Source organism: Calothrix sp. UHCC 0171 (assembly GCF_034931845.1).
Classification (GTDB): Bacteria; Cyanobacteriota; Cyanobacteriia; order Cyanobacteriales; family Nostocaceae; genus Brunnivagina.
Window position 1 is genome coordinate 206,151 of sequence record NZ_JAYGHN010000001.1, and the last position, 53,706, is coordinate 259,856.

The 53,706-nt window shown below is 39.1% G+C and carries 42 protein-coding genes (1 of these 42 cut by a window edge); 20 read left to right on the forward strand and 22 right to left on the reverse strand.

The window, feature by feature from the left end; genetic code table 11:
• Together VB733_RS00780 and VB733_RS00785 are read right to left on the reverse strand one after the other, a co-directional pair.
• Window positions 1-154 carry the 5' portion of an NAD-dependent succinate-semialdehyde dehydrogenase gene (locus tag VB733_RS00780; protein ID WP_323338211.1) on the reverse strand. It extends 1,238 nt beyond the left edge of the window, so the window shows 154 of its 1,392 coding nt (coding positions 1-154); its start codon is at window positions 152-154; its stop codon lies beyond the left edge, outside the window.
• Window positions 155-629: 475 nt separating this feature from the next.
• Window positions 630-2,246: an adenylate/guanylate cyclase domain-containing protein gene (locus tag VB733_RS00785; protein ID WP_323338212.1), complete on the reverse strand. Its 1,617-nt coding sequence runs from the start codon at window positions 2,244-2,246 to the stop codon at window positions 630-632.
• A gap of 487 nt (window positions 2,247-2,733) precedes the next feature.
• Here VB733_RS00785 and VB733_RS00790 point away from each other — a divergent pair, with 487 nt between their 5' ends.
• Window positions 2,734-4,257 (forward strand): VanZ family protein, encoded by a 1,524-nt coding sequence (locus tag VB733_RS00790; RefSeq protein WP_323338213.1) that lies wholly within the window; start codon window positions 2,734-2,736, stop codon window positions 4,255-4,257.
• Window positions 4,258-4,409: 152 nt separating this feature from the next.
• Here the strand turns inward: VB733_RS00790 and VB733_RS00795 are convergent, their stop codons facing one another.
• On the reverse strand, window positions 4,410-4,580 hold the full coding sequence (locus tag VB733_RS00795; RefSeq protein ID WP_323338214.1) for a hypothetical protein: 171 nt from the start codon (window positions 4,578-4,580) through the stop codon (window positions 4,410-4,412).
• A 387-nt stretch (window positions 4,581-4,967) separates the two neighbouring features.
• Between VB733_RS00795 and VB733_RS00800 the strand changes: the two genes are divergently transcribed.
• Window positions 4,968-5,411, forward strand: coding sequence for an LptA/OstA family protein (locus VB733_RS00800; RefSeq protein ID WP_323338215.1), 444 nt, complete (start codon window positions 4,968-4,970; stop codon window positions 5,409-5,411).
• 223 nt (window positions 5,412-5,634) lie between these two features.
• Here the strand turns inward: VB733_RS00800 and VB733_RS00805 are convergent, their stop codons facing one another.
• The 3 genes from VB733_RS00805 to VB733_RS00815 form a co-directional block, all read right to left on the reverse strand.
• Window positions 5,635-6,126 (reverse strand): YajQ family cyclic di-GMP-binding protein, encoded by a 492-nt coding sequence (locus tag VB733_RS00805; RefSeq protein ID WP_323338216.1) that lies wholly within the window; start codon window positions 6,124-6,126, stop codon window positions 5,635-5,637.
• A 161-nt stretch (window positions 6,127-6,287) separates the two neighbouring features.
• Window positions 6,288-6,701, reverse strand: a complete 414-nt coding sequence (locus VB733_RS00810) for an MAPEG family protein (RefSeq protein ID WP_323338217.1) — start codon at window positions 6,699-6,701, stop codon at window positions 6,288-6,290.
• 2 nt (window positions 6,702-6,703) lie between these two features.
• Window positions 6,704-7,210: a DNA recombination-mediator protein A gene (locus VB733_RS00815; protein ID WP_096610401.1), complete on the reverse strand. Its 507-nt coding sequence runs from the start codon at window positions 7,208-7,210 to the stop codon at window positions 6,704-6,706.
• A gap of 297 nt (window positions 7,211-7,507) precedes the next feature.
• Between VB733_RS00815 and VB733_RS00820 the strand changes: the two genes are divergently transcribed.
• Entirely contained in the window at window positions 7,508-7,978 is a 471-nt protein-coding gene (locus tag VB733_RS00820; RefSeq protein WP_323338218.1) for a hypothetical protein, read from the forward strand.
• 9 nt (window positions 7,979-7,987) lie between these two features.
• On the opposite strand, the gene VB733_RS00825 is transcribed toward VB733_RS00820, so the two are convergent.
• Both VB733_RS00825 and ebsA read right to left on the reverse strand, forming a co-directional pair.
• Entirely contained in the window at window positions 7,988-9,103 is a 1,116-nt protein-coding gene (locus VB733_RS00825; RefSeq protein ID WP_323338219.1) for a phosphotransacetylase family protein, read from the reverse strand.
• Window positions 9,104-9,541: 438 nt separating this feature from the next.
• A complete protein-coding gene (gene ebsA / locus VB733_RS00830; RefSeq protein WP_323338220.1) occupies window positions 9,542-9,922 on the reverse strand; it encodes a type IV pilus biogenesis protein EbsA in 381 nt (126 codons plus the stop codon).
• A 241-nt stretch (window positions 9,923-10,163) separates the two neighbouring features.
• Between ebsA and VB733_RS00835 the strand changes: the two genes are divergently transcribed.
• Window positions 10,164-11,576, forward strand: a complete 1,413-nt coding sequence (locus VB733_RS00835) for a glycosyltransferase family 2 protein (protein WP_323338221.1) — start codon at window positions 10,164-10,166, stop codon at window positions 11,574-11,576.
• Window positions 11,577-11,636: 60 nt separating this feature from the next.
• On the opposite strand, the gene VB733_RS00840 is transcribed toward VB733_RS00835, so the two are convergent.
• Window positions 11,637-13,826, reverse strand: coding sequence for a DNA polymerase III subunit gamma/tau (locus VB733_RS00840; protein ID WP_323338222.1), 2,190 nt, complete (start codon window positions 13,824-13,826; stop codon window positions 11,637-11,639).
• 258 nt (window positions 13,827-14,084) lie between these two features.
• Here VB733_RS00840 and VB733_RS00845 point away from each other — a divergent pair, with 258 nt between their 5' ends.
• From VB733_RS00845 to VB733_RS00855, 3 genes are all read left to right on the forward strand, one after another.
• Window positions 14,085-14,846, forward strand: coding sequence for a hypothetical protein (locus VB733_RS00845; protein WP_323338223.1), 762 nt, complete (start codon window positions 14,085-14,087; stop codon window positions 14,844-14,846).
• Between the two features lie 481 nt (window positions 14,847-15,327).
• Window positions 15,328-19,746: a CHAT domain-containing protein gene (locus VB733_RS00850; protein ID WP_323338224.1), complete on the forward strand. Its 4,419-nt coding sequence runs from the start codon at window positions 15,328-15,330 to the stop codon at window positions 19,744-19,746.
• Window positions 19,747-20,181: 435 nt separating this feature from the next.
• Entirely contained in the window at window positions 20,182-21,078 is an 897-nt protein-coding gene (locus VB733_RS00855) for a DNA adenine methylase (RefSeq protein ID WP_323338225.1), read from the forward strand.
• On the opposite strand, the gene VB733_RS00860 is transcribed toward VB733_RS00855, so the two are convergent.
• The 4 genes from VB733_RS00860 to psaA all read right to left on the reverse strand — a co-directional run bounded on the left by VB733_RS00860 (window position 21,075) and on the right by psaA (window position 26,887).
• Window positions 21,075-21,890 (reverse strand): XRE family transcriptional regulator, encoded by an 816-nt coding sequence (locus VB733_RS00860; protein ID WP_323338226.1) that lies wholly within the window; start codon window positions 21,888-21,890, stop codon window positions 21,075-21,077. The two genes, VB733_RS00855 and VB733_RS00860, sit on opposite strands and share 4 nt — an antisense overlap.
• Entirely contained in the window at window positions 21,887-22,102 is a 216-nt protein-coding gene (locus tag VB733_RS00865; protein WP_323338227.1) for a helix-turn-helix transcriptional regulator, read from the reverse strand. The genes VB733_RS00860 and VB733_RS00865 overlap by 4 nt, the downstream gene beginning before the upstream one ends.
• Window positions 22,103-22,263: 161 nt before the next feature.
• Window positions 22,264-24,489: a photosystem I core protein PsaB gene (gene psaB / locus VB733_RS00870; RefSeq protein ID WP_323338228.1), complete on the reverse strand. Its 2,226-nt coding sequence runs from the start codon at window positions 24,487-24,489 to the stop codon at window positions 22,264-22,266.
• A gap of 139 nt (window positions 24,490-24,628) precedes the next feature.
• Window positions 24,629-26,887: a photosystem I core protein PsaA gene (psaA, locus tag VB733_RS00875; protein WP_323338229.1), complete on the reverse strand. Its 2,259-nt coding sequence runs from the start codon at window positions 26,885-26,887 to the stop codon at window positions 24,629-24,631.
• A gap of 751 nt (window positions 26,888-27,638) precedes the next feature.
• On the opposite strand from psaA, the gene VB733_RS00880 reads away from it, so the two are divergent.
• The 8 genes from VB733_RS00880 to VB733_RS00915 all read left to right on the forward strand — a co-directional run bounded on the left by VB733_RS00880 (window position 27,639) and on the right by VB733_RS00915 (window position 36,289).
• Window positions 27,639-29,489, forward strand: a complete 1,851-nt coding sequence (locus VB733_RS00880) for a hypothetical protein (RefSeq protein ID WP_323338230.1) — start codon at window positions 27,639-27,641, stop codon at window positions 29,487-29,489.
• Between the two features lie 243 nt (window positions 29,490-29,732).
• Window positions 29,733-31,280, forward strand: coding sequence for a thioredoxin-like domain-containing protein (locus VB733_RS00885; protein WP_323338231.1), 1,548 nt, complete (start codon window positions 29,733-29,735; stop codon window positions 31,278-31,280).
• Between the two features lie 221 nt (window positions 31,281-31,501).
• The gene (locus tag VB733_RS00890; protein ID WP_323338232.1) at window positions 31,502-31,957 is read left to right on the forward strand and encodes a KGK domain-containing protein; all 456 of its coding nucleotides are present in this window, start codon (window positions 31,502-31,504) and stop codon (window positions 31,955-31,957) included.
• Between the two features lie 93 nt (window positions 31,958-32,050).
• Window positions 32,051-32,503, forward strand: coding sequence for a clan AA aspartic protease (locus tag VB733_RS00895; protein ID WP_323338233.1), 453 nt, complete (start codon window positions 32,051-32,053; stop codon window positions 32,501-32,503).
• A gap of 22 nt (window positions 32,504-32,525) precedes the next feature.
• Window positions 32,526-32,861, forward strand: a complete 336-nt coding sequence (locus VB733_RS00900; protein WP_323338234.1) for a DUF952 domain-containing protein — start codon at window positions 32,526-32,528, stop codon at window positions 32,859-32,861.
• Between the two features lie 140 nt (window positions 32,862-33,001).
• Window positions 33,002-34,558 carry an AbgT family transporter gene (locus VB733_RS00905; protein WP_323338235.1) on the forward strand — a complete coding sequence of 519 codons (1,557 nt, stop codon included), beginning with the start codon at window positions 33,002-33,004 and terminating at the stop codon, window positions 34,556-34,558.
• Between the two features lie 57 nt (window positions 34,559-34,615).
• The gene (locus VB733_RS00910; RefSeq protein WP_323338236.1) at window positions 34,616-34,804 is read left to right on the forward strand and encodes a DUF4089 domain-containing protein; all 189 of its coding nucleotides are present in this window, start codon (window positions 34,616-34,618) and stop codon (window positions 34,802-34,804) included.
• Between the two features lie 96 nt (window positions 34,805-34,900).
• A complete protein-coding gene (locus VB733_RS00915; protein WP_323338237.1) occupies window positions 34,901-36,289 on the forward strand; it encodes an AtzE family amidohydrolase in 1,389 nt (462 codons plus the stop codon).
• Window positions 36,290-36,339: 50 nt separating this feature from the next.
• Here VB733_RS00915 and VB733_RS00920 read toward each other — a convergent pair whose 3' ends face one another.
• From VB733_RS00920 to VB733_RS00935, 4 genes are all read right to left on the reverse strand, one after another.
• Window positions 36,340-37,077 carry a nucleotidyl transferase AbiEii/AbiGii toxin family protein gene (locus VB733_RS00920; RefSeq protein WP_323338238.1) on the reverse strand — a complete coding sequence of 246 codons (738 nt, stop codon included), beginning with the start codon at window positions 37,075-37,077 and terminating at the stop codon, window positions 36,340-36,342.
• Window positions 37,062-37,277, reverse strand: a complete 216-nt coding sequence (locus VB733_RS00925) for a hypothetical protein (protein WP_323338239.1) — start codon at window positions 37,275-37,277, stop codon at window positions 37,062-37,064. Before VB733_RS00925 ends, VB733_RS00920 begins: the two co-directional genes overlap by 16 nt.
• 152 nt (window positions 37,278-37,429) lie before the next feature.
• Window positions 37,430-37,936, reverse strand: a complete 507-nt coding sequence (locus VB733_RS00930) for an N-acetyltransferase (RefSeq protein ID WP_323338240.1) — start codon at window positions 37,934-37,936, stop codon at window positions 37,430-37,432.
• A 273-nt stretch (window positions 37,937-38,209) separates the two neighbouring features.
• Window positions 38,210-39,250 carry a ribose-phosphate pyrophosphokinase gene (locus tag VB733_RS00935; RefSeq protein ID WP_323338241.1) on the reverse strand — a complete coding sequence of 347 codons (1,041 nt, stop codon included), beginning with the start codon at window positions 39,248-39,250 and terminating at the stop codon, window positions 38,210-38,212.
• Window positions 39,251-39,907: 657 nt separating this feature from the next.
• Between VB733_RS00935 and VB733_RS00940 the strand changes: the two genes are divergently transcribed.
• Both VB733_RS00940 and VB733_RS00945 read left to right on the forward strand, forming a co-directional pair.
• On the forward strand, window positions 39,908-41,701 hold the full coding sequence (locus tag VB733_RS00940; RefSeq protein ID WP_323338242.1) for a serine/threonine-protein kinase: 1,794 nt from the start codon (window positions 39,908-39,910) through the stop codon (window positions 41,699-41,701).
• A 457-nt stretch (window positions 41,702-42,158) separates the two neighbouring features.
• Window positions 42,159-44,339, forward strand: a complete 2,181-nt coding sequence (locus VB733_RS00945; RefSeq protein ID WP_323338243.1) for a serine/threonine-protein kinase — start codon at window positions 42,159-42,161, stop codon at window positions 44,337-44,339.
• Window positions 44,340-44,574: 235 nt separating this feature from the next.
• Here the strand turns inward: VB733_RS00945 and VB733_RS00950 are convergent, their stop codons facing one another.
• The 3 genes from VB733_RS00950 to gyrA form a co-directional block, all read right to left on the reverse strand.
• Window positions 44,575-44,913 carry a DUF4870 domain-containing protein gene (locus VB733_RS00950; protein WP_323338244.1) on the reverse strand — a complete coding sequence of 113 codons (339 nt, stop codon included), beginning with the start codon at window positions 44,911-44,913 and terminating at the stop codon, window positions 44,575-44,577.
• Window positions 44,914-45,142: 229 nt separating this feature from the next.
• Window positions 45,143-46,825 carry an apolipoprotein N-acyltransferase gene (lnt, locus tag VB733_RS00955; protein WP_323338245.1) on the reverse strand — a complete coding sequence of 561 codons (1,683 nt, stop codon included), beginning with the start codon at window positions 46,823-46,825 and terminating at the stop codon, window positions 45,143-45,145.
• Window positions 46,826-47,011: 186 nt separating this feature from the next.
• Window positions 47,012-49,648, reverse strand: a complete 2,637-nt coding sequence (gene gyrA / locus VB733_RS00960; RefSeq protein ID WP_323338246.1) for a DNA topoisomerase (ATP-hydrolyzing) subunit A — start codon at window positions 49,646-49,648, stop codon at window positions 47,012-47,014.
• Between the two features lie 822 nt (window positions 49,649-50,470).
• Here gyrA and VB733_RS00965 point away from each other — a divergent pair.
• Window positions 50,471-51,388, forward strand: coding sequence for a histone deacetylase (locus VB733_RS00965; RefSeq protein WP_323338247.1), 918 nt, complete (start codon window positions 50,471-50,473; stop codon window positions 51,386-51,388).
• On the opposite strand, the gene VB733_RS00970 is transcribed toward VB733_RS00965, so the two are convergent.
• Complete coding sequence (locus VB733_RS00970) at window positions 51,389-51,919, reverse strand: GNAT family N-acetyltransferase (RefSeq protein WP_323338248.1); 531 nt, start codon at window positions 51,917-51,919, stop codon at window positions 51,389-51,391.
• A 294-nt stretch (window positions 51,920-52,213) separates the two neighbouring features.
• On the opposite strand from VB733_RS00970, the gene VB733_RS00975 reads away from it, so the two are divergent.
• Window positions 52,214-52,351 (forward strand): hypothetical protein, encoded by a 138-nt coding sequence (locus tag VB733_RS00975; RefSeq protein WP_323338249.1) that lies wholly within the window; start codon window positions 52,214-52,216, stop codon window positions 52,349-52,351.
• A 201-nt stretch (window positions 52,352-52,552) separates the two neighbouring features.
• On the opposite strand, the gene VB733_RS00980 is transcribed toward VB733_RS00975, so the two are convergent.
• Complete coding sequence (locus VB733_RS00980) at window positions 52,553-52,702, reverse strand: hypothetical protein (protein ID WP_323338250.1); 150 nt, start codon at window positions 52,700-52,702, stop codon at window positions 52,553-52,555.
• Between the two features lie 292 nt (window positions 52,703-52,994).
• On the opposite strand from VB733_RS00980, the gene VB733_RS00985 reads away from it, so the two are divergent.
• Complete coding sequence (locus VB733_RS00985) at window positions 52,995-53,438, forward strand: tellurite resistance TerB family protein (RefSeq protein ID WP_323338251.1); 444 nt, start codon at window positions 52,995-52,997, stop codon at window positions 53,436-53,438.
• Window positions 53,439-53,706: the final 268 nt, after the last annotated feature.

Consider the following 53,706-nt stretch of genomic DNA (forward strand, 5'->3'; position numbering starts at 1 on the left):
TGAGAATATGCGATCGCTCTGCAAAACTCGTCTTTTGATATTCCTCAAAAGCCTGTTGTGCCAAATCTAATCTGCTAGAAATTTCTGTATCATTGAGTGGCTCAAAGGATTTGAGCAACTCCCCTGTAGCGGGATTGATGGTAGCGAGTGACATTACCTGACCTCCCGTCAAATATATCTAAAGTATAGTATTGACTTTTTGACTTATACCCTAATGGTTATAGCAAAAATTTCCTGAATAGCTACTTAATTAAATTGTAGTATTTTCATTATTAAGAAGTACGCATAAATTAAAATATCGCAACAGGAAATCAAAAATCAGGATGAGCGATTTCTGGTTTTGTGGCTTTGCTGGAATCAAAATTTAGACTTTATAAGTATAATCAGAGTCTTGTCAGGTGAGTATTGTCTACTATATGACGATTCAATCAATTTGCAATATTTGCCAAGCAAAAACAAACTTCACAGGATTATTTTTGTGAGAGTAATTCAAATCCTGATACACAATATTTCTAAAATTCACCTGGAAAACCTTCACTCACAATTAGCTTAAGCATTAAATATTTATTCTTCACGAATCACTAACAGGTGCATGAAAATAATTAGCGCCTTTATAGAAATTTTAATAATTAATCATGCATTTTTGTTTGATAAACATTGACCAATCTATCAATTCCTTTAAATCTATATTCTCCCATTTGATAAAATGCTGAATTTGAACTTAATAATTGATAAGTTGCTTCGCTGACTACACATTCACCAGGAGGACAAACACTTTCTAAACGGGAAGCCAGATTTATTGTTGCCCCTAAAGCTGTATATTCAACCCTTTGAGAACTCCCAACATCACCCACAACAGCTTTACCACTATTAATGGCGATACGTAATTGTAAAGGTTGCTGCCAAAAATTGTTAGCATTCAAATTTTCTAAACGAATTAACATTGCTTGTGCAGCTGCAACTGCCCTATCGGCATGATCATGTTGTGCTTCTGGAGCGCCAAAAAAAGCCATAATACAGTCACCAATATACTTATCTAAAGTACCTCCATAGGTAAAAACTTCTTGGAGCATTTCTTCAAATAATTTATTCAACATTTCCGCAATTTGCGTAGGTGTTAAACGTTCTGAAATTGCTGTAAATCCAACAATATCGGCAAACAAAATACTGATTTCACTTTCCTTCGGTGGTAAGCGCCCATCTGGTAAAGCACCAACATCAATTAATTGTTGGACAACAGCCGGTGAATGATATCTCTCTAAACGCTGACGAATGATTTCCTCGCTTTTCAATTTTTCAGCTAATAACCAACGTTGAACACTCGATGCCACGATATTAGCAAGAGCAGAAAAAAAGCTTAATTCCTGTTCTCCTTCCTCCTCCCAATGGTAAGAAGAAAGATGTGCATCAGCATATAAAACTCCCACCACTTTATTTTCATCCCATAATGGTACAGCCATTGCACTGCGAATATCATTGATAACAATACTATGTTCGCTAGCAAATCTTGCGTCTTTTTGAGCATCAGCAATTTGAATGGCTACCTTTTCTGCAAATACCTTTTGACAAATACTACTGCTAATCCAACTACCATCAGCTGCCAGGTCTTGTTGCTCATAAATACTTCTAGCACCTGCACTCATTAATTCTAATTTTCCACCACTTTTAACATCAATTAATAACGCTAAACGGTCAATACTATTTAAATAGCGAAAAACAACTTTTTGAACTTGCAAAAATATTTCTTCAATCGATGCAGCAGCCGAAAGATTTTTGGCAATATCGACTAAATCTTTAAGCCGAGCAATAGTTTTATCTTTATTTTTACTATTACCTTCTTCTCCTTCAGCTTCTATCCAGCGTTCCTGTAATTGCTGAACGTTTCGTAAGATAGTACGTTGTTCGCCAGTTCCAGGTTGCTGCTGCTGAAATATTGGCAATTCACACTTATCTTTGAGAATGACTTGCAAACTAATATTACCTAACCAAATCACATCACCATGATCGAGTGGCTGTGCTGCTACCACTAATTTATCATTGACGTGCGTCCCATTTTTGCTGCCTAAATCCTCAATAATCCATTGTCCGTCTGGTATCTTCAGCAGACGGGCATGATATCGAGAAATCCCTCCAAATGGCAAATACAAATCACATTCAGGTAGACGACCAATTGTACATGCTTCTTGTTGCACCTTCACGATTTTGTCATTATTTCCTTCTTTTAGACGCAGTTTCAGTTCAGTCATGGGTTTGCGTTAGCGTAGCTTAACGAAGTTATCGCGACTCCAACAAGGGTGCTAGCCTTTTAAATCGATAGACTCTTCATCTTTTCTTTATGACATTCCTTGCTACTTTCTGACAACTCAGTAGTATTAGGCACATAATATTGTCGCAATCAAATTCCGCGATCGCAAGGCTGAAACTAAGGAAAAACTGTCACAATGAACAGATAATTAACCATAATTGTGATTAATTCTCAGTATTTTTATGTAAATCCTCATCTAATTGAGGACAAGACAAAAATTAATTCGGATAAAAATTTTTGCTGAATATCTCTATAAATACTCTAATAATTTCAGAACTATAGTAGCGAATTTCTGATGTGGGAGTATTTGTAAATTCTTTATCATAAGTTCATTTAGTCTTCATTTCCTTTTCGTCAAAATTATATATAACTGAAGCATATTAGAATTGGATAGAGAAAATTTATTGTAGTTTTTAAGGTCAATTTTTATGCGTAAAAATGACTCTTCTGTCACCAGGTATTTCGGATTTCCCATCGATGTATTAATAGTAATTATTAGTGTTGTATGTATTATTATTGCAACACTATATCCTTTTAATTTTTCTATCCCGCCAGATTTTTCATGGAGTACAATATTTGATAGTTTTGACAATACCAGTTTTTTTGATGACCAAGTAAATAATATTTTGTTATTTATGCCTTTGGGTTTTAGTGTAGGCAGTATTTTGCATCGAAACCAAGTTCAGCTATTCTTCCAAATAATTCTTGTGGTCATTATTGGTGCGAGTTTATCTTTTTCAGTTGAATTGTCACAATCATTTCTGGCTTCTCGTAGCCCAACACCTGAAGATATTCTCAATAATACAATTGGCAACTTTGTCGGATTAGCATGTTTTTATATTTGTGATTCCCACAGGTTTAATGGAATTTTGACAAAAATTGAAAATAGCAGTTTTGGAAATTCTAAAAAACAAATTATATTCTTATTTAGTGCATATATAATTTTAACATTTTTAGTGGGGATATCCTGGCAAAATCAGCTAAGTCTTAGTTCATGGAGTCAGAAATTCCCTTTAATTTTAGGCAACGAAGGTACTGGAGATAGACCTTGGCAAGGTTATATTTCTCAAATAGGTTTCACAGATAAAGCTATGTCTAAAAATCAAATAGAGGAAATACTTACTCATCCTAACTATCTGGCTAAGAATCAGGAATTATTAATTGGTAATTACCAATTTGATGGTAAAAATAATTATCGAGACACTAGGGGAAATTTACCGGATTTATTATGGCAAGAACAATTGTCAACAAGCGAAGATGATATCCAAAACAGGGTTACAGAAAAGGGTGTGACTTTAACTCCTATTAGCTGGTTAAAAAGTGCAGAGCCTGCTCAGATAATCAATAAAAAAATTAGAACAACTTCTGAATTTACAGTAATTACAAACCTCGCTACTACAAATTATAATCAAGCTGGACCAGCAAGAATTATTTCACTTTCACGTGATACATTAAATAGTAATCTCACAATTGGACAAGAAAGAAAAGACTTCGCCTTACGTTTGAGAACACCGTTAACTGGGGGAAATGGAGCAAATATCAAAATAGATATCCCAAATGTTTTTGCCGATACTAACAATCATCAGTTTGTGATTACTTACTCGCAAGGAATAGTCAGCATCTATATTGACAAATTTGAAAATTATTACAGATTTAACTTGCTAGAATTATTACCAAACAACCAAAAAGTTCTTTCCTATGCAATTACTTTTCTTCCATTAGGGCTATGTTTGGCATTAATTAGTATTATTGGCAAACGTAAATTTTGTAATTTGACTAGATTAATTTTTATTACTGGAATCATATTACCTTCATTAATAGTTGAAAGTATTTTAATTAATATAACTGGCAAAAATTTTAATTTGATAAATATTGCCATGGGAGTATTTTTCACCGCTTGTATAGCTTTGATTTTGCCAAGCATTAAAGCTATGAAAAAACAAGTCAATTAATTTAATAATTTTGTGGGATAAAGGGATGATTGAGAATGACGTGGAGATGCAAAAATAAATTAATCCTTTTTGATGTAAATGCCAAAATCATCCCACAATTACTGAATTTCCTGAAACTTATAACTCCTACATGCCCAATTATGATAACTTGATTATTCAGTCGCGATCGCAAAATTTTGAGAATAATAAATTGGATATTTACTTGATTCTTCCACTAGCGGACAAAAATCCCGATTAGCGAGCATCTGAAACGATTTCGGAATCAAGACACACAAAGCTGTTGTAAATAAAATTACTAAGCCAATTTTGAAATCAACATTCATCACACCACATACCTCAATTTAATGCTGTTGCCACACATATTTAGAAAGTTGATTTAGCTATCTATTTTCAGCTAAATAACACTTTTCTTCTTTAGAGTAGCGAGAGGATTCTATCTAATTCTATAGACTTTTGTCATAAACTAACATGACTTTTGTCATTTTTCTGTTTAATTTAGTTCTCTCTAGTAATAATACTGAGAAATAAAATTTAGTTGTTTTAGATTTAACTTTTATACTTCTTGATTTGTATGGAGAGTAAATATTTCCTCTGACTATCCGCATTACTATAGAAAAATTTCGGTGGTGAACTGCTAGTTAACGTGGATATATTACAAAAGTTGTGCCAGTATGTTGCAGGTGCATCTCAATATCTGATTGGGGAGTAAAATGTTTAATCTACATAGCTTTGTGGTGAATTTTTCATTAATGCGTCGGCTGCACTTGTCTTTATTGCTGCCAGCAGTTCTAACTTACTTTGTTCTTCTTTATGCAAGTATTAACAGTGTTTATGCTGAGACAATAGAAAACCAAGTAACTATTAATTTACTAGTACCGCAGAATCCAACACTCACAGATGATGTCATCTCTCGTGAGAAAAATCAAAACGTCTACACCTGGGAAGGAAATGTAGAATTTAGATACGAACCAAAGCAAATCCTCGCTACAGCAGAAAAGGCAGAATATTTTCAATCTGAGCAAAAAGTAGTTTTGACAGGGAAAGTCAAAGTGACTCAACAAGGTATATCCAGTGAAGCCGAAACCGTAACTTTTTTCGTCACAGAACAATTTAAAATAACTGCTGATCGAGTAATGATACCAGGCAGTAAATGAATGGGGGAAACTGGGTGCGAACTATTTTCCTTAATCTCCCCTCTGAGCTTGAATCAATATCAATATAAACTTTTCGCCAATAAAAATTAGAAGAAAGCTATGTTGCGAATAACTATCATTCTCGCTGCGTTGCGATCGCCTGGGGAAAGTCTTGTTTAATCTAGTTTATTAGGGCTTGATGATGAACCATAAATCAATAACTAATCACTAACAACAAATAAGCTTACCGATAATTTGTGAATTGCAATGCCACAGGATAATCTTCTTGCTTGAGTCTAGTAATTACAGTTTGCAATTCGTCTTTGCTTTTAGCACTGACACGTACGGCATCACCTTGAATCGAAGCTTGAATTTTTTTAAACTCATCACGAATCAACTTAGAAATTTGCTTGGCAATTTCTTGGCTAATACCTTTTTGAAGTTTGACTTCTTGACGTACTCGATTACCACTTGCCGATTCTATTTTCCCAAAATCAAATATTTTCTGGGATAAATTGCGTTTCGCAGCTTTTTCGCGGAGGATACCTTGTACAGTTTCTAATGTAAATTCGCTATCAGTATTAATAGTAATATTTTGCTCGCCTAGTTCCAGGGTTGTATTTGTATCTTTCAGATCGTAACGACTTTTTACATCTCTTACTACTTGATCGACAGCATTGACTAGTTCTTGTCGATCGAAGTCACTTACTACGTCAAAGGAATATGTCGAAGCCATAGAAGATTTAGGTTTTTAGATTTGGGTTTGTCGATGAAAGAGAGTAGGGATTAGAGAGTGGGGAGTTGATAGTTACAAGTGAAGAGTGAAAAATTAAAAATATAGCTTATTTTTGCTCTTTGCCCTTTACCATTACCCCTTTCCCCCTATCTATTCCCATCTTAACTAGAGGCTTGAATGAGGCTCAAAATATACAGCGTGGCTGAACCAAGCCCACCGATCGCGAACATTAAAGAACGCAAAATGGGTATATTCAAAATATAGAAAATTGAGTAAAACAACCGAGCCACTACAAACGCCATCGCAGCTACAACAGCCCAAGGGGAATTCACACCAGTTACATAAGCCATCATTGCGGCGGCAGCGAACACCATAAATGCCTCAAACGAGTTTTGGTGCGCCCATGTTGCACGTTGGGCATAAGGTGGTAACTTATCAAACATAGTGCGAGGAGCAGAAATATCATAGCCCAGGCTAAAACGGGCATAACCAACTACCAAAAATGGTGCGTAGATTAGTGCAGCAGCAGCAACGATAGAGTATAAAAAAATTACAGACACGGGCAAATGAAACATTACTAATCAAAGTAAAACGATGTCACCACCTTTCTTTGTTCTTCAGCATCTCGGCAAGTTTGCAGCAGGGTGCGGCTATCGTGAAAAGCAAAGCAAATAAGTTGCTGGCATCGGGAAACAATTTCCTTGTTGCACAGGTAGCTAGCTTCCGCTAACGACAAATTATCATTACTCGGATTTTCCACAAGATGCATTACCTGTTCTAGTTGTTGGCGCGATTCTAGCGGCTGACGCTCCAAACTTTGCGGTAAAATAACCGTCAAAAAATTGGGATCCGCTCGCATGGCTCCCCTAATTGCAGCAGAATTAGTGCCCGTTGCACCGGAGGTAATGATACGATTCCCTGATAAAACCAAGGCATAGGTCATCATCTCAATGAGATTCTGATGCGTAATTGGGACGTGACGAGAACCCAACAGGGCGATTCGCTTGGAACCTGTTTGCTGGATAGTCGCCAGTTCTTGCGCTAATGTATCGATATTGTTGATAAGGTCTGTTGACTGACTCAAAGACGGACATTTGCAGATTAAACAACCAAGATATTTTAGCAGACTGAGGGCTATAGCCAGCTTTACTTTTCATTGAATATACAAAACCTTTATCACAAACACTGTCCACAACCCATTCAAAAGTGAAAATTAATTAAAACTCTCTCTCCATTACCTGTTTTTCTTAATCTTTCTTTACTTTTTATTCAACAAATTGGATATACAATTATTTTAGTAAACACAAAAGTGACTAATGTTTTGTACTTGCTCTACAACTAAAGGTCAAGTGCTGGAAATTAGAATTAAAAGGTTCTTTGTATGACACTAGTATCTGTAACCCGTTTGCGTCTGAAATCCTGGTATTATTTACCGGCTTTTGCTTGGTACAATCTCCTCAGCTGCTGGCAAATCGTCAATATTGACGGTTTTGGGGGTGGAAAACTGATAGGAGACAACGGTATGGTGTTTTGGACGGTATCGGCATGGAAGAATCAACAGGCGATGCAGGATTACCGTAATTCTGGGGCACATCGTCAAGTAATGCCGATGCTGCAAAAATGGTGCAATGAAGCTGCAACAGTTCATTGGGAGCAAGCAGACGACAGTTTGCCTGATATGGAAAACATTTACCAGTGCATGGTGGAAAGGGGAAAATTTACCCGCTTGTTAAATCCATCACCAGCCCATTTAGCAGGTACTATCTCCCAACCTGTGTCATCGAAGGCAAAAGCACTGCCGTTGCGTCCCAGAAAAAATCGAACTTTAGAAATACCAGAAAGCCAAGCTTAGAAATACCATCTAGCTGGAAGGTAAAGTCACGGTAGCATTTAAACCTAGTAAAGATAACAAACGATTCACATCAAAATGTTCGCTCATTAACTGACGAATACACTCAACCTTGATTGGCTCATGAACGCGCACTTGTCCAAAAGCTTTATCCACAATTTCCACAGTAGTTAATGTATCTAAATCTACTGAGATTATGGGGATTTCCAGTTCCTCTGCTCTAGTGAGAATAAAATGTGGAGGTGGTAGTTGTCCGGTGAGGATAAGACATTGGGTAGAAGTTTCTAAAGCCGCTTGCTGGATTTCAACACGATCGCCTCCTGTCACCACCGCCATATTCCGGCGCTTACGGAAGTATTTCACTGCTGAGTTAACATTCATCGCCCCAATTGCCAGACTTTCCACCATTAAATCTAAGCGATCGCTACGGCAGAGAACATCGGCATTGAGTTGATTTACCAGTTCCCTAACGCTGACACTACGTAATAAACTACTTTCTGGTAACATTCCCAATACAGGGATATTCATATCCTCTAAAAATGTCCGCATTGTTGTGTTCACGGCTTGTAGTTGTGCTGCGGGAATATCATTAATCACAACACCAATGAGGCGATCGCTCAATCTTTGCTTGGCGGATAATAGGGATTCGACTGAACACAGCGATTTATAACGACATACCAAAATAATCGGCGCATCGACAGCCTCAGCCACTTCTGATAAAGATAGTCCAAATAAACTACCCTCATCTAAATTACCCGCACCTTCGAGCAACATTAAATCCCCCGTCTGTAATTGTGAATATTGTTCGACGAGGGATTGACGATAATTAGTCTTATCTTCACCACATAGGCGTTTTTGCACCGCTAATTCATCCAAAGCCAGTAAAGTTGGAGTAATACGGTTTACAGGTAAATTGAGATTGGTGGCAATAAACTCCACATCCTCTTCTACTAAGTGGCTTTCAGATTCACTTAAACAGGTACCTAAAGGCTTGCCATAGGTAATATCAAATCCTTTTTTCTGTAGCTGATAAGACAAGCCCAAAACAGTTGCGGATTTGCCACTGTAAGCTTCAGTAGAACCAATTAACAAATACTTAGGGGGTAAATATTCAGGGGATTTTGGCACACGCGCACTCCTAATTTGTATTCATTGAGTAGCTTTTAGCGGCTAATTAAGAGGACATCAAGCATGGAAAAGCAACTTCCACAAAATGTAAAGCGTGCATTTCGTCATCTGCTTGTTAGACTTCGGAGAATTTGTAAACACAATCTCGTAAAGAATCTAGCAGTCATTAGCCCTCAAATTTTAGAGCGAAATTTGCATAAATTACCCTCTCTTAATCACCCACGCCTCTATAACGCTTATAACCTAAATCAGCAAAAAGCTAGCAGATTAAGACTTCCAACCCATTCTAATAGTTTTTAGCTGCAAGCTCTGGAAATTTCTGGTTTTACTGGTATCTATTTACACATTTGATTCGCTTCCACTAGCTATCCATCGAAACCAGTAACTAATCAATAATTGAAGAGTGCGCGTTTGTATTGCCAAAATTAACTAAATTCATCAATTAGCTTCATCAATACGCAGTAATTTGCGATAAAATGTCTGGGAAAAATCAGTTGTACGCTGGCGTTTATAAGTTTCCAACATTTCAATCAAATAATTCACAAACTCGAAACTAGCCGTCATCATTTCATAGCTAAGTTCCGCATCACCGTCAAACTGAATTCGACAGCGAGTTAAATCGGAAGGTAAGCTAGCAATATTCCAACTGGCAACAAAAGGAACTGCTTCACCTCCTTCGATTTTACGCTCACCTTCTAAAACACCACTTTGATAGAGGCTAATCGCGTAGGGCAAAAAATTACGCTTATTTCCTTGAATATAGGGCATATAAACGCTAGCTTGCTGTTGTGAAGCAGGCTGAAGTTTGTCAATAGCCATAACTTAATCTTCCTAAAGTTCAGTAGACAAGCAAATCTGTTGATCGATACTCGTAGTGTTCCCAAAAATTTATCGTTATGCACAGGAGAGGAACACACTGAAACAAGCAGATAGCGCCAAAATCCTTCTTTAGTATCTCCTCCTCTCCCCATGCCCGATTCCCTAATTTGCTAAGAAATGTGAAATTGTCAGGTACAATAGGGCTGCATAGATAAGTACTGGTGGTTGAATTAAGTAAACTATGCCAGCTAATTCCTGGTCTGATAATGATTCTTTTAGCGAATTTGATGCGCTTGACTCCTTGCTTTCCGAGTTATCGGTAGAAGATGAGGAGTTAGTAGAAGAGACTTTTGATTCCCTGTCTCTTCCATCCCGTTTTCAAAATCGTAGGCGTAAAGCCGCTATAGTGTTGACTCTAGTTTGGAGCAGCACGATCGCACTGCATTTAATTTCTTGGGGTTCTTTAGTTGTTTTGGGTTTAAGCGCCATTGTCGGGTTTCATGCTCTGACAGTTGTTTTTGCCCGTCTCAAAACCTATCCAGAAGCGGTTGCAGAGGATTTACCCTTTGTATCTGTGATGGTAGCTGCCAAAAACGAGGAAGCTGTGATCAGCAATCTTGTTGATAATTTATGTAACTTAAATTATCCAAATGGACGTTATGAAGTCTGGATTGTTGATGACAACAGTAGCGACAATACGGGTAAATTACTCACAAAACTGACTCAAGAATACAAAAATCTGAAGATATTTCGCCGATCTCCCGATGCTACTGGCGGCAAATCTGGGGCACTAAACCAAGTTTTGCCGATGACAAAAGGTGAAATTGTTGCCGTGTTTGATGCAGATGCTCAAGTACCACCCGATTTATTGATGCGGGTAATACCTATGTTTCAGCGTCAACAGGTGGGAGCCGTACAAGTCCGCAAAGCCATTGCCAATCAGGGCGAAAATTTCTGGACTCAAGGACAATATGCCGAAATGGCGTTAGATACCTTTTTGCAGTCCCATCGCAATGCGATCGCTGGAGTCCCAGAACTACGTGGTAATGGACAATTTGTGCGCCGTCAAGCACTATCTCGCTGTGGTGGTTGGAATGAAGAAACAATTACCGACGATTTAGATTTAACTTTTCGCTTGCATCTTGACAAATGGGACATAGAATGCATCTTTGATCCATTTGTGAAGGAAGAAGGCGTGACGACTGCAATTGCCCTTTGGCATCAGCGCAACCGATGGGTAGAAGGTGGATTTCAAAGATATCTGGACTACTGGGATTTGCTGTTAAAAAATCGCCTAGGAAGTCGTAAAACCCTTGACATGCTGGTATTTTTGCTCTCGCAGTATATTATGCCGATGGCGATAGTTCCCGACTTTTTAATGGCAATAATTCGCCAACGTCCCCCAATGTTAACCCCGGTTACTGGTATTGCGATGAGCATGTCGGTGACAGGAATGTTCGTTGGATTGGCGCGAATACGAAAAGATCAGAATTTTAAATTTTCCTCATATTTGGTGATGCTGCTGCAAACCATACGTGGCACCATATATATGCTTCATTGGTTAGTAGTTATCAGTAGCGTTACAGCCCGAATGTCGGTAAGACCAAAAAGGCTGAAATGGGTGAAAACAGTACATCAAGGGAATGGGCATTAGGAACTAGGGAAAATAGGGAAGGGGAAAGCAAACAAATACCCCATACCCAGTTCCCAATTCCTAATCATCATCACCTATTTCCATGAGTTCAGGTAATGTTCCCAAATCACCAATTTCTGTATCGTCTTCGCTAAAACCAATTACTTTCCCGTCAAAGAAATCTGCCAAGCGTTCTGCTGCATGTAATAGTTTTTCGGCGATCGCATCGTTGATAATAGGTGTAATTGCTATAGCTGGTTGAATATTATCTTGGGGTTGAGGTTGAGTAGTTAAACTGTTTTCTACCCCATTATTAATATTATTGTTTACATTAATAATGCCATTATTACTATTTCCGTTCTGATTAATTTCATTAGTATTACTTTTATTATTCCCGTTATTATTTGCATTATTAACATAGTTATTACTATTGCCATTATTTCCATATCCATTAGTTCCATTCCAGTTATTCGCCGTATTATTTGATGTGGCTTGTTGGTTAGCTGGAAATGTTGGATTCACACTTGTTGGGTTAACAGGTGGCGAGCCTTCTGAAGAAGGTGGGTTGGTGGGTTGTGCGGCAATATTAGTAGAAGTGGGAAAATTACTAGAAGCATCAAAATTAGACTGAGGTGTGTGGCGAGTAGAGCCATTTAAGCTATGTTTATCTCTACTCGCCGACTGAGGGGGGATGGAATTTGCTACCTCCACATCTACCCTAATTTCGCGTTGGAAAGCTGATTTAAAGGCAGCTGTAATTATAGGTAAGTCTGTCTGAACCCGTTTGAACCAGGCTTGTTTGATGCCCAGTCTTGCTGTTTTCTCCTGAAGTTCGATGACATGACACATTTGCCGTAGCAGTTCCCGTCTCGATACTGGTTCGAGGTGGGAAAGCACTTGTTGCCATACTTGAATTAAGTCTTGCTGATTATTAGTTGGTTGCTGGTTTGTTGGTACTTGATTATTAGTTGCTGGTTGCTGGTTTACTGGTACTTGATTATTAGTTGGTTGCTGGTTTACTGGTACTTGATTATTAGTTGCTGGTTGCTGGTTTACTGGTACTTGATTATTAGTTGCTGGTTGCTGGTTTACTGGTACTTGATTATTTGTGACTGATTGCTGATTGGATATTGGTGCAATATTTGTAGGTGGAATATTTGTAGTGATGATTTGTTGTTGCTGTGCTGAGGGAAGCAAACCAAGTATGGTTACTTCTAACCACAGTCGGGGTTGAGTCGTGTTTTTGAGTTGGACTTCGGCACTACGTAAATGTTGCTGTCCTGCCAATATGCTGTTGATGCTGATTTGTTGAGAAAATTGAACTAAGGAAAGCCAGGTTTCTTGGGTACAGGCGACTAAATCTCCACGGTTGGGGGCTGTTTTGGCTATGAGTAAGTCACGGTAAAAGCCTGCGAGGTTTTGCAATACGACTAATGGTTCGCGTCCTCTATCAAGGATTTTGCGGATATTATCAATTACCACTTCTCCATTGTCAGATGCGATCGCACTTACTAAAGCAAATAAATCTTTTTCACTAACAGTACCAACTAAATCCCAAACTTTATCGGGTGTAACTTCACCTGATAATAAACTTAATTGATCAAGTAAACTTTCGGCATCACGCAATCCTCCTTGCGATAGTTGTGCAACAAGAGTAATTGCCTCTTCAGAAATGTGAATATTTTCTTGAATAGAAATATATGTCAAATGTTTGACCATAGATTCTAGAGGTATTCTTCTAAAATCAAATCTTTGACAACGTGAAATAATTGTCGGTAAAACCCTTTGCGGGTCTGTAGTTGCTAAGACAAAAACAATGTGTTTAGGTGGCTCCTCTAGAGTTTTGAGTAATGCATTGAACGCCTGGGTACTGAGCATGTGACATTCATCGATCGCATAAACTTTATAGCGACATTGCACGGGAGCAAACTGTGCCCTTTCAATAATTTCGCGAATATTATCAACCCCAGTATTGCTGGCTGCATCAATTTCGATTACGTCAATTGAGTAACCTTTAGAAATTCCCTGACATACGTCGCACACCCCGCAAGGTGTAGCTGTAGGTTGCTGACTGTTAAGACAATTTAAGGATTTGGCGAGGATACGCGCACTTGATGTTTTTCCTGTACCACGAGGTCCCGTAAATAAGTATGCTGGGGCAATTCTCGATGTACTGATAGCATTCGTCAAAGTAGTTGCGATCGCTTCTTGCCCCACCAATTCTGCAAAGCTTTTTGGGCGATACTTGTGGTGTAGGGGTTCGTATGACATGGTAATCGCGATTTCAACGCCTAAGAAGTGGACAATTTACACAAACGCCCTATTTGAGCCTATATATTTTAAACGCAGTTAAAGACAGTTTTTTGCTACAAGGGTATTTTTCTATATGAAAAAAATTTAAACATTTAATAACTTAATGAAATTTAATCATAATTGGTCTGTAGATTTTATTTAATTGATACACCCTATGAATGCAGTCCCGTCGCTACAATCTTAGGGTACACACCAACGAATGAAGGGTGCATGTAGATGTTCAAACGGCTCATTCAGTGGCTCAAAAATATTTTTCAAAGTTTGTTTGGAGTTAAGCCAACCCCAGCCAAAATTAGCGCAAATGTCCAGCAGAAAGACGCTCCCCCCCTCAACGACACCGATTTAGAATTTTTGTTTAGTGAACTTTTGGAAGGAGTCAATCAGGCACGTGGACAAGCTTGGGCACTGAAATGGTTGCATAACATAGAACACCGTGTTTCTACTGAACGTTGGCTCGGATGGCTGCGCGGATTTGGCGATAAGTTAATGGCATCAACTGCCCCAAATAACGAACTAGCCTCGCGATTGATACAACTTGGTGAATTAGATGTTGGTGAAGTTGGCGACCTTGCCTATGATATCGGCATGGATTTAATTACACGAAATCAACAAGAGCCAATATGGGAGTATAGCGGACCAGATACAGTTTCAAACACAGTTTCAAACACACCTGTAAATTCAGCAATATCCCCAGAAACAACCTCCGAATTCACACAAGTGGCAACTTCAGAAGCAACCGCAGAAGCGAACCCAGACGGTGATTTTCAAACTATTACCCTCGACCAGTTATACGAACTAATGCAGCAGGATGACAATTTGCGCCAAATAGTCGCTCAACAGGTAGGGATTGAAAGTGATAACCCTGAGGATATCATTCAAGCTCTAGTTGACCAATTTCAAGCTACGGAACAGGTTACAGACCAAACGACAGAGACGAATAATACTACTCCAATCGCCACCGAAGAACCAAATATTTAGTTCAATCGTACTATAAAAATCGGGAAAGGGGAAGTCATGGGCAATAAGTAATTTAGGTGCGGAGTGCTAAGTTAATAATTTTTTACCCTTTCCCCTTTGTCGCTTGTCAATTTCCCATACATAGTTACTAATTACCGAAATTTATTGCTTTGCTTAAGGAAATATAGCGCTAAAGTCAACTTCGGTGGTATGGTAGCTTTTGTTTCTCAAGGTTATGTATTTGGCTCTTGACAGATAGTATTCTATTGAGTATTCGATATTGGGTATTCGATATTGTTCAGCGATTGCCAGGTTGATGAGTAACTTAATTTCATGCAGTCAAAATAGTCGAAATAGTCACAATAGTTACAGACAGTCAGAGATAGTGAAATTTTAATGACGTTTTCAAGCGTAATCTCCCTTGGAGAATGGCTACACAAACGTGAAAGTCGATGAAAAACATCCGAGTGTATGGTAGATGCTCAAGTGGTGAATTTGCCTAATGCTGAAAAAAATTTTCCAAAAAATCTTTGGCAAACAACAGGAGCGCTCTTCCCGCAAGGTGGCGCAACAAACGGAGATACAATCGCTACCGGAATTGACAAACGCGGATTTAGATTATTTGTTTAGTCAACTTTTGGAAGGTGTTGCCCAGGTGCGGGGACAACAATGGGTACTTAATTTTCTCCAACGCATAGAAAACCGTATTAGTCAAGAGCGTTGGTTAATTTGGTTACAAAATTATGGCGATCGCTTACTGGCTTCTCCTGTACCCAATGAGGAATTGGCTTTCCGACTTATCCAATTGGGTGAGTTAGATGTGGGAAATATGGGAGATTTAGCCTATAACATTGGGATGCAATTACTAGCACGTAATTCTGGAAATGAATACTGGCAAGATGTTAGTAGTGAGCCAATGGTGGGAGGGGTTGAAATAGATGTACCTATTGCTAATGGTAATGTCATAACCCCAGCCGAAAGTAATCTCATACCTCCACTACCACCGCTTGTTGAAAATTTTGAAGCCAGTGAACAAGCAGTATTTAGCGAATCTAGTCACAGTATTCAAGAGTGGGTAAGCGAGGATATGACACCACCCATATCAGCAAATGTAGTATTTAATTCAGATATTGTGAATTTAAATGCTACAGATTTTGGTGGCGAAAGTAGAAAAACAAACAATCTTAATGGTCATCTTGTCAACCCTAGAGAAACAAATAATCTTGAAGAAAGTATTATTGAACAGAATATTGAACAGAATAATTTTGAAGGTAATTTAGAGAATCAAGCATTAACGTTTGAATTTGGTGTAGATTTATGGAATGTAGAATCACAACCAAATGTAGAGTTAAATACCTTATCATCGAATTTTATTTCTGATGATTTGATTGTTCAAGAAGTAGACAATTCTATCGAAAATAGAAATTCAGAAAATATAAATTACACTTCTCTGGAAGATACTCCTGGACAGCAGTTATTGCGGGAATTTGGGGAAGAATTGTGGGGAGAAAATCCTCATTTAGAAGAAAAGACAGAAGACACAGTTGCAACACCTCTCACTGGTGAAGAATGGGCACAAATTATTGATGCAAACTATGTTGAATTTTCCACGCAGTTCCACCCTCAATTAGTATCAGATAACTTAGAAGAAATAATTTCCGAACAGAAACAACAACAAGTAGTAAATGAAACCCAGAAATTAGAAGTCATCACACCTAAATCAGCAAAAGAACACAATATTGAAGATGACTTTGATACTCCAATTATGCCTGTCACCAGGAAGATGTTTGAATCGACATCTGAACATGTCACTAATACAACATTTGAGCAAACACAAACAAACGTACTGTCAATTATTAATGTCACTTTAGATGAATTGTGGGCGAGATTACAGCAAAGCGCACAATTCGCAGAACAATTAGCATCTGGGTTACTAAATTCAGCAAATACACAACAATTACTGATTGGCAATCAACCTGATTGCATCACTACACAAGCAGAAGGACAAGCTTGGTTTTATCAAGGACTTCAACAAGCCAAATCTGGAGATTTAGCTAGCGCGATCGCATCATACGATCAAGCGATCGCCTTGTCACCAGATGCTTACGAATATTGGTTTAATCGTGGTTTAGCCCTGTTTCATTTGCAAAGATTGGAGGAGGCAATTGTTAGTTATGAAAATACGATCGCCATTAAACCCGATTATTACAAAGCATGGTTTAATCGTGGTGCATGTTTAGGGGAACTCGAACGTTTTGATGTTGCTCTCCCATCCTTTGACAAAGCGATCGAACTCAAATCAGATTACGATGAAGCTTGGTCTGGTAAAGCTTTAGCATTATTGAAATTAGGTCAAATCAGCGAAGCAATTTATTGTTACGACAGGGCAACCCAACTCGAACCGCAAGACGCGCAAGCTTGGTATTATCGTGGTGTAGCTTTGTCAGAAAATAAACTTTATGCAGAAGCAATTACTTCATTTGATGAAGCCTTGGAAATTCAACCCCAATACTATTTAGCTTGGTTTAATCGCGGTTTAGCCCAGGCGCAATTAGAACAGTGGGAAGATGCAGTTATTTCCTATCAAAAAGCCTTAAAATCTCAACCTGGTTCCTACGAACTGTGGTACTTGCGAGGTGTCGCCCTCGATAAATGCCAGAGATATGAAGATGCCATTGATTCCTATGATAATGCCTTGGCTCTAAATCCCGAACTATACGATATTTGGATTGATAAAGGCGTAATTTACGCCAATTTGGGAGAATGGCAGGAAGCGATCGCCTCATGGGATCAGGCATTAAATATCCAACCTCATCTTTACATTGGTTGGTTCAATAAAGCGATCGCCCATGAAAAATTAGGACAACCCGCAGAAGCAATTCTCGCTTACGAAGAAGCTGTAAATATTGAACCCAATTTTCATCTAGCTTGGTACAATCGTGGATTACTCCTATTTGCGATTGAAAAATATGAAGAAGCAATTTTGTCTTTTGACTATACTTTACAGTTGCAACCCGAATATCTGGAAGCTTGGATAGCGCGAGCAAATGCAGTCGAAAAGTCACCAGGATTTGATTATTATCTCAGTTCCCATAGTGCGATCGCTTCTGCAAATCCCTCATTAACTGCACGCGGGATCGATGGTAAACTCACAACCTATGCCGCAGCTGTCAACTATATAGATAAAGATACCTATCCTGAAGCTTGGGGAAAACTATATTTAACTCTTGGTAATGCCTATTATGACAGAGGTAAGCATTACAGCTTTATCAATGATGATTGGGCACAAGCAATTCATGCATATAATCAAGCATTGCTAACAGTTAATTCCGAAAATTTTCCAGAACTAAATTTAGAAATTCTCCAAAGTATCACTCAAGTTTTACTCGGTTTTGGCGATACCAACCAAGCTTTACAATTTCAAACCTATGCTACTAGCTTACTCAATCATGCTTTAAATGATGCCAACATTTCCGAAGCAAGTAAAAAACAACTAGCATTAAAATTTTCGAGTTTGGGACAATTAGCTGTAGATATTGCAGTTCAACAAGGTGAATTAGTCCAAGCATTAGAACTTGCCGAATATGGCAAAAATACTTGTTTGAATTACTTACTTGTGGGCAATAATCATCAGATTTCTTCCCCTAATTACAATACAATTCAAAAACTCGTCAATTCCACAACTGCCATAGTTTATTGGCATATTAGCCCATCCGGTTTGCGTAGTTTCATTATCAAACAAAATCACACCGAACCAATACTTGTTTTTACACCCATCTTTAGCATTGGGGAAATGGATGAGTTACCAATTCCCGAAGCAGTAGAACGTTTAACTGCGTTTGCAGAGTGGTTAGATGATTGGCAGCAACAATACAGTGAATATCGCACAATTAAAGATGCCGGAATTAAAGATACAGGAATTGAAGATATAGAAGCAAATCAAAATCAATATTCCTGGGAACATTCATGGCAGGAAGATATGCTCCATCGTTTGCTGAAACTGCATGAAATTTTGAATATTTCGGCGATCGAACAGGAACTGGAAGGGATTACAAAATTAATTCTCATACCTCACCGTGATTTATGTAAATTGCCTTTACATGCACTTTTCCAGTTCAATGAAACTACTAACTTAAAATTAACAATTACCTATCTCCCCACTGCGGCAAGTGGATTATCGCGATTAAATAATTCTTGGCGCTGGGAACAGCAATCTCTGCTAAGTATTGAAGTACCAAATCACATTGGGTTTAATGGTTTAAAATCAACAAAATTAGAAACAGAAGCCATTACCCAGATGTTTAGTAAAATGAAGCGGATTCTGGGAGCAAAAGCAAGCAAACAAGAATTGCAAAATGAAATAAAAAATTATAATATTTTGCACTTCACAGGTTATGTGAACAACAACACAATTAATCCGCAACAATCAGAATTCTTGCTTGCAGAATCAGATACACTGACTGTTGCCGAAATGAGCAGGACAAATCTAGCTAATTATAATTTGATTACCCTATCGGCAGGTGAAATCGTTGATATTAATCAGCAAGTAATTACATCTGAATATGTGGGTATAGTTACCGCCTTAATGCAGCAAGGTGTTAAGCATATTCTCAGTCGTGAATGGATGGTAGAACCTGCGGTAAACGGGTTAGTAATGGTTGAATTTTACCGGAAATTGCAGCAAGGGAAGTCAGCCACAGATGCATTAAATGAAGCAATTATTTGGTTGAAGGAATTAACTGTTGGTGATTTGAAGAAATGGTACGATAACTTGTTAAGGAAATCGCCCTTGGGTGGAGTCAGAATACAAGCACTTGTGGCAACTCAGCTATATAGAACTAATAATCTAGCTACAGATGAGAAATTGTACAGTCATCCTTACTATTGGGCTGGATTTAAGATTAGTGGGAATCTGGACTAATGTGTGAAAAATAGATGTTCTAAATCTTACGTCTGGTTAAACACATACCAGAAGATAAAAAAAAACTAGCGATCGCTGCGATCGTGATAATTTGATAAGCATTACTAAAATTAACTACCATTGTTTCTACCTCTCAAGTTGGTTTAAGTTTGGAATTTCTATAAATACCTACAATCTCAGTTTGCCAATTCCCTGAAAAAATGGCGTGAACTAAATCACTGACAATCACAAATCTCATAGATTCTCTTGAAAGTACCTTGTGTGCTGCCACAACAATAACCACTGAATACCTGGACAAATGTACTATAATACGTACTATTAACTCAAAAAGTTTTATATTCGTATGTCTTGAGAACTATTAGATTCATAAAAATTGCTTGAAAATTATTTGTATATTTTTGATATAATTGCATACTATAGTTAGCATTTACTGTTATGAATCAAGCTGTGAACTCGCCCTTTCGATATGCTGGCGGTAAATTTTATGCAAGGAAACTTATATTGGAGTATATTCCTCAACATTTTAGTTACGTTGAACCATTTGCAGGTGGAGCTTCTATATTTTTTGCTAAAGACAAAGTTCAAAAAAATTGGCTTAATGATATTGATGAAGACTTAGTTAATGTTTATTTATTTATCCGCGATTATCCAGAAAAATTAATTGATACATTAAAAAATGAAGTAGCAACAAAAGAAAGGCACAATTTTTATAAAAATGTTTTTATACCTAACAATCCTTTAGAAAAGGCAACAAGGTGGTACTACCTAAATAGAACATCATATTCAGGGATTATGAATATGAGAAATTGCTATTGGGGATATGGAGATAAATACAGTATGCGACCAGAAAATTGGGGTCGAAATATACTAAGGACTTCACAAAAGCTACAAAACGTCAGATTAACTCAGTTAGACTTTGAAGAAGTCATAAAACAAGTTGAAGATAATTCTTTTTTGTTTATAGACCCACCATACTTTAATGCCGATCAAGATAAATTTTATAATCACTCATTTTCTAAAGAGTGTCACTATAGACTTTCTAATGTTTTAAAAAATTCAGGTAATCGATTCCAATTCTTGTTGACTTATGATAATAGCCCTGAGATTCAAGAACTTTATTCTTGGGCTAAATTAATTCATGAAAAAGAATGGAACTATACTATTAATCGGACAGATGACCAAAAGAAAACGAAGGATGTACAAGATGATATCAAAAAAGAGGCTACAGTGAAGAAAGGAAGTCGTTATAAAGGGAGAGAAATATTTATTACCAATTTTGCTTTAGTAACAGAAGGCTATACTCAGCTTAGTTTAAACTACGAATACATTTAGATTATGAGTGTGGTTAATAGAGATTCTGAATCTTCTATAGACACCCAGCGAAGTAAAGGTACTTTATTTCCATCTTCAAATAGAATAATTGGATAATTAGGTATAAAGCCACAATTCGTTGGATTGTCGCACTTCTTCCGCGTACATACAACGCCAGTACTATGATTAATTGCAATATCATTGGATTTTGCAATATACATACAAGAAAAAGCAAAATCTTTTAGTTCTATAGAATTACTATTTATTGTTTGAAGAAACTTTATTGCTTGGAGAGTGGGATTCCATTCAAATTCTTTTGTCTGTGAATTAGTTTTATAAAAAGCATTTCCAATAGAAGTTATAACCACATCAAAATTAGATGGAAGATATTGATCATTATGAACAGCTAATACTTTCTCACTAACTCCCAGTTTTGGTGCAAGCTTTTCAACCATTTCCGTTCCTAATGTACGACTTCGCATACATTTGACAGAAACCTGATTAACATAGCCACTTGATAATTTGTTACTAGGGATTCTACGATAACTACCGTTTTTTGCTAACTTACATTCCACAGTAAGTACCTTTTGACTTTGTAAATGGGTCACTCTAACATCCGTGTCATGAAGACCAAGCTGTGAGTTGACTATAGGCTTATCCACTTTCCATTCATTAGGATTTAATATTTTAGAGAGAGTAGCTGCAACCGAAAATTCAAAAGCTTTCCCACGAATCATTGGAACAACTTTTGGATCAGACAGGACATCTGCAAGATATTCGATGGGAATATTATATTCTCCGCAAAATTTTACAAGTGTATCTGTCCAGTTCATAATTCAGCAAATAAGTCAGCTATTTGAATTTCCAGTGCTTTTGCTATTTTTCCGATATTGATTAAAGTTATATTTTTTTCCGCTCTTTCTATCATCCCAATATATGTACGATGAACTCCTGCTTTATCTGCTAGTTGCTCTTGAGAAAGATTTTGTTTTAACCTTTCTTCCCTAACTTTTTGCCCGAACTGTACTAGAATTAACTCTTTCATCTAAGAGAAAGAAGCTTTGAAGTTTTAAAACTATATATCAAGTTAATATGTTGCTAACTATAGTTCTACATACTATAGTTAGCAATTTATTCCTAAAATAAAAATCCCCCACCACATGGGTAGGGGATTTTTATTACTTACCTAACAACTAGCAACCGGAATTAACCGAACTTACCAGCCGTAGAAGCTATCAGGAACGCCGCGTAGGTAACGAAGTAGCCAACCGTAAAGTGAGCTAAACCAACCAAACGGGCTTGAACGATGGAGAGTGCAACAGGCTTGTCTTTCCAACGAACTAGGTTCGCAAGAGGAGTACGTTCGTGTGCCCAAACCAAGGTTTCAATCAACTCTTGCCAGTAACCACGCCAAGAGATGAGGAACATGAAACCAGTCGCCCAGATTAAGTGTCCGAAGAGGAACATCCAAGCCCAAACTGACAGGTTGTTCATGCCATATGGGTTGTAACCGTTGATTAACTGTGCGGAGTTCGCCCAGAGATAATCGCGGAACCAGCCCATCAGGTAGGTAGAGTTTTCGTCAAATTGGGCGACGTTTCCTTGCCAAATACCCAAATGTTTCCAGTGCCAGTAGAAGGTTACCCAACCAATGGTATTTAACATCCAGAACATGGAGAGGTAGAACGAGTCCCAACCGGAAATGTCGCAAGTACCACCGCGTCCCGGACCGTCGCAAGGGAATGCGTAACCGAAGTCCTTTTTGTCAGGCATCAATTTAGAACCACGGGCATCCAAAGCACCCTTAACCAAAATCAAGGTGGTGGTGTGGATAGCCAATGCAAAGGCGTGGTGTACTAAGAAGTCGCCAGGACCAATGGTTAAGAAGAGGGAGTTGGTACCACTATTGATGGCATCCAACCAACCACCCAACCAAACGTTTCCGTAGTTGGGATAAGCAGTGTAAGCAACACTATCAGGATTGGAAAGTAAGGTATCCAAGCCGTAGAGGACTTTACCATGAGCCGCTTGAATGAACTGTGCAAACACGGGTTCAATCAAGATTTGCTTTTCAGGTGTACCGAAAGCAACAACTACATCGTTGTGTACGTACAAGCTCAAGGTGTGGAAGCCCAAGAAAAGGGATACCCAGCTTAAATGCGAGATAATCGCTTCTTTGTGCTTCAATACGCGATCAAGTACGTTGCCTTTATTTTGTTCGGGGTCGTAGTCACGAACCCAGAAGATAGCTCCATGAGCAAAGGCACCAACCATGAGGAAACCAGCAATGTACTGGTGGTGGGTATACAGGGCTGCTTGAGTCGTGTAATCCCGTGCAATAAATGCGTAGGCAGGCAAAGAATACATGTGCTGCGCTACCAAGGAGGTAATTACCCCTAAGCAAGCCAAGTGCCAACCTAATTGGAAGTGTAAGGAGTTGTTGTAGGTTTCATATATACCTTGGTGAGGCATATTGAAAGGTCCTTCCACTTTTTTGCCAAAGAAAGTTTTGGCATCCATCATTTCTTTGATGCTGTGACCAATACCGAAGCTTGTCCGGTACATGTGACCAGCAACAATAAACAGAACTGCGATCGCGAGATGGTGGTGTGCCATATCGGTTAACCACAGCGATTCTGTTTGTGGGTGGAAACCACCTAAGAAGGTCAAAATTGCTGTACCCGAACCAGTCGAAGTACCAAAAATGTGACCTGCGGTATCTGGGTTTTGTGCGTACACGCCCCAGTTACCAGTGAAGAAGGGGGTTAAACCTTCGGGGTGAGGCAAAGTAGTCAGGAAGTTATCCCAACCTACGTGCTGTCCGCGAGATTCAGGAATAGCAACGTGTACTAAGTGACCAGTCCATGCCAAGGAGCTAACACCGAACAAACCAGCCAAGTGGTGGTTGAGGCGAGATTCGGCATTCTTGAACCAAGCCAAGCTTGGACGGAACTTAGGTTGTAGATGTAGCCAACCTGCGAACAAACACAAGGATGCAAATAGGAGTAAGAACACCGAACCTGTATACAGGTCGTTGTTTGTACGCATCCCGATGGTGTACCACCAGTGATAAACACCGGAGTAAGCAATGTTTACAGGATTGCTAGCACCAGCTTGGGTAAAAGCTTCTATAGCAGGTTTACCGAAGTGGGGGTCCCAAATCGCATGGGCGATGGGGCGGATGTGAAGAGGGTCTTTAATCCACTGTTCAAAGTTGCCTTGCCAAGCGACGTGAAACAGGAGGCTCGATGCCCATAGGAAAATGATTGCCAGGTGACCGAAGTGAGTGGCGAAAATCTTTTGGTAAAGATTTTCCTCCGTCATACCGTCATGGCTCTCAAAATCATTTCCCATAGCCATCGCATACCAGATCCGACGAGTCGTCGGGTCCTGTGCTAAGTCCTGGCTAAATTTTGGAAATTTTGTTGCCATAGGTTTTGATAAATCCTCGTGAGATTTTGGATTTTAGATTTTAGATTCTGGATTAGTAGTGGCAAACACCGTCGAAGTTTAAAGTGCTGGCAACCAACATGATTTTGAATCACAAATCCAAAATCCAAAATTCTTAGCGTTAGCCTACTGAAAGAATGTGCGCGTGGAAGAATGCCCACGTAGTGGCTATACCTCCTAAGAGATAGTGAGCAACACCAACTGCACGACCTTGAATGATGCTGAGAGCGCGAGGCTGAATAGCAGGAGCTACTTTCAGCTTGTTGTGTGCCCAAACAATCGATTCAATCAGTTCTTGCCAGTAGCCGCGACCGCTAAACAAGAACATTAAGCTGAATGCCCAAACAAAGTGAGCGCCTAAGAACAGCAAACCATAAGCAGATAATGCGCTGCCGTAGGAGTTGATTACCTGTGCAGCTTGTGCCCACAGGAAGTCACGCAACCAGCCGTTGATGGTGATGGCACTTTGAGCAAAGTTACCACCAGTAATGTGAGACACATTACCAGCTGCGTCAACTGTTCCCCATACATCAGACTGCATCTTCCAGGAGAAGTGGAAAATTACAATCGACAAGGAGTTATACATCCAGAAGAGTCCGAGGAACACGTGGTCCCAACCAGACACCTGACATGTACCGCCACGACCAGGACCATCGCAAGGGAAGCGGAAGCCCAGGTTTGCTTTATCTGGAATCAAGCGAGAACTGCGAGCGAATAGTACGCCCTTGAGCAGAATCAGTACGGTTACGTGGATGGTGAACGCATGGATATGGTGCACCAAGAAGTCAGCAGTACCCAAAGCAATGGGCATCATTGCGACTTTGCCGCCAACTGCGACAATACCGCCGCCGAAAGCATGGCTAACTACTTGCAATGCATTAGGTGCTGTGCCACCGGGTGCTACAGTGTGCAGGCTTTGTACCCACTGAGCAAACACTGGCTGCAACTGGATTGCAGTGTCGGAGAACATATCTTGAGGACGACCCAATGCGCGCATTGTATCGTTGTGGATGTAAAGACCGAAGCTATGGAAGCCAAGGAACATTGACACCCAGTTGAGGTGAGAAATGATGGCATCGCGATGACGAATCACCCGATCCAATAAGTTGTTTTGGTTAACAACAGGGTCGTAATCACGCACCATGAAGATTGCTGCGTGTGCCGCACCGCCGACGATTAGGAAGCCGCCAATCCACATGTGGTGGGTGAATAAGCAAAGCTGTGTAGCGTAATCGGTCGCTAAGTATGGGTACGGAGGCATCGAATACATGTGGTGCGCGACAATGATTGTCAGCGAACCCAAGAAGGCAAGGTTTGTTGCCAATTGAGCGTGCCACGAAGTAGTCAAGTTTTCGTAAAGACCCTTGTGACCTTCACCAGTGAAAGGTCCTTTGTGGTTTTCAAGGATGTCTTTGATACTGTGACCGATACCCCAGTTGGTGCGGTATTGGTGACCAGCAACAATGAATAGAACTGCGATCGCCAGATGATGGTGCGCGATATCAGTCATCCATAAGCCGCCAGTTACGGGGTTTAAACCGCCTTTGAAGGTCAAGAAATCAGCGTACGCACCCCAATTCAACGTCCAGAAAGGAGTCAAACCGTTAGCAAAGCTGGGATACAACTCAGTCAACAAGTCCTTGTTGAGGATGAACTCGTGGGGTAAAGGTACGTCCTTAAGGGCGACACCTGCATCCAACAACTTGTTAATTGGGTTTGATACGTGAATCAAATGACCAGTCCAACCCAAGGAACCGCAACCGAGCAATACTGCCAAGTGGTGGTTGAGCATCGACTCAACGTTTTGGAACCACTCCAGTTTGGGAGCGCGTTTGTGGTAGTGGAACCAGCCTGCAAATAAGAACAAGCCAGCCAAAACCAAACCGCCGATCGCAGTGCAATAAAGTTGGAACGAGTTGGTTATACCCCAACCACGCCAAACCTGGAATAAACCAGAGGTGATTTGAATACCGTGGAAGCCACCGCCAACATCACCGTTTAAAATGTCTTGTCCCACAATGGGCCAAACAACCTGAGCGCTAGGCTTAACACCCAGAGGATCGCTTAACCAAGCTTCGTAGTTGGAAAACTTAGCGCCGTGAAATATCATGCCGCTCAACCACAGCGTTACAACAGCCAAGTGACCGAAGTGTGCTGCGAATACTTTGCGGGAAATGTCTTCTAAATCGCTTGTATGTGTATCAAAATCGTGGGCGAGGGCGTGAAGGTTCCAAATCCAAGTGGTGGTTTTTGGACCTTTAGCTAGGGTTCTGTCGAAGTGTCCGGGGTTTCCCCATCTTTCAAATGAAGTTGGAACCGGGTCATTATCAACAATTACTCTTGCTTTTTTCTCCTCTCGCTCCGGAGGACTAATCGTCATTCGACCTCCTCTCTTAAAAGGGATTGAGGAATTATGTACGCCACTAGTTGTCTTCGCAGCATTTTCAGCTTGCCGTTTCCCCAGATTCTGGATGACCTAAATCGGAGTCGCGAGAAGACCCTATGTGGAAAAGTGGTTTCTGTTGAATTATAAAGTCATATCTCCCATATAGTTAGAGACAATTTAACAATAATTCAAAATCCCTCAATTTACCGTGGATTCTGCTTTCTGCGTCCTTACCTTTGGGGAAAATGTCAATAGTTTATTCATTTAATTTACAAAGGTAAACAATTCGCAAACTTTATATTTATATCACTGTGTCTTCAAGTGTGCTATCCAGTATCTTTAGTTAAGGGAGAACGGGTGAAAGTGCTTATCAGACAAGGGTTGTAAGTTTTAAGCTTTTATATTTTTTCTCAAACAGCCACTTTTGTGAGCGCTCAGTTACAATATGAATGCAAATTTATGTCACTAATGATACAAAAGTTATATATTAATTGTTGGTTATAAAGCTTAGTAAAAATTGAGACTAAGTAAATTAAGAGATTGAGAAATTTATAGGCATAGGAGTCATAAAGAATATATTCCTGATTATTATGTATTCGCCTTTCCCAACCTCTTCTTCTACCTGTATATTTTGGGGGCATGGGGAACTAGCCCTTGCAAAGATGAATATTTAACCTTGGGAATATGGTTGAGGGTGAACAATTTAAGCCAAAATGATTTTTCAGTTGTTGACGAGGTATAACTGGTGAAATTGATCAAATTTTGGTTCGTAGGAGCGATCGCAAAGTCTTGGCGTTGGGATTGTGGAATAATTAAAAAAGCTACAAAATCCTTAATAGCGATCGTACTAATTTTAAGTTTGAGTAGTTGTGGAGGAAAAGCTGTTAGTCAGGAACCCTTCACATCGGGAAAGGTACGAGATAACCCACAATTAACTAATCAAATTTCTGAAGTTTCCCCACCGTCAGTTATTCAAGAATTACGACGCAGCTTAGAAAAGAATCAACCACAAGTCAAAATAGTAAGTCCTAAATCGGACGAAGTTCTGGAAAACGACACGGTGGATGTTCGCTTTCAAGTTAAAGATTTACCAATATTTCAGGATTCGCAATATAAATTAGGTCCTCATCTGCATGTAATCCTTGATAATCAACCCTACATAGCTGTTTACGATATCAATCAGCCTTTAACTTTATCCAACTTATCTGCGGGTACACACACATTACGGGTTTTTGCATCACGTCCTTGGCATGAAAGTTTTAAAAATGAAGGAGCATACGCGCAAACTACGTTCCATGTCTTTACAAAAACTGACGAAAATAATCCCAATATATCCCAACCTTTATTAACATATAGTCGCCCTAAAGGTGAATACGGGGCAGAACCAATCCTTTTAGATTTTTATCTAACTAATGCGCCGCTACAAATTGCTGGTAAAGATATTTTAAAAGACGACATTGGGGATTGGCGGATTCGCTGTACGATTAACGGTGAAAGCTTTGTATTAGATAGATGGGAATCTGTATATTTGAAAGGATTTAAACCAGGTAAAAACTGGGTAAAGATTGAATTTTTAGATGGACAAGGTAAAGTAGTTAAAAACGTTTTTAACACTACAGTTAGAAGTATTGATTACGAGCCAAAAGGTAAAGATACACTTTCCAAAATTATTCGAGGTGAGCTTTCAACCGAACAAGTTCGTAGTATTATAGACCCTAATTATAGTGTTACAATACCTATTGTGGAACCGACAGTAACAGCAACACCGACACCGACGATTGAGCCTAAAATTGAACCAAAGTTAGAAATTGCACCAAAAACACAAATAACAGAAGAAAAACCAACAGATACTGAAGTTAATATTCCTGAAATTCAAGTACCTGTTGTAATTCCCAAAGTTGAATTAAAACAACCTGAAAAAGCAAAATCTGGCGAATTATCTCAACCTGAAGTCCTGAAATCACCTACAGCAAAACCAAGTGTAAAAGCGACACCAGAACCCACAGCCAGCGAAACACTCAAAGCACCTGAGTTAGTTCCAGAAATAATTGACAAAACAAGCATACCTGAGATTCCTAAAGCTCCACAAAAAACATCCAACTTTGGTAAATACTTCCAACATTCACCTGCGAATTTACCTGTAGAGAAACCTGTAATTACACCCATAACTACACCATCTGCATCACCAGCATTACAATCTCCCTTACCTAATAATCAGCCAAGTATTTCACCTGAGACACCAAATGTAATAGATACTCCCAGCATTAAAGCAACTCCCACACCAACAGAACCCGCTAAATCTAGATTTAGTAAATATTTACAAAATCCTCAGGTAACACCCACACCAGTCACTAAACCTGTCGAAACTAAACCTGTTGAAGCTAAACCTGTTGAAGCTCAAACTATTGAAACTCAGGTTGAACCAAAACCAGAAGTAATTCCAGTTGAGAAAACAAATACATTACAGCAAAAAGTGACGAATCAGTTAGAGAAGATTAAATCAAGTAAGTTTTTGCAGCGTTTACAAATACCAAAACCTGAGTCTTCTGCCAATGTGGAAACAAAAGAAACTGAGGTAAGTGAAGAAAATCAGTAGTAATTAAACCTGTGTTTGATGGAATCTAGCTTCATCTTTTCCTTTGATAAAGGAAGCTAAGAGCTTAGTTGATTAAAACGGGCAATTATCCTTTCCAGCCTCTCTCTATACTTCCGTAGGAGAGAGGTATATTTTATTAGTTGCAGCTTGCTGCTTTATAGGAAACTGCTTGCACCTATAGCCTAAAGAGGTACGTTAATTAAAATTCCCAAAAAAATTAAAGACGCTCTCTTCGATATAGTTATGAAATTATTTAGCAATTGTCTTCGCGCACCGCAATTACCACAAAATAATTCTTGGTTGAATACTGATAAACCTTTATCCATTAAAGAATTGAAAGGTCGAATTATTATTTTAGATTTCTGGACTTATTGTTGTATAAATTGCTTACATATAATACCAGATTTAAAATATCTCGAACAAAAATATAAAGATAGTCTGACAATTATTGGCATACATTCGGCAAAATTTGATAATGAAAAGGAGATTGAAAATGTTCGTCAAGCAATCATTCGCTACGATATAGAACATCCTATTTTAGTAGATAAAAACTTTAAGATTTGGCAAGATTATGCAGTGCGCGCTTATCCAACACTAATAGTAATTAATCCTCAAGGTTATATTGTTGCTTCAGTAATAGGCGAAGGAAAACGCGATATTTTAGAAGAATTAATTCAGCAAATAATCGAGCAGCATAGCAAACAAAATACAATTAAATTTCAAGAATTAAATTTAACTTTAGAAAAACAGCGATCGCCTATTATTACACCGTTATCTTTTCCTAGCAAAGTATTAGCGACAAATGTAGGTTTATTGATTACTGATACTGGATATAATCGGATTATTCACACCTCTTTAACAGGTGAATTATTCAATATAATTGGTACTAGTAAAGCTGGTTTAATCGATGGTAATTTCACAGAAGTGGAATTTTCAGCACCACAAGGAATGACATTTGATTCCGAAAATCAAATTCTCTACATTGCTGATACAAATAATCACAGCATTCGCCAAATTGACTTAATTAGACAACAAGTAAAAACCATTGCTGGCACTGGAAAACAAAGTCGTAATATTCATCGTCACCATGGGAAAGCATTAGAAACAGCGTTAAATTCACCTTGGGATTTGGTAAAGATAGGTAAAAATTTATTTATTGCGATCGCAGGTTCGCATCAAATATGGAAAATGGATTTAGATAGTAATATTATTGGCACTTGTGCGGGTACTGGTGCTGAGGCTTGTTATGATAGCAACTTGATGGAATCAGTATTTGCCCAGCCAAGTGGTATTACTACTAATGGGGATGAATTATTCGTAGCTGATAGTGAAAATAGTACAATTCGTGGTGTGGGGTTAGGAGAATCTGCACAAGTTAGAACAATTTGTGGAAGTGGAAATTTATTTGAATTTGGTGATAAAGATGGTGTTGGTAAAGATGTTTTACTACAACATTGTTTAGGAATTGAATATGCAGATGGCAATATTTGGATTGCTGATACTTATAACCATAAAATAAAATCTATCAATCCTAGTACGGGTGAATGTAAAACTGTGCTAGGCAATGGCGGCTTTTCTTTGCAAGATGGTATTGGCATTAATGCAAGTTTTTCTGAACCATCTGGATTAAGTGTTTTTGGAAATTCTCTATATATTGCAGATACAAATAATCATGTGATTCGAGAAGTTAATTTAAATAGTTTGGAAGTTACAACTTTAAATTTTCCAGGTTTATGTTCACCAGATTTTTGTATTTCAGCAGTTTCTGTAAATCCAACTAATTCATTATAAAATTACTTATATAATTATTACGTGTTTTTTGATTTAATTAACCGCAGATAAACGCAGATAAATTTATGATTATATTTATCGATATTCATCATTTTTGCTCTTTGCCATTAGCAGATAGACATCAAGTATCAGATGAATCAGTATTTATACTATTATCATATTTAGAAAATTCGGAATAAATTAGAATCGAAATTGATTACATTAAAATTTATTACCTACCAATGTTAACTAACAGTGAATCTAATAAATTTATTGTTTTAGATAATAATGATGTTTTACTCTTTTTAAAAGACACTTATACTGTTGATAGATTTAAACAATTGCTATTAGAGAATATTCGCTCAAAATTTAAAACAGAAATATACAAAAGTTATTACGTAAAAGATATTTTTAAAGGTATCTCTATTAATGGGACTTTTTTAAAATGTGGAAATATGTTATGGAATTCATCAGCAAATGGGATAGATTGTCAGCTTTTAAAAATCGGCTCTAAAGGTTGGCAATCAGGACGTTTAACAGTTAGTTATTCAATAGAAATTATACCTCCTAAAAGCCACAAAGAGCATGATAAACTTAGTATTGATTTAGCCTTAGATTTTTGTGCGAATGATGCGAAGGAGCTAGAATCACCTCTAGATGATCTTCGGGAAATAATACTTTCTGAAAAGAAACATTAAGATAGGTAAATGTTAAATAATTTCTAATTTAACAGCAGTTCTTTATTCTATTTTACTAACATGAGATTGATTGTTTAGAAACGGAAAGGTAACATGATAGACTTCAATCGTTCTAATAGCAACATCAATAAAGAAATGGGAGAGGTAAGAGTAAAAGTTAAATTAACCAATGCTGTTGATGAAATTTTGGTTAATCGTGGTTTATTAAACCCAAGTCAGCTACGAGTAATTGAAACACAAGCACTTGTAGATACTGGCGCTGTAAGAACTATTTTGCCAATGAGTATAGTTCAACAGCTTGGTTTAAAAATTAGAGGTCAACAAAATGCACAATATGCAGATGGAAGGGAAGAAAGTGTAGGATTAACAGAACCTGTAATTATTGAGATAGAAGGACGTGAAACAACTGAGGTTACATTAGTTACGGGAAATGAAGTTTTAATTGGTCAAACTGTTTTAGAAACTTTAGATTTATTAGTAGATTGCAAAAATCAATGTCTAATTCCTAACCCTAAACACCCAAATTATCCAGTATTTAGAATATAAAAATAACTACAAAATAACAATTATGAATACAATTCATCACATTACTCAACGACTCGCATGGGAAAATGCAAAACTTGCTGGTAGCTATCGTGCAGATTCTCTAAAAACAGAAGGATTTATTCATTGTTCAAGACGATCGCAACTTATTAAAACCGCTAATAAATTTTTTAAAAATCAAACTAATCTTGTCCTTTTATATATTGATCAAAATAAAGTTCAAGCTGAAATTAAATACGAACCTGCTGATAATGACTTATTTCCTCATATTTATGGTGAACTAAATGTGGATGCTGTATACCAAGTCATTGATTTTGAAGCAGATACAACAGGTTTATTTCATTTACCGGAAAATCTTTAAAAATCAATCTCCTCGGAAATTCTCTCTAACTCTCTACGTCTCTGCATAAAATTAAATACAAAAAGTATCCCTAACTACAATATTTCCGCTAAAATTCTCGCTAAAGTCATAATTCATACATAGAAATCAGGGCGAGACAAGTGCGAGAAACAAGAAAAGAAGAGGCATCTGCAACCACAGGAAAGTTGACATTGTTAGAGAAATCCCTAGCTGCGATCGAAGAATTAGGAAATAAATTACCTGATCCTTTAACACTATTCTTTATATTGTCGCTGCTGGTAATAGTAGTTAGTACAATAGCAGCTTCCGTTGGTTTATCTGTAGTTCATCCCGGTAATGGCAAAGCGATCGCAGCAGTATCACTTCTAACACCCGACGGTATCCGTAAAATATTTACGCAAGCAGTTAAAAATTTTGTTGAATTTCCGCCATTAGGCACAGTTTTAGTCGCAATGTTAGGTGTTGGTGTCGCCGAAGCTACTGGCTTACTTGCGGCACTTCTGCGGGAAGTTGTGATGATTACACCTAGAAGATTAATTGCCCCGACTGTAATTTTTGCTGGTGTAATGGCAAATGTAGCATCTGATGCCGGTTATGTGGTGCTTGTTCCACTGGGCGCTGTGATTTTCCTGGCATTTGGCAGGCATCCTTTAGCGGGTTTAGCTGCGGCATTTGCGGGGGTTGCGGGAGGATTTAGTGCGAATTTACTCATCAGTTCTCTTGACCCTTTGTTAGCAGGATTGACGCAAACAGCAGCACAATTAATTAAGCCTGAATATCAAGTGAATGCAACTGCTAATTATTATTTTATGGCGGTTTCTACGTTCTTAATTACATTAATTGGCTGGTTTATTTGCGAGAAAATTGTCGAACCGCGTTTGGGTGTATATACAGGTGTAGATGCAAGTGAAGCTGATATGGAAATGGAGGATGTTTCTGCTAGGGAAAGAAAAGGTTTACGCTGGGCAGGGTATGCTTTTTTAGCATTTATAGCCTTTATTTTAGTTTTACTAATTCCACCACAAGGTATTTTACGAGACCCAGAAAAATTCACAATTATTCCTTCTCCTTTCATTGAAGGAATCGTATTTATTATTGCGCTAGCTTTTCTAATTCCTGGTATTGTTTACGGTAAAGTTGCAGGCACAATTCAAAATGATAAAGATGTCGCTAAAGCTTTGGGTAATTCCATGAGTGGAATGGGTTATTATATTGCTCTGGCTTTTTTTGCGGCACAATTTATCAGTTACTTTGCTTGGAGTAATTTGGGGATAATTGTCGCTGTTAAAGGTGCTGATTTTTTAAAAGCGACCGGAATTACTGGGGCACCACTACTAATACTATTCATTTTGATTAGTGTTTTAATTGATATGTTTGTTGGTTCTGCTTCTGCGAAGTGGGCAATCATGGCTCCCATATTTGTACCGATGTTTATGTTGCTGGGATATTCACCGGAATTGGTGCAAGCTGCATATCGAATTGGCGATTCTACAACTAATATTATTACGCCTTTGATGCCTTATTTCCCTATAGTAGTAGCCTTTGGTCAAAAGTACGATCGCAATTTGGGTATTGGTACTTTAATTTCTCTAATGTTGCCTTATTCGATTGCTTTTTTGATTGCTTGGTCGTTATTATTTGTGATTTGGTTTGTGTTGGGTTTACCTTTGGGACCTGGTGCTGCGATGAGAATTTAATGATTTTCAATGTATTTAAATTTAGGATTAATTAACTTTAGCTGAGATAAGTAATCAATGGAAAATCAACTAATCGATCTAAAAATATATGTAGAGCAAATGGCTTTATTGGTAGATTTGAATTTACGGGAGGAATATAAAGATGGGGTAACTGCTAATTTTGAGAGAATTCAAACAATTGCAAAATTGGTAAATGAATTCGATTTATCAGAAGAAATTGAAGTTGCACCAGTTTTTGAACCTTAACGAAGGAATTAATATCCCTAACTTTTCCATAGATCGGGGATATTTAGAATAACTAACAATTCAAAAATTATCAGTCTATAAAATATTCTATTAATTATGGATTTATTGAAATTAGATGCGATCGCAATTACAACTGCTATCCAAGCAGGTAAAATTAGTGCTGTTGACGTGATTAAAGCTACTTTAGCAAAAATTACAGCCAGTAATGACGAATTCAATTGTTTCACTGCTGTCACCAGTGAAACCGCACTAGTTGATGCAGAACGTATCGATCAAGAAATAATTGCCGGTAAAAATCCTGGTGTACTTGCTGGTGTACCTTTTGCAGTCAAAAATCTTTTTGATATCCAAGGTTTAACTACACTTGCAGGTGCAAAAATCAACGCAGAAAATCCTCCCGCAACCGAAGATGCTACCGCTATCAAAAAATTAAAACAAGCAGGTGCAATACTCGTAGGTGCATTAAATATGGATGAGTATGCATATGGCTTTGTGACAGAAAATTCCCATTATGGTGCAACTCGCAACCCCCATGACATTAACCGAGTCGCTGGAGGTTCATCGGGAGGTTCTGCTGCTGCCGTTGCTGCGGGTTTGCTGCCCCTCACACTCGGTTCAGATACTAATGGTTCGATTCGGGTTCCTGCGGCTTTATGCGGTGTATATGGTTTCAAACCCACCTATGGTAGATTATCCCGTGCCGGAGTCGCATTATTTTCCAGCAGTTTCGATCACATAGGCACATTTACACGTTCAGTACGGGATACTGCGATCGCATTTGATATTTTACAAGGATATGACGAACGCGATCCCATCTGCACAAACCGTCCAAATGTAGAGACGCGACACATCCCGTCTTTTCCCCATATTGATGGAATTAAAATTGCTGTAGCCGGCGATTATTTCACCCAAAAAGCAGAACCAGAAGCATTGGCAGCAGTACAAAAAGTTGCTGATGCATTAAATATAAAAAATTACATTACCATACCCGAAAGCCATCGTGCCCGTGCTGCGGCATTTGTAATTACTGCTGTAGAAGGAGCTAATTTGCATTTTAATCAATTGCGCGATCGCCCACAAGATTTTGATCCAGCAACACGCGATCGTTTTTTAGCAGGTGCTTTAATTCCCAGTCAATGGTATCTTCAAGCGCAACGTTTTAGAAGATGGTATCGCGATAAAGTTCGGGAAGTTTTCGCCAATGTCGATGTCATTATTGCCCCAACTACACCAATTACTGCACCCTTAATTGGACAACAAACAATGATTTTGGATGGTGAAGAAATACTCGTGCGCCCTTATTTAGGGCAATTTACGCAGCCTTTATCATTTATTGGTTTACCAGTTTTATCAGTGCCAATTCACAGAGCAAATGCTTTACCTTTAGGTGTACAAATCATTGCCGCACCTGACAATGAAGCAAAGATTTTACAAGTTGCAGGATTCTTGGAAAGTATGGGTGTAATTTCCTCTGGGAATCTGTAAAAACCCATGCGAAAACCTGAAATCGCCTAAAAACTTTAAAAATTATCTGTTTATAAATCGTGTTTTTCTTTAAAAATTCTATCAATTTTAGGTAAACCAAAATCTAAGCAAAGTAAATCAATATCATCAATTATTTTACATATCCAACTTTCACTTATTTGTAGTTCTTCAAAACAACTTTGTCTATCTTCAGGTTTTTGTTGAAAAAGTGCGATCGCCTTTTTTAAGGGTCGTATAACCTCATAGGCATTTTCAGCTTTATCTATTGCCGATTGAGGTATTGGAGATTGTAATCTGAGAACAGCTAAATCTATTAAATCCCGAGATTTAACACTTTTATCTATATATCTATCTGAATTTGATAGTAGTTTAGAAGTAAAACAATCATTTAAACTTAAACATGGGACAGGAGACCAATTTGGATATCTAGGAGAGTCTAATTGAAAGCGATTTTCTGCAATAATTTCTGTTTTAATAGGGATATCTTCAACATAGACAACCATCTGAATTCCATATTGATCGGTGGTATTACGTCCTAATTTTATTTTACTTAAATCGTTAAATAATCCCTCACATCCATTATCAAATATGACCGTGCGTAAATATCTATAACCTCCATTATTAACAGAAGCAATAAAATCAATATCTACACTAGAACGATATTCTTGAAAATCTAAAGTAAGAATGGTTCCACCACCAAAATAAGCAGAACAATTTTTCAGTAGCTCACTATTTAAACATTCAAGAATTGTCAGAATTTGATTATGACGTTCTAATCTAAATCGCATAGTTCAACAACTAACCATGAGCGATATTTTCTGGCGATTTCTTTGAGAAAATTGAGTTCTTCACCTTCTAAATTATTAAATATATCGCGATATCGCCAACCCCTTTCGTAACTGCTCAACATTTCTTCTAATGTCGGTTTATAAACATCTGTGATTTGCCAAGAAATAGATTCCAAAAAAGGCAATTTTTTTGGGTACATGTCTGTTATTTGAATGTGCGATCGCTTCTTTTTTATTATGTACGAATAGAAGCTCTAATTTCCTGCCATGTCATTACATTATTAGGATTTGCTTCACTATCGGCAATTCGTCTACTAAGAACTTAATTCCCGAAGAAAAGATACTTTTTAGCTTAAACCCGCAAAAATGCAGGAGGATAAACAACCTCACCTTGATATTTCGGTTGAGAGTTTTCAAAAACCTTCACCATAAAAACATCTTCAGGAACATCAAAGGGAGATTTAATTCCATAAATAGTTGACGACACAAAACCAAAGCGATTGTAAAACAAAGGATAACCTAGCACAATTGCTAAAGCCTCACCCATAGCATCAGCCTTTTCTAAGCCATTTCTAATTAAAGCACTACCAATACCTTGCTTTTGAAATTCCGGCGTTACAGCTACAGGTGCTAGACTCAATACCCGCAATCTTTCCTCTCCAATGAGATGAATATAGCTAAACATCAAATGAGCGACTATATTATTATCAATTTCTGCAACTAAAGAGAGTTCGGGAATATAAAAGTGAGAATTACGAATTTCAGTAATTAAATTAGCTTCATTTTCTCTGCCGAATGCCAAAGTATTAACTTCCGCTATTTGCAGATAGTCTTGCGTAGTTTCCGCACGAATTTGCATAATTTTGCATAATTTTAATCAATCAGTAAACCAGAAATTTTTCTCAAGAGCGATCGCTCATTTATAGTTATACAAACTACAGTATTATGAGAATACTCGTTTTATAATTAATTCGGATTAATTCGACAGAATTAGAGAGGGGGAGGGGGGAAGTAAAGTTAAGCAAGATGAAAAAAATTTCACTCCCAAGCATATAAATAACTCTTTCCCTTTCCTGTCCCCCTTTCCTATTTTTCCCAATTAATGTAATCGCAGTTACAGTCAAAATTGAGGTTAACGGAACATACTACTTACAGAGCTATCTTCGTGTATGCGCCAAATTGTTTCCCCAAGTAGATTTGCCACCGAGAGAACCACTAACTGTGGGAAGCTTTTACGGAGGGCTTCGGGCGATGTATCGCAGCCTCCGATGGGAATTGTATTGGTGACAATGACTTCCTCTAACAAACCGCTTGATAAGCGTTCAATCGCTGGTGGTGAAAAAACTGCGTGGGTTGCACAGGCGTATACTTGTCTTGCACCCTCTTGGCGTAATAACTTGGCACCTTCGGTGATAGTTCCGCCAGTGTCAATCATGTCGTCAACCAAGACTGCGGTTTTCCCTTTGACATCGCCGATGACATTTAAGACTTCGGCAACGTTGTGTGCTTGGCGACGTTTGTCGATGATTGCCAGTGGGGCATCATTGAGCTTCTTCGCAAATGCTCTTGCTCTTGCCACACCACCAACATCAGGGGAGACTACGACAATATCCTCAAATTTTTTGCTGGCTAAATAGTCAAAGATGACTGGAGAGCCATAAACATGATCGAGAGGTATGTCGAAATAGCCCTGAATTTGTGATGAGTGCAAGTCCATCGCCAGAACGCGATTTGCGCCTGCCTCGGTAATCAGGTTTGCAATCAATTTGGCTGTGATTGACTCCCGTCCTGCGGTTTTGCGATCCGCACGGGCATAGCCATAATATGGAATCACTGCTGTTACTTGTCTTGCAGATGCCCGACGGCAGGCATCAATCATAATTAGCAGTTCCATTAAGTTGTCGTTCACAGGATTGCAGCAAGGTTGGATGAGATAAACATCGCAACCTCGAATTGATTCCTGAATTTGAACGTACAGTTCTCCGTCCGCAAAACGTTTGCGAATCATCGGTCCCAAATCCATCCCCAGATAGCGGGCGACTTCTTGGGAAAGTTGTAAGTTGGCAGAGCCAGAGAACAGCCGCAGGCGATTGTTTTCGTTTAGTCCTGTTGGCGCTGGCTGCACTTTTAAAGTTGCAGAACTAAGCACAGCAGATCCTCGATGTGCATTCATGGCAATCTTATCATCAGAAGATATTTGGCTTACTGGAGTAGAACAACTAAAAAAAGATGTATCAGTTTTTGAAGCTTTGATAAAAAATTTCAAAGTTTCTTAGTAAAACTAAACCACATCAATCTTTAAGCGCCTCTCCGACGTAACCATTGACAGCTTAACAGAGATTAAGTCTAGAAATAAGACTGATCTTTTGATTTTTTAGTTTAGAAGTAAAAATCAAGTAAAAATCAAAAACATCTTCATGTTTACTTAGTAGAGTAATTTAACCCCACTAACTTAATTTATAGCTGATCAAAAAGATTCTCAACTGAATTTATATGGAATTTTTAATTGATCGATTGATAAAGAATATGAGGATGCCGGAGTCAGTATCCTCAGTGTAGTATTCAATTAAGTGCGATCGCGTAGTTTTTCTTAGTTTTGAGAGGGATAGTCTGCCCTGTGAGAATCCTTTTCTTGTTAAGCTGAGGTGAAAATAGTATTATGCAAGTCGTTTGACTGCGACTTAGCTAGTATGGGCTACAGCAGCAACTATATAATTATCGCTATTCTATTTATGGGAGTTCTCGTTGCACTCCCGTAATTTTTGCGGATATTTTTGGGGAATTTTCCCTTCTGTTGCAATTAATGCAATTCAATTAAATCAATAGAACCATGCAACCACCCATTCCAGTCGGCACAATCCTCCAAAATCGTTACCGAATTATTAATATTCTGGGTCAGGGCGGATTTGGTAGAACCTATCTGGCAGAAGACCAGCGTCGCTTTAATGAGCCTTGTGCGATTAAAGAATTGATTCCAATTGCTGCAGGGAATAGTTCTAGTTGGGAGAAAGCACAACAGTTATTTCAGCGCGAGGCGGAAATACTGTATCAAATTCAACATCCGCAAATTCCTCAGTTTCGTGAGCGCTTTGAGCAGGAGCAAAGGTTATTTTTAGTCCAAGATTATGTTGAGGGCAAGACATACCGCACTTTACTGGAAGAAAGAAAAGTAATTGCTGGTGTATTTAACGAGCAAGAAGTTCTACATTTGTTGCGTTCTTTACTTCCCGTTCTCGAATATCTTCATAGTCGGGGAATTATTCATCGAGATATTTCTCCAGAAAATATTATTCTGCGACAAAACAATACAAATGAAGGCAGTGGGAACCGCGATCGCGAACCTGTTTTAATTGATTTTGGCGTAGTTAAAGAACTGGCGAATAAGTTACAATCCCTCGAAGGTAATACTTCGGTGACATCGGTGGGGAAATTGGGTTATGCCCCGTCAGAACAAATGCAAACAGGAAGGGCATATCCGAATAGCGACTTGTATGCCTTGGCGGTGACAGCAATTGTATTGCTGACAGGGAAAGAACCTCAAGAACTTTATGATGAGAATTTAGCCCTGTGGACTTGGCAGCGCTTTGCCAATGTCAATCCACGATTTGCCCAAATCTTGAATAAAATGTTGAATTACATACCGGGCGATCGCTTTCAAACCGCAGGCGAGGTGATTAATGCTTTAAAATTAATCGACCAGCCAGGAGCCGCCAACCCAAACCTCTCCAATGTGAAAACCATCGCTGTTGGTCGCCGTCCAGAACCCATACAATCCCCCACTAACCCAAGCCGACCTGAACCCGAAATCCGCGACCCCAATCGTTCAGTTTTAGATAATCCCCTTGCCGTTGGCGCAATCGGTGCTGCCGTTGTGGTCTTAGCTGGTTTTGGCTCTTGGGCATTAGTGAGCAACATTCGTTATCGCTCTCGAAGCCAGCAGCCAGTAGTCGCAACCTCCCCACAATCCTTTCCCTCACCTGTCATTACCGAAGCCCCAACTTCTACACCAACACCATCACCAACTATTACGAATAGCGAACCTGTAATTTATAGCAAACGTTTAATCTTTGGTGCCTCGACGACAGTCACCGTTCCCGGAAAATTACGGGCGAATGAAACAATTCAATATACCTTTCAAGGGGAAGAGGGGCAACAACTAACTGCATTACTAGCCCAAGAGACAGGTGTTTTGTTAACGGTTTTAGCCCCCAATCGTGAACCAGTCGATGCGATCGCCAAGGATGTTGCATCCTATCAAGGCACTTTACCTTTTACTGGTAAATACATTATTCAGCTAACAACCTTACCAGGAATATTGGAGCAGAACTATAGCTTAACCGTCGGCTTAGAAAAACCCCCAGTTTTAATACCGACAACGCCCCCATTGGAGCAACCACCAAACTCAGTACCAACGCCAATAGAGACAATATTACCAACAGAAACACCACCAATAAATTCACCAAACGACGAATTCCCCGTTCCCACATCAACCACAAAACCATCCAGGGAAAGTCAGCGAAAAAAACCACCTCAACAAATACCCGATTTAACAAATGAGGAAAATAAAATTTTTCCTGTAGAACCAACACCAACACCTGATACTAATTTGACAATCCCTAGATAGAAAAATAGTAAATAATACTTAAATTATGATTTTTAATACTGACTTAAAATAGGTAGATGACATCAACTTTACCTGAACTGAAGTTATAGCTAAACAATGCCCTTATACCAATTCGCAATTCGCAATTCGCAATTCGCAATTAAAAAAAACTGAGATGCAGCAAAGCTTTCAGGATTTACATCTGTATCATATTTTTCGTGAAATGGTATTAGAGACCATTCATTTATAAAGTAAATATTCAGGATAGTCGCGTAGAGAGAAACTCGGTTTCTCATCAAAAAGTCAGATGATGCTCCCTACTTAAATCCCAGAAACCGGTTTTTTGGTCTTAAAGTTTACTTTATACATAACCTCTTATTTTGAATATCAAAACAATAATAAAAAATTCGGCAATTTTGCAGTTCTATTTCCTAACCAGAGCTATCATTAACTTCTAAACAGTCATCCTTACCGGAAGATGCTCTGCTGCCTCAACCCAGATTGCCCCAATCCCATCAATCCTGACGGGAATCAATATTGCCAGAGTTGCAGCGCACCTCTGATTCCATTGCTTCGAGGTCATTATCGCGTCACAAAAGTGCTTTCCGATGAGGGAGGATTTGGCAGAACCTACTTGGCAGAAGATGTTGACAAGCTGAACGAACCTTGCGTTGTCAAGCAACTAGCGCCAAAAGTCCAGGGAACTTGGGCTTTGAACAAAGCGATTGAATTGTTTAAGGAAGAAGCCAAACGCTTGCAAGAATTGGGAAGACATTCACAAATCCCAACATTATTAGCCTACTTTGAGCAAGATAGCTATTTGTACTTAGTCCAAGAGTATATCGAAGGGCAAAACTTATTCAAAGAACTACAACAGCGATCGCAATTCACTGAAGCGGATATTCGCGAGTTATTCATGTATGTACTGCCTGTTCTTAACTTTATCCACGAACACGGAGTCATTCATCGCGATATTAAACCTCAAAATATTATGCGTCGTGCGATTCAGTACCGTAATTATCGAGGGACAAATCCACCATCCAACCCACCATCAATTCCAAGATTACACGAACCAACCTCAGGAATACCAGCACAAGGTGATATCGTTCTGATTGATTTTGGAGCTTCTAAACAACTAACTGCGACTGTTCAAAGCAAACCAGGGACGACAATTGGTTCGTTTGGATACAGCCCCATTGAGCAGATTAATGGTGGCGAAGCTTACCCAGCTAGCGATTTATTTAGCTTAGGTGCGACATCTTTTCATCTACTGACTGGAGTGTCGCCATTTCAGCTATGGACAGAATACGGATATGGATGGGTGAATTCTTGGCGACAATATCTGAAACAGCAAATCAGTCCAGAATTGGGCGAAGTCCTCGATAAACTCCTGAAAAAAGATATCAATTTACGTTATCAATCTGCGGAAGAAGTACATAGACATTTAAATTTAGGAGTAAATTTAGGAGGAGGAAACCCATCCAGATCGCAGCAAATTCCATTACCTTCCATCTCCTTGCATTCCAGCAATCATCAGCAGACACCATCACCACAACAAAACCAAGCAAACAAACCGCAGCGAAGAGCAACATTTAATCTATTACCCCCTTTCCTACGCCAACGGAGTAACCAAAGTTCAAAGTTCTTTAACTCAACCTTGTTAACTGTTGTTGTTGTTGTAGTGACTTTGTCTGGTACGCAAATTTACGGTTATATGCGCTATAAAGTGTTTCCATCAGCACCTACATTTTTAATTAGTGGTTTAGCTAGTAGCACTTTTTTACAAAAGACTCTAGCAGGACATTCTAGTTACGTGATGTCAGTGGCGATCGCTCCGGATGCGAAGACTTTAGCTAGTGCTAGTAGTGACAGAACTATTAAAATCTGGAATTTGGAAACTGGTGAGGAAATACGCACTCTCAAAGGACATACTGAAGCAGTAGTCAAAGTTGCATTTAGCCAGGATGGGAGAACAGTTGCAAGCGGTAGTAATGACAGAACTATTAAACTTTGGGATGTGGAAACAGGTGAAGCAATACGTACCTTCAGAGGTCATAGTGATGGAGTGACAGATATTGCTTTTAGTCCAGATAAAAAAACTCTTGTCAGTAGCAGTAGCGACAAAACTGTTAAACTTTGGAATCTAGGAACGGGCGAGGAAATTCGTACTTTCAAAGGACATACTAGTAGAGTTACTTCAGTAGTCTTTAGTCCTGATGGTAAAGCAATTGCCACAGGTAGCAATGACAAAAATATCAAGTTATGGAATGCTTTGACTGGTGAAGAATTACGCACTTTCAAAGGTCATAATAATGCTGTGACTCAAATAGTCTTCACCCCTGATGGCAACACTTTAGCTAGTGCTAGTGCAGATCGAACAATCAAGCTTTGGAATATCGAAAACGGACAAGAATACCGAACAATTAAGGGTCATACCGATACAGTTTGGTCGATTGCTTTGAGTTTTGACTCGACAATACTTGCCAGTGCCGGTAGCGACAAAATGATTAAATTGTGGAATCCTTTTAATGGTGACGAAATTCGCACTTTGCAAGGACATGATAGTCGTGTTTGGTCTGTTGCTTTTACAATTGATGGTAGAACATTAGCTAGTGGTAGCGAAGATGGAACGGTGAAAATTTGGCGAATAACACCGTAATTATTCTGAATAAAAAAATTAACCTGTGTCAATAAATTAATGTGAATTCGATCAACCTAACCCCAACTCCCTACCAGAGAAGGGGCTAGAAACTTAAGTGATTGAAACGGAGCGATCAACAGGTAGCAGAGAGGTAATATTTTATTCGTCTAATTCACGTCTATTAATGAGGGTTTATATTTTAATTATTAACATCACATTTTTTACTGAGTATCACAAAATTAATAAGCATCAATTAGAAAAAACGGAAAATAAACGGATAGCGAAATGGTATATTTTCGTTTTCAATTACTCTAATAATTGCAATAATTGGCATTACAAAACTTGCAATCCCTAGCAAAATTAGCAAGGGAATACCGATCGCAATCAAAATTAGGAATGCAAACACAATTGCGGCAATATAGAGATTAATGTGGAAATTGAGGGATTCTTTGGCGTTTTCTTTGACAACTGGGTCTTCACTAATTATAAATATAGCAATTGGTACACCAATAGAAATAACAGTAGAACTCAAAAATATTGACCCGTGGGATAGGGCTGATAATAGTTTGCGTTGTTGAGGTATATTTTCCATTTATACTTTCCCTGGTAGATTTTTAGATATTGTAGTCGCATCATCATTATATTCAGCTTTGCTGATAATTTGTGCTTAAAAATTCTCAGCGTCTATTTTATTTTCAGAGAATTTAATAACCTACAATTGTCGATTTGATTGGGAATGGCACGTTACGCTCTGCTAACAGCACCCTACTTTTATACTTTTGTACTTTATTTAATCCACATTCTTTAGTCTTACTGAAGTATTACTGATGAAAATCATCTTTCGGCGAGAAGATATGTAAACACAAAGCTAAAATTGATAAACCAAGTAATGACGGTGTTAGCCAATCTCCCCAGCGTACATATAGGGTTTTTGTTTGTTGTTTATAAATTATTTCGGCATGGGTTTCGTAAGTATTATGTCCTGATATCCACAGGGTTTTACCATGAGGATTTACAAAACCTGAATATCCTGTATTAGTTGCCCGTACTGCCCATCTATCAGTTTCGATCGCTCGCATGATATCTTGGGCGTGATGTTGTGCTGGCATAGCTTTGCTGTAATGGGCATTATTGGCAGCACTGAGAATAAATTCCCCACCAGCAGCAGCTTGACGACGAAATTGTTCGGGAAATGCCGATTCGTAGCAAATCCCAATTATGGCACGTCCAAAGGGAGTATTAAATAACTGGTTCGATGCACCTGGTACTTGATGCGCTTCTAGGGGTGATAAGCGATTGATGATTCCGCCTAAAATTTCTTCAAAGGGGATATATTCTCCCAGGGGAACTAATTTATGTTTGTCGTAGCGACTGAATACTTCGCCTTTACCCGTAAATGTGAACAGGCTATTGTTATAGCTGTTTCCTCTTTCGCCAAATCCCCCAATCCAAGCAACTACGCCTTTTTCGCGAATAGCTTTTACTAACGAGCCTTGTTGAATGTCGCGCAGGTAAAATGGTAAGGCACCTTCGGGTGTTAATACTGCGTCTACATTTTGCGCTGCTAAGGTTAAATATCCGTTTGTGTAGCCTTGAATGGCACGTCGAAATCCTTCTGGAAAGAGCTTAATTGTGTTGGGAATATTGCCTTGAATAATCCCAATTTTCAGTGCTGTTGCTGGTGCTTGTGGCAGAGGTCGAGAGTATAAACTATAACCAATTAGATGTAGGGTAATAAATAATCCGGCAGCAATAGTGAGATATTTAGTGAGATATTTATTTACAGGTGATTTTTTGACAAGTAGCTGAAAAGATGCGGAAGGATGGGGAGATTTGGAGAGAAACACTAAAAATGCCTCTGCAATTAAGCCATTGATAGCAACGATCGCAGCAGTAATTGCAGATGTTCCGGTGAGTTGTCCCAGGTGTAAAATTACCAAATTATACGGTGATTGGGTGTACGAAATAGAACTCCACCACAGGGGACCCAAACTCCATATTTTTTCGAGTCCACACCAAATTGCTGTCGCAATCAGAACACGTATTAAGGGGGTGAAAGCAAGGGTTTTGGATTGGGGATTTTGACTGGTGAATTGTTGATGAATCCAAAATAAACTGATTGCCCAAATAGTTACTAATGCCGCACCCCAAAGAGTAATAAAAGTCCACACAAAAAAAGCGATCGCAATACTGGCTAACCAAGGTACACCCATCCATGTCATTGGGTGAATTCCTGTAATCCAAAATAATGCAGTGCCGTGATAACCAATTCCCCAAAGCAGGGGAAGGAGTGCTAGAGAGAAAGGGGAAATATGATTTTTCCCTGCTATCCTTGGGGATTTTTTGTGGATGAGAACCAAAACCCAAAGGGGGGAAAGGGCAAACCAGGCTAAAAACCAAACGTTAAAGGGGGCGACGGTGATACCCATCAACACCCCACTAACTAAGGCAATTATGAGTTTTGAGTTTTGAGTTGCGAATTGACGTAGATTTTTTAAATTCATCACCTTTGCCAAAATAATTCGTAATTGATAATTGGCTATTCGTCATTTTAAGAGTCTTTAATTACGAATTACGAATTACGAACTACGAAATTATCTTGTTTGAGTGTGACTCTACGTCGCGAGAATGACTTGGTTAAACCAAGAATTGCGATCGCATTTACCTGTAGCCAGGAGCAAAATTACAACTTATTCCTCTTCGCGTTCTCCTTCTCCCTCTCCTTCAACCTCAATTTCTGCGGCTTCACCCGTATCTGGTGGTACAATCGCAACTCCTGTAATTGCATCATCTTCATCAAGACGTTGTACCCTCACCCCAGTAGCCGATCGCGATTGAATGGAAATTGCATTTGTGGCTTGGCGAATGATGATACCACGATTTGTCACCATCATGATTTCGTCATCACTGTGGACAATACGTAGTGTTGCTAGTTTGTCTTTACTTTTTTTACTCTTGAATTTAGTTGCCATCAAACCCTGTCCCGCACGATTTTGTAGGCGGAATTGGGCAACTGGAACCCGCTTGCCATACCCCCCTGTGGTAATGACTAATACCCAAGGACCAATGCTCGTAGTTTCCAAAACCTCCACAGTTTCTTCACCCTCGATATTCTCGATAATTTCAACTTCTGGAGCGTCAATTTCTTCGGTTTCAACTTCGGAAACATCTGCTAAGTTGTCGAGGATTGCCGCAGGTAAAATATCCATACCCACGAGTTCGTCACCTTTTTTCAACTTCATTGCCTTCACACCACGAGTTGCCCTTCCTAATGGACGCAATTGTTCGTGGTTGCATCGGAAGTGGATTGCCATGCCTTGACGTGAACCCACAAGGACGCTATCTGTAGGTTTGGCACGACGTACCCAGCGCAGTTGGTCTCCTTCCTCCAAGGAAATGGCAATTAAGCCGTTGGAACGAATATTACTAAAGGCTTCCAAGGCAGTTTTTTTAATGTTGCCGCCCTTTGTTAGCATTACCAGGTACTCTTCAGCACTAAATTCATCCACAGGAACAATCGATGTAATTTTTTCCTCCTTGGGAATTGGTAGCATTTGCACTATTGGAGTTCCCCGACTAGTGCGCGAACCAACTGGAATTTGATAAGCTCTTAAGCAGTAAACAACGCCGCGATCGCTAAAAAACAGGACGCTATCGTGATCGCAACATGTCAAGAAATGCTCGACGGTGTCATCGTCTTTCACTTTTGCTGCCGCTTTCCCGCGAGTAGCCCGACTTTGAGCTTCAAAGGTGTTGACGGGCATTCGCTTGATATAACCTTGCTTCGTGATTAAAATTATCGCTTTTTCGTTAGCAATGAGGTCAATATCATCCAATTCCCCATCCGCATGAGTAATTACCGTACGCCGAGGGGTTGCAAATCTTTCTCTAATTTGCGTAATCTCGGTTTCAATAATTTCCAGAATTCGCTCGCGTTTTGCCAAGATATCGCGTAAGTCTGCAATCAAGACTTGCAATTCTTCATGCTCAAGGCGAATTTTATCTGCTTCCAACGCAGTCAAACGCCGCAATTGCATCTGTAAGATTGCATCGGCTTGCACTTCCGATAGTCCATAGGTGCTAATCAATTCACCTTTAGCGGTGGGAGCGTCGGCTGCGTGACGAATCAAGGCGATAATGTCGTCCAGACGTGACAGCGCAATCAACAAACCTTGTAAGAGATGATCCCGTTCCTCTGCCTTGCGGAGTTCATAGCGGGTACGACGAGCGATCGCATCGATGCGGAAATCAAGGAATACTTGCAGGAACTGCTTGATGGTGAGAATTTGCGGTTCCCCATTCACCAAAGCCAACATGTTGGCACCGAAGTTGGCTTGCAGTGGGGTTTGCTTGTAGAGGTTGTTGAGAACCACACGGGGATAGGCATCCCGTTTGAGTTCAATGACGATTCGCATCCCATCGCGATCGCTTTCGTCACGAATATCGGCGATACCATCAATCCGCTTATCGTTGACCAATTCGGCAATTTTTTCAATTAAAGCTGCCTTATTAGTTTGATAAGGCAACTCGGTAATAATAATTGCTTCCCGATCTGGGCGGTTGCGCTGTTCAATGGTTTCGATATTGGCAACACCGCGCATTGTAATGGAACCGCGCCCAGTAGTATAAGCCTCACGAATTCCCGCAGTTCCTAATACCTGCGCCCCCGTCGGAAAATCGGGACCGTGAATATACTGCATCAACTGGTTATTGGTGATTTCCGAGTTGTGAATTAATGCCACTAACCCATCAATCAATTCACCCAAGTTGTGGGGTGGTATATTCGTCGCCATGCCCACGGCAATACCCGACGAGCCATTCAGTAATAGCTGGGGGATTCGCGATGGTAATACCGTTGGTTCCTGTTGTGAACCATCGAAGTTGTTGACAAAATCGACAGTTTCCGACTCAATATCTTGCAGTAAAGCGGCACTTGTCAGAGCTTGCAAGCGACATTCAGTGTACCGCATCGCCGCCGGGGGGTCATTATCCACCGAACCGAAGTTTCCATGCCCGTTGATGAGAGGCGATCGCATGGAAAAATCCTGCGCCATCCGCACCAAGGCATCATATACCGCCGTATCACCATGCGGGTGATATTTACCCAATACTTCCCCGACTACACGCGCACATTTCCGGAAGGGTCGATCCGCAGACAGCCCCAACTCATGCATGGCGTACAAAATCCGGCGATGTACAGGCTTCAGACCATCCCTGGCATCAGGTAGCGCCCTACCTACGATGACGCTCATCGCGTATTCCAGGTAAGACCTGGACATTTCATTTCGCAGGTCTGTCGGGATAATCCTCTCCTGAGAGAATGTCATAGCCTAAATAACTCCAAAATTTGCTACTTTTAGCCTTTATTACGGGAAAAAAGCAAAATTATTCCTAAGTATTTTTGAATAATTGCTATATTTTGCTACAATTCTAACATAGACTATCTTTTTTTGCCGTCAAATTTACTAATTAATATCGCAGAAAATCCAAAATAAAAATTAAAAATCAAAACCGAGATTTGGAAATAAGCTGTTAATAAGGGAGCAATAATTTATTGCAGACATTTTATTACAATCAAAACGCCTAAAAAACTATTGATTTATTAACATAATTTGGCGTAAATTGTTGATGCATTAAATATTTTTATCCGCAGTCTTTTTTTGTATATAACTCTTGTATTTACAGCTTTTGACAGCATTGTGTGGTAGAGATTAAATCAATATCTCTGATTAAAAATTAGGTTTTTAAAACAAAATTTAAACCCAGAAATACTGTTGAAGTAAGACCTTCAGTCATGGGGAGATGGTTATGCGATCGCGAAATAAAAATCATTAACCATAAAAAAGAAATTAATCAAACTAAAAAAACTACTTCTGAAAGCGAAGCTACTTCACTGTCCCCAGAGATATTAGATATGATTAAACACCCTAGCAAAATAGACCATATAATGCATAATCTGCCCCCAATGAAGTCAAAGTCAATCAAGCTTTGAGTCCCCGAAATCTTCAACACGGAGATATTTTAACTTCTTCTTCTCCCCCTCACCCTCTCTCCCCCTCACCGCGTCTCCCCCTCACCGCGTCTCCCCTTCTCCCCCTCCCTTTCCCTGTACAATTTCAATATCCTCCTACCATCCTTGAAAAAGTGACATGCTGCCAGTTATTTATTCCGACGAGTTTCTGGAACATCAAACCGGGAAAATGCATCCAGAAAGACCCGATCGCTTGAGTGCTATTACTGCGGCTTTAAAACAAGGTAAAATTGCTTCACAAATCGAGTGGAAGTTACCAACTCCCGCATCTCAACGTCCCTTGATGCGACTTCTAGAACAAGCACATGCAAGTAGTTACATTGAGAAAGTCAAAGAAATAGCAACAACTGGTGGGGGTTATATCGACAACGAAACTACCATTTCACCTCGTAGCTATGATGTTGCATTACTAGCATTGAGCGCCTGGTTAGATGGAGTTGATATTGTCCTCGAACGTGAAGAACCAGCTTTTGTCATGGCACGTCCACCTGGACATCACGCCGAACGCGAGACAGGGATGGGTTTTTGCCTATTTTCTAATGCTGCGATCGCAGCACATTATGCTCTCGAACAATCAGGAATTAATCGCGTTGCTATCCTCGATTGGGATGTACATCACGGCAACGGCACCCAAAATATCGTCGAGAATAATCCCCAAATTGAATATTGTTCGCTACACCAGTATCCATGCTATCCCGGCACTGGCAAGCATACAGAGAAAGGTTTTCACAACAACGTCCTCAATATTCCAATTCCACCAGGTAGCGATATTAGTATTTATCAACCAGTATTTGAAAGGATGGTTGTACCTTTTTTGGCAGAATTTCAACCAGATCTACTCATTGTCAGTGCTGGTTATGACGCAAACGCCAATGACCCTTTAGCAAATATTAACCTGCAACCCCAAGATTACGGGTTATTTACCGAGTATTGTTTAGGGGTGACTCGCAAGATTTTATTTGGCTTGGAAGGTGGTTACGATTTGGATGCGCTTTCACAGTCGGTTGTTGCCACAATTGAAAAGTGTTTGGTTTAGTTAGACACTTTGCTTAACAATCCAATATTCCACTACATGTAGAATCTTCCCACTCAAATTAACCTTGTCATATTCCTTAACAATTTGACCTCCTAACCTTTCGGGAATTCTCCGACTAGAGTAATTATCTCTATCAACAGGATAAACAAACCCCTCGGAGTCCAAATTTTCCTCAGCCCATTGCTTAAGTGCAGTAATTGTTTCAAAACCGTAATAATTTCCCTGGGCGGATTTCTTGAGCCAGATGCCAAATTCCGGCATTTTGGTATTAATTTTGTGAATTCCCGTACATCCCAAAAATTCTTTTGTGTCTTTTTGCAAAATTACCAGTTCTAAATTATACCCATTCCTCAATTCTTTTAAAGAATCCCGAATAAACGATTCTGTCTCAGATATGTCATTAGCAGAGCGAGGAAACATGTAAGTTGTAATTTCTGGTGTAAACTCTCTAAAAATCTCTGCTTTGTACTGCATATCAATCGCTTTCAGCACAAGCCGATCGCTAATTATTTCAATTTCCAGTAAATTCATCGTTGCTTTACTGATACTTGGTGTGACTAGATGAACTGATACATAAACTTAGAAAATACTTACCTAAGATAGAAACAGATATTACAGAATATCTATCCTAGGTCTCAATGTTTAACAAAATATCATCCAAAAGTCAGCTAATCCTGGGAAAGATTTTTTAAAAATCGTATCGTTATTTTGCTAAAGTTTTGTTAAGATACGATTACTAGCAAATTTTTAACGAAATTTGATGCCTGGGGTGTGAAGGAATAAACACATAGCCAAATACCACACAAAACTTAGGAGGATAAAAAAATGGACAATTATATTTTCTTTGGCGATGCCCTCCAGATGCTTGTAAATGCCTTTCTGGCTTCAGTAGTTCTACTCATGGCGGCTTCAGGCATTGGTTTAGCAGTGATTGAATCATTTGAAAAAACCAGCGACAGATAGTCCAGCAGAATACAAAAGTCGAAAAGCTAAATAACTAGGCATTTCCGCCTATAATCCGTACTTGATTTACCTAGCAGTGCTGTAAAACCAGTATTTCCATCACAAAGCGATTCTCATCCCAAAATACGGCTTCCGCTAATTATCGCCGTAATAAAAGTTTATATATTTCCTGTTTTGGCTGCATTGACTGCAATGCTAAATTTAACGATCGCGACTGACCAACGAAACACTACACAATGCGATCACATCATCTTGTTCATGACGGTACACATGGTATTTAGTTGTACTGCCTGTAATTACTCTTTGGAAACGATATCTTTGAGCCTGGAAACGTAGAGAAGTATTTGACAAAGTTTTGAATGCAAACGTTGGCAAGATATCAACAAGACATCGGTAGACTCACAAATATTTGACTTGTATGTGCTGAAACCCATAACCTTTCTGGCGTGGGCAGAAAGTTGACAACTAACATGTCATACCCATATCTAAATCTCTATACTGAGACTCTAGTGTTACTTTTTACCAAAATCAGGGAATACTGAGATTAATAGAAAAGCGACGTTACACGAGTTACTATGCCTACTCGCAGTTTAACTAGTGCAACATCATCTCTAAATATTTCCAAACAAAGGATAACACTAAAATGGGTTTATTTGACAAAGTGCTAGGTAATCATACGGTTAAAGACGCTCTCACCCCGGCAGAAGCTTTTGCTGCCATAACTTTATCAGCGATCGCATCTGATGGATACCTTTCGGACGAAGAATCACGGGGTATTTCCCTAGCATTATCAAGGATGAAAATGTATCGCAGCTACCCGAATGAGGTGATGCAGCGTATGTTTGACAAGCTTTTGGGAATTTTGCGGCGTGAAGGAATGAATAGCTTGTTTGATAGTGCGAAAGATTCTTTACCCTATGAAATGCGTGAGTCAGCGTTTGCAGTTGCAACTGATTTAATTCTGGCTGATGGTGTTGTCGCTCCAGAAGAACAAGAATTTTTAAATGATTTATACCAAGCTTTGGGCTTAGATATTGATGTTGCCACACGTATTGTGGAAGTAATGCTAATTAAAAATCGCGGCTAGATTTTTCTCAAACTTTCTCCCTAATGTCGAAAGTTGTGAAAACAGCAGTAAAAAAAGAGGAAATATGAGGAAATATACAGTTTATCTGATGTAAATAACATGTCATTAAATCTGTGATGTGCTTATCCCCGACTGTTTTCAAGTTGGGGATATTTTTCGGTAAACAGATCATAAAAATATTTTCTGCGATCGCGTTAAATATCTAAAATATCGTTTCTCCAAAATCCGGCAACCCATCTCCCCATCTCCCCATCTCCCCATCTCCCCA

Coding starts and splice junctions, on each gene's coding strand:
- VB733_RS00845 (WP_323338223.1), top strand. CDS start 14,085: ATGTTCAAACGGCTCATTCAGTGGCTCAAAAATATTTTTCAAAGTTTG.
- VB733_RS00915 (WP_323338237.1), top strand. CDS start 34,901: ATGGATTTATTGAAATTAGATGCGATCGCAATTACAACTGCTATCCAA.
- gyrA (WP_323338246.1), bottom strand. CDS start 49,648: ATGACATTCTCTCAGGAGAGGATTATCCCGACAGACCTGCGAAATGAA.
- VB733_RS00945 (WP_323338243.1), top strand. CDS start 42,159: ATGCTCTGCTGCCTCAACCCAGATTGCCCCAATCCCATCAATCCTGAC.
- VB733_RS00890 (WP_323338232.1), top strand. CDS start 31,502: ATGTTAACTAACAGTGAATCTAATAAATTTATTGTTTTAGATAATAAT.
- VB733_RS00940 (WP_323338242.1), top strand. CDS start 39,908: ATGCAACCACCCATTCCAGTCGGCACAATCCTCCAAAATCGTTACCGA.
- VB733_RS00860 (WP_323338226.1), bottom strand. CDS start 21,890: ATGAACTGGACAGATACACTTGTAAAATTTTGCGGAGAATATAATATT.
- lnt (WP_323338245.1), bottom strand. CDS start 46,825: ATGAATTTAAAAAATCTACGTCAATTCGCAACTCAAAACTCAAAACTC.
- VB733_RS00840 (WP_323338222.1), bottom strand. CDS start 13,826: ATGTCATACGAACCCCTACACCACAAGTATCGCCCAAAAAGCTTTGCA.
- VB733_RS00900 (WP_323338234.1), top strand. CDS start 32,526: ATGAATACAATTCATCACATTACTCAACGACTCGCATGGGAAAATGCA.
- VB733_RS00790 (WP_323338213.1), top strand. CDS start 2,734: ATGCGTAAAAATGACTCTTCTGTCACCAGGTATTTCGGATTTCCCATC.
- VB733_RS00865 (WP_323338227.1), bottom strand. CDS start 22,102: ATGAAAGAGTTAATTCTAGTACAGTTCGGGCAAAAAGTTAGGGAAGAA.
- VB733_RS00820 (WP_323338218.1), top strand. CDS start 7,508: ATGACACTAGTATCTGTAACCCGTTTGCGTCTGAAATCCTGGTATTAT.
- VB733_RS00795 (WP_323338214.1), bottom strand. CDS start 4,580: ATGAATGTTGATTTCAAAATTGGCTTAGTAATTTTATTTACAACAGCT.
- VB733_RS00985 (WP_323338251.1), top strand. CDS start 52,995: ATGGGTTTATTTGACAAAGTGCTAGGTAATCATACGGTTAAAGACGCT.
- psaB (WP_323338228.1), bottom strand. CDS start 24,489: ATGGCAACAAAATTTCCAAAATTTAGCCAGGACTTAGCACAGGACCCG.
- VB733_RS00935 (WP_323338241.1), bottom strand. CDS start 39,250: ATGAATGCACATCGAGGATCTGCTGTGCTTAGTTCTGCAACTTTAAAA.
- VB733_RS00885 (WP_323338231.1), top strand. CDS start 29,733: ATGAAATTATTTAGCAATTGTCTTCGCGCACCGCAATTACCACAAAAT.
- VB733_RS00785 (WP_323338212.1), bottom strand. CDS start 2,246: ATGACTGAACTGAAACTGCGTCTAAAAGAAGGAAATAATGACAAAATC.
- VB733_RS00895 (WP_323338233.1), top strand. CDS start 32,051: ATGATAGACTTCAATCGTTCTAATAGCAACATCAATAAAGAAATGGGA.
- ebsA (WP_323338220.1), bottom strand. CDS start 9,922: ATGGCTATTGACAAACTTCAGCCTGCTTCACAACAGCAAGCTAGCGTT.
- VB733_RS00930 (WP_323338240.1), bottom strand. CDS start 37,936: ATGCAAATTCGTGCGGAAACTACGCAAGACTATCTGCAAATAGCGGAA.
- VB733_RS00835 (WP_323338221.1), top strand. CDS start 10,164: ATGCCAGCTAATTCCTGGTCTGATAATGATTCTTTTAGCGAATTTGAT.
- VB733_RS00850 (WP_323338224.1), top strand. CDS start 15,328: ATGCTGAAAAAAATTTTCCAAAAAATCTTTGGCAAACAACAGGAGCGC.
- VB733_RS00925 (WP_323338239.1), bottom strand. CDS start 37,277: ATGTACCCAAAAAAATTGCCTTTTTTGGAATCTATTTCTTGGCAAATC.
- VB733_RS00810 (WP_323338217.1), bottom strand. CDS start 6,701: ATGTTTCATTTGCCCGTGTCTGTAATTTTTTTATACTCTATCGTTGCT.
- VB733_RS00975 (WP_323338249.1), top strand. CDS start 52,214: ATGGACAATTATATTTTCTTTGGCGATGCCCTCCAGATGCTTGTAAAT.
- psaA (WP_323338229.1), bottom strand. CDS start 26,887: ATGACGATTAGTCCTCCGGAGCGAGAGGAGAAAAAAGCAAGAGTAATT.
- VB733_RS00855 (WP_323338225.1), top strand. CDS start 20,182: ATGAATCAAGCTGTGAACTCGCCCTTTCGATATGCTGGCGGTAAATTT.
- VB733_RS00970 (WP_323338248.1), bottom strand. CDS start 51,919: ATGAATTTACTGGAAATTGAAATAATTAGCGATCGGCTTGTGCTGAAA.
- VB733_RS00965 (WP_323338247.1), top strand. CDS start 50,471: ATGCTGCCAGTTATTTATTCCGACGAGTTTCTGGAACATCAAACCGGG.
- VB733_RS00920 (WP_323338238.1), bottom strand. CDS start 37,077: ATGCGATTTAGATTAGAACGTCATAATCAAATTCTGACAATTCTTGAA.
- VB733_RS00800 (WP_323338215.1), top strand. CDS start 4,968: ATGTTTAATCTACATAGCTTTGTGGTGAATTTTTCATTAATGCGTCGG.
- VB733_RS00910 (WP_323338236.1), top strand. CDS start 34,616: ATGGAAAATCAACTAATCGATCTAAAAATATATGTAGAGCAAATGGCT.
- VB733_RS00950 (WP_323338244.1), bottom strand. CDS start 44,913: ATGGAAAATATACCTCAACAACGCAAACTATTATCAGCCCTATCCCAC.
- VB733_RS00805 (WP_323338216.1), bottom strand. CDS start 6,126: ATGGCTTCGACATATTCCTTTGACGTAGTAAGTGACTTCGATCGACAA.